Source organism: Lentzea indica (assembly GCF_012184385.1).
GTDB classification, from domain to species: domain Bacteria; phylum Actinomycetota; class Actinomycetes; order Mycobacteriales; family Pseudonocardiaceae; genus Lentzea; species Lentzea indica.
Map to the genome: position 1 here is coordinate 1 of NZ_VSRL01000036.1, position 56,235 is coordinate 56,235.

Genomic DNA, 56,235 nt, shown 5'->3' on the forward strand with positions numbered 1-56,235 from the left:
CGAACCGCTCGTGGTCACGGCTCTCCGACGCGGCCACCAGCGCGTAGAGGTGAGCCCACGCGCTGAGCAGCCCGAACGTGTGGCCCTCGCGCAAAGACAGCTCCAGCGCGAGCTTGGCCCGGTAGGTCATCGCCGTCAGCTGGGTGTGGCCGCCGCCGTAGTGACCGAACTCGTGCGCCAGCACCGACCGCAGCTCGCCGACGTTGAGCCCGGCCACCAGGGGCAGCCCGAGCTCCAGGTAGCGCACGCCACGGCGTTCCCACACGCTCGCGTTCGCGCCGTCGACGAGCCGGATGTCGTCGGGACCGCGCGTGCCCGCGAGGTGCGCCAGCTCGTCGACGTGCCGCCACAGCTCGGGATGTGCGTCGCGGGTCATCTGGAACCCGCTCGGTTCCGGTCGCGCGAACAACGCCCGCAGCGTCGCCCACAGCGCGGGCCCGCCCAGCACCAGCGCGATGACGAGCGTCCAGGAACCGCCCTCCACGTCGCCGATCGAGAACCGCCAGATCGCGATCGCGGTCAGGCCACCCGCGAGCGCCACCGCGAGCACGAAGAAACCCGCGAGCATCACCAGCGCGAGTGCCGCTCTCATCCCCGAGTCCCCCGGCCGCTGTATTACTGCAGGTGTCTGACGGTGACCTCGGCGCCCGCCGCCAGCTCTGTGACGTCTTCCGGCACCTCGATCAGGCAGTTCGACAGCGCGAGCGCGGACAGCAGGTGCGATCCGGGCCCACCGACCGGCGTCACGACTTGACCGGACGACGGGTCGTACAGGCCACGCCGGAACTGCGTCTTCCCCGCTGGAGACGTCAGCGGAGCCGTCACGGTTGCCCGCGCGGTGGGGCGCTCGGCCTGCGTGTGGCCCATCGACGCGAGCAGTGCGGGCCGCACGAACACCTCGAACGACACCTGCGCGCTCACCGGGTTGCCCGGCAGCGTCAGCACCGGCAGGCCCTCGTACCGACCGGCGCCCTGCGGCCCGCCGGGCTGCATCGCGACCTTGGTGAACCGCACGTCGTGGGCGGCCAGGGCGTCCTTGACCACCTCGTACGCGCCCGCGCTGACCCCGCCGGACGTCACGATCACGTCCACAGAGCCGAGGTAGGGCGCCAACGCGCGGTGAAACGCGTCCACGTCGTCCGGCACGAAACGCAGCAGCACGGCGATGCCTCCCGCGTCCCGCACGGAGGAGGCCAGCATCATGCCGTTCGACTCGTAGATCTGGCCCGGCTGCAACGGCTGGCCGGGTTCGACCAGCTCGGAGCCCGTCGACAGGACCAGCACGCGCGGACGGCGGCGCACCGGCAGCTGGGCGAGCCCGAGCGCGGACGCGAGACCGAGCTGGGACGGGTGCAGCACCGTGCCCGCGACGAGCACCGCGTCGCCCTTCTGCACGTCGTCGCCCGCGATCCGGATGTTCGCGCCGGCCTCGACGCGCCCGTTGATCGTCACGGTGTCAGTGCCGCCGTCGGTCAGCTCGACCTGGATCACCGCGTCCGCGCCCGGCGGCACGGGTGCGCCGGTCATGATCCGCTGCACTGTGCCGGGCTCCAGCGGGTTGAGCTGCGTGCGACCCGCGGGGATGTCGTCGGCCACGGGGAGACGGACCGGTCCGTCTCCGCTGAGGTCGGCGGCGCGCACGGCGTAGCCGTCCATCGCGGAGTTGTCGAACGGCGGCAGGGAGAGCGGTGCGATGACGTCGGCGGCGAGCACGAGCCCGAGACATTCGTCGAGCGGAAGCTGCAGCACGGGCATCAGCCCGACGAGCTCCGCGACGCGCTGGCGGTGTTCGGCGACAGTGGTGGGGGACACGACTGCATACTGCCAACGTCGCGGTGATCGTGACGATCGCTTGGACGAGTTCTTCCCCGGAGGTGTTGTTCGTGCAGGTCCGGACCAGGCACACACCGACGTTCGGCGTGGCGAGACTCGTGCTCGCGCCCGGCGAGATGGTGCTGGTCGACCCGATGACCATCGCGGCGACGAGCTACGGGCTCGCGGTCGAGGTGAAGGGTTCCGGCACCAAGGCCGTGGCGTTGTGCACGGCGGGCGCGGAGGGCGGCTGGATCGACGCGGCACCCGTGCTGCCCGGTGACCTGCACCTCGTCGACCTCGACGGGACGCACGGCTGGTGCTTCTACCGGCTCAGCTGGATCGCGTCGAGCAGCACGGTGGCGATGAACCCCGAGGCGCCGCCGTTGCAGGCGCTCTTCGGCGGCCTCGAAGGCTTCCTGAACTACGCCCAGGGCCAGGGCGCGGTCGTGCTCGCCTGCTACGGCGCGCTCGATCTCGTGACGCTGGAGGCGGGCGAGGCGGTGACCATCAGCAGCGACCACGTGGTGGCGTTCGCGGAGACCGTGCAATGTCGTCTTCGCCCATCGGTACCGGATGGCGCGCAATCCATTCACACCGGTGAGGGCCTGGTGTTCGACTTTGCCGGTCCCGGTGCCGTGCTGACTCAGACGCGCGGACCCCGCCGGCTCACCACCTGGTTGCGCGCCAACGGAGTCAGCCCACGTTCATGACTCCGTAAGGAGGTATCCGAGTGACATTTCTTCTTTTAGCGTTGCGTTCTGCTTGAGTGATCTGAAGGAGGACGCCTTGGCTCTCGGTACCGTCAAGTGGTTCAACTCCGAAAAGGGATACGGCTTCATCGCAACCGACGGCGGGCCCGACGTGTTCGTGCACTACTCGGCTATCCAGATGGAAGGCTTCCGGACGCTCTCTGAAGGCGACCGGGTGGAGTTCGAGGTGCAGGCAGGACGCGACGGGCGGAGCCAGGCATCGGACGTGCGACGCGCTGGATAGAGATCACTTGGTCAAGCTTCGATGAACCCTGAGCAGCCCGATCTGGGCGCGCGTTAGGCTGCCTCGCGTGTCAGAGGACCTGAGCGGTCGGCGGATCGCGCACTACCGGATCGACGGCGTGCTCGGCCGCGGTGGCATGAGCGTGACCTACAAGGCCACGGACGTGAGACTGGGCAGGAAAGTCGCACTCAAGGTCATCGGCGAGCACCTCGCGCCCGACGCGGAGTTCCGCGAGCGGTTCGTCGACGAGGCGCGCAACACCTCCGCCATCGACCACGCGAACATCGTGCCCTTGTACGACTTCGACGAGGTCGAAGGCCTGCTGTACATCGCGATGCGGCTGGTGGACGGCCAGGACCTCTCCGGTCACATCAAGGAGGGGCCGCTCACCCCGGCGCGCACGCTGACGCTGCTGGCCCAGGTCGCCGAAGCGCTCGACATGCTGCACGGCAAGGGGCTCGTGCACCTCGACGTGAAGCCGGCGAACGTCCTGGTGACCACCAAGGAAGGCACGCGCGAGCACGTCTACGTCGCCGACTTCGGCCTCACGCGCCGCGGCGCCACCGGTCACCGCACTCGAACGGGTGATTTCCTCGGCTCGCCGACCTACGCGGCGCCGGAACACCTGCGCGGCGAGCCTGTCGACGGCCGCACCGACCAGTACGCGCTGGCCTGCATGTTGTTCGCGTGCCTCTCCGGCCGTCCGCCGTTCCAGGGCGGCGTGCAGGAGGTCATCCAGGGCCACCTCGGTCAGACCGTTCCCGCGCTCTCGCAGCTCGTGGCGTTGCCGCCGGCCATCGACGACGTGATCCGCAAGGGCACCTCGAAGGACCCGTCGCAGCGGTTCCCGAACTGCGCCGAGCTCATCAACGCCGCGCGCGTCGCTCTCGCCGGGGTCGCGCAGAGCTCGGCTCCCGCTCAGATCGGGCCTCAGTCCGGCTCGATTCCCGCGCAGTCGCCGATGTCAGGACCGACGCCCGTCCAGCAGGGTCAGTACCAGGGCGGCTACCAGCAGCAGCCGCTGTCCGACCCGGTCCGGCTGCGCCCGCCGAACCAGGTGGGCGTGAGCGCGTTCACGTCGAACCAGAAGGAACGGCCGCCGTGGTTCGCGCCGGTCATCGCGGCCGCGGTGGCGATCGTGGTGATCATCATCGTGGTGATCATCCTGTCGCCCCGTGACGAGCCCGCGCGCCAGCCGAAGACGAGCTCCTCGCCGACGCTGAACATCGGTGACGAGCCGACCTCGAAGAAGCCGCTGCCCACCTCTGTGCCGGTGCGCACCTCTCGCTGAGTTCGCTCCGGGTTCGCTTGCACTCGCCGTGCCCGAGTGCTAAACACGACTTAGCACTCGGCTGGTCCGAGTGCCAAAGCAGTGAGGCTGGGACGGTGAGGCACCTTCGTTGACCAAACGGGGGCGTCGTCCGTCGCGGGCACCGAACCTGGCCACTCGCACCGTGTTCCGCTGTGGGCGTGCGCCCACAGTGGCCCAGAATCCACAAAGGCGGAGGAACACACCGCAATGGCCAAGATGATTGCGTTCGACGAGGAAGCCCGTCGCGGTCTCGAGCGCGGGATGAACATCCTCGCTGACGCCGTCAAGGTGACGCTCGGCCCCAAGGGCCGCAACGTCGTGCTCGAGAAGAAGTGGGGCGCGCCGACCATCACCAACGATGGTGTCTCCATCGCGAAGGAGATCGAGCTCGAGGACCCGTGGGAGAAGATCGGGGCCGAGCTCGTCAAGGAGGTCGCGAAGAAGACCGACGACGTCGCGGGTGACGGCACCACCACCGCGACGGTGCTGGCACAGGCTCTGGTCCGCGAGGGCCTGCGCAACGTGGCCGCGGGTGCGAACCCGCTCGGCCTCAAGCGCGGCATCGAGCAGGCTGTCGAGGCGATTGCCGAGCAGCTCCTGAAGGCTGCCAAGGAGATCGAGACGAAGGAGCAGATCGCTGCTACCGCGTCCATCTCCGCTGCTGACCCCACGATCGGCGAGCTCATCGCCGAGGCGATGGACAAGGTCGGCAAGGAAGGCGTCATCACCGTCGAGGAGAGCAACACCCTCGGGCTCGAGCTGGAGCTCACCGAAGGTATGCGCTTCGACAAGGGTTACATCTCCGGTTACTTCGTGACCGACCCCGAGCGTCAGGAAGCGACCCTCGAGGACCCGTACATCCTGCTGTTCGGCTCCAAGATCTCCACGGTCAAGGACCTGCTCCCGCTGCTCGAGAAGGTCATGCAGTCCGGCAAGCCGCTGCTGATCATCTCCGAGGACGTCGAGGGCGAGGCCCTGGCCACGCTGGTCGTCAACAAGATCCGCGGCACCTTCAAGTCCGTCGCCGTCAAGGCGCCCGGCTTCGGTGACCGCCGCAAGGCCATCCTCCAGGACATCGCCACCCTCACCGGTGGCCAGGTCATCACCGAGGACGTCGGCCTGAAGCTGGAGAACGCCGACATCTCGCTGCTGGGCAAGGCCCGCAAGGTCGTCGTCACGAAGGACGAGACGACCATCGTCGAGGGTGCTGGCGACGCGGAGCAGATCCAGGGCCGCGTCAACCAGATCCGCGCCGAGATCGAGAAGTCGGACTCCGACTACGACCGCGAGAAGCTCCAGGAGCGCCTCGCCAAGCTCGCCGGCGGCGTCGCCGTCATCAAGGCGGGCGCGGCCACCGAGGTCGAGCTCAAGGAGCGCAAGCACCGCATCGAAGACGCGGTCCGCAACGCCAAGGCCGCCGTCGAGGAGGGCATCGTCGCCGGTGGTGGCGTCGCGCTGCTCCAGGCCGCCGAGGCCGCCTTCGCGGGTCTGCGTCTCACGGGCGACGAGGCCACTGGTGCCAACATCGTCAAGGTCGCCGTCGAGGCGCCGCTGAAGCAGATCGCCATCAACGCCGGCCTCGAAGGCGGCGTCGTGGTCGAGCGCGTCAAGTCCCTGCCCGCGGGCGAGGGCCTGGACGCCGCGACCGGCGAGTACAAGGACCTGATCGCCGCGGGCATCATCGACCCGGCCAAGGTGACCCGTTCCGCGCTGCAGAACGCCGCGTCCATCGCCGCGCTGTTCCTGACGACCGAGGCCGTCGTCGCGGACAAGCCGGAGAAGAACGCCGCTCCGGCCGCGCCGGACGCCGGTGGCATGGACTTCTGAGTCCCGCCGCTTGAATCCACTGATCGGCCCGGTTCGCTTCGGCGAGCCGGGCCTTTCGGCTTTCCGGGCTCGATTTCCAGGGTCTTCGGGGTTGGGTTCGCTCGCCGGGGTGCGCGGGAGGCGCGCTCATGGCGTGGTGGCGTATCGGCAAGCAGTGAGCCACAAGTTGGCGGTAGTTGGCGGCGTTTCAGGCACCTGTTGGTGGTACTTGCAGGCGCCACAACCACCTCAGGCTCGCGCAAGTCAGCCCCAATCGCATCGCGACGGAGTCACGAGACGCAACCACGCTGGAACGCGCCAAACCGCAGAAGGCGACCCCGCTGGAACCGGCGCCAAACCACCGCAACGGCACCACCGCAAACCGGAACCCGCCACTGCACAAGCAACCGGAACCGCCGCAAACGGTGCCTGGCAAGCCCAAAACCGCCGCAAACCCCAGAAACCCAGAAACCCCAGTCAAACCCTCACAGCATGATCGTCGGTGTCACCACTGTTCGCCCAGGCTCCCCACGCGAATTCACCAGGTGCACCAAAATCTGAGTAGTCCCAGCCGGCACGTCAGGAAGCACGAACCGCCCACCATCATCAGCCCGCGTGGACGACGACTTGTGGTCGGCCACCCGAACCTCAACGGTGTGCTCCCCGGCGGGCACCAGCCACCCGTCGATCCGATGACGCGACCCCGTGGACGTGAAGTTGACCATCAGGGTCAGGTTGTCCACGGTGAACGTGATCGTGCCGGTCTGCCCGCCGCGCACACCGGCGAACGAGCCCGCGCGTTCCCACCGGGCGACTTCCACGTCCAGGGATTCCAAAGCGATCGCGAACTTCACCCGGTCCACCAGATCGGCGGGCGGCGGGTCCAGTTCGTCGACGAGCCTGTTCAACTCGGAGAGGACGGCGGTGTCCTCAAGGCCCCTGCGGTCGTCGCGCGGGTCGATCTCGTTCACCGCGATCCTCCTTCCGTCTCCAGGTAGTTGCGCAGCAGTGTCAGACACCGTCCCCTGGTCGGACCGATGCTGCCGTGGGGCATGGCCAGTGCCTCGGCGACCGCTCGGTACTCGGCGCGCCCCGCGAGCACGGTGAGTCGGAGCAGTTCCTGGCACCTGGTGGTCAGGCGGCCGAACGCGAGCCACAGCCTGCGGTCGCGGTCGTCCATCAGCGTCACGTCCTCGGGCAGGCCGGTGTCGGACTCGAGCTGTTCGGCGAATTCGTCGGACAGGTGCGTCTCACGCTTGTTGGGTGTCCACGTCCGGCGTGCTTCACGCCTCGTTGTGACGACCAGGTAGCCGACCAGGGCCTTGGGCTCGTTGATGTTCTCGATGTTCTTCAAGAACGCGAGCCACACGGTTTGCACGACGTCTTCCGCGGCGGCCCGGTCGAGGCCTTGACCACGGGCGACGTGCCACAGAAGTGGGGTCAGCTCGGTCACCAGCACGTCCAGTGCGTGGCGGTTGCCTTCGCGCGCGGCCGCGACGCACATCGCGTGCCGTTCGGTGCCTTCAAGCCCGTCCCACGGCGGACGGTCATCCGCCGTGTGCAGCTCATCCATGCAGCACCTCCGATCGGCAGCCCTGTCAGCGCCGTCCGCCAACTCATGAAGGGCTAACTGGGCGGTAGATACAAAATTCACTCGATTGGAGCAGTATCACCGCCACGCCAATCCTCATCTTCCTCCGGGTATGCCAGCGGCCCGTGATTCCCCCTCCGCATCACGGGCCGCCAGTGGTGGGAGCCTGCGCCAGCCGGCACCCCTCGAACCGGCTGACGCGTGCTCCACGCCTGAAGAGCGCTCATTCAGATAGAGCGGAACTCAGGCGAGCAGATACAGCCTCTGACGCACGAACCGCCGATCTCGCTCCGGATTCACGAAAGCACATCCGGCGGTCACGTTTTCCACCAGCCGTTATGGTCTAGACCATGCCGATTCTCGAAGTGATCGCACTCAACGCGAAGGACGCCGAGGCTGCGCAAGCCGGCGGCGCCGACCGGCTGGAACTGGTCGCCGACATGGCCTCCGACGGTCTCACCCCGTCGATCGCCACCTTCAAGGAAACCCGATCGGCCACCGACCTGCCGATCCGCGTGATGCTCAGGGACGCCACGGGGTTCGCGCCCGGCAACCTCAAGCAGCTGCGCCGGCAGGCGTGGGAGCTGCGGGAGGCGGGCGCCACCGAGTTCGTGCTCGGCTTCCTCGACGCGGGGGGTGAGATCGACGAGGGCGTCACTCTCAACCTCGTCGCCGAGCTGGAGGGGTGTGCCTGGACGTTCCACCGCGCGCTCGACAACTCCGCGGACGTCTTCCGTTCCTGGGAGGTCGTGAAGACGCTCGGCTGCGACACGGTGCTCGCCGCAGGTAGCCCCAAGGGCGTCGAGGACGGCATCGAGAATCTGAAGAAGCTCGTCACCCAGGCGCCTCCCACGCTGCTCGTCGGTGGCGGCCTCCAAGCGCGCCACGTCCCAGAACTGCTGGTCGCGGGCGTGACGGGCTTCCACGTCGGCAGCGCGGTTCGCCCAGCGGGGTGGGATTCGCCGGTCGACAGCGCATCGGTTCGGGAATGGGTCACTCGTCTGGTCTAGACCCTTGCCCTGGACCGTTCTACAGTCACGTTGCTTCCTGTGAAATGGCTGTTGCACCATATGCAATGCGGAGGGCGCGATGAGGCTGAAGACTTTCGTGGCTGTGCTGGGCGTGGGTGCCGTGGTCGCCTGTGCGCCGGTGCAGTCGGGACCGACGAGCTCGGGCACGGACGAGAAGACGGGGCAGGTGCGGGTGTGGCTGTTCGACGAGGTCAACCGCGGCCCCAAGGAGACCGTGGTGAAGGAGGCGATCTCCGAGTTCCAGGGCAAGCACAGCGGCGTCACCGTCGACGTCCAGTACATCCAGGTGTCCAGTCGAGCTGAACGCTTCAAGGCCGCGTTCAGCGACCCCAAGAGCGCGCCGGACGTCGCCGAGTTCGGCAACACGGACCTCGCGGGTTACGTCTCCGCCGGCGGGTTCTCCGAGCTCGACCTCAACGCTTGGAGCGAGTCCAAGGACCTGGTCCCGACGATCCTCGACACGGCCAAGGTCGACGGCAAGACCTATGGCGTGCCGTGGTTCGTCGGCGTCCGCGCCCTCTACTACCGCACGGACGTCTTCACCGAACTCGGCCTCAAGCCGCCGACGACGCTGGACGAGATCGCGCCGCTGGCCCGTCAGATCCGGCAGCGCAAGCCTGAGCTGATCGGCATCTCCGCCGGCGGCAAGTACCTGTTCGCCGCACTGCCGTTCATCTGGGCCAACGGTGGCGACATCGCCAAGCAGGACGGTGGCAAGTACACCGCGGCCATCGACAGCGCCGAGGCCAAGGCAGGTGTCGCCAAGTACACCGAGCTGATCAAGGACGACATCTGCCCGCCAGCCACCTGCGCCGGCAACGGCGGTGACGCGAGCGTCGAGGCGTTCCGCGCGGGCAAGGCGGCGATGACCATCGGTGGCGACTTCAACCGCAAGTCCGTCGACGCGTCGTCCGCGGCCGGCAAGTACGCCGTCGTGCCGCTGCCAGGCAAGACCGCGGGCTCGATCGCACCCGCGTTCGCCGGCGGCAACCTCCTCGGCGTCATGAAGGGCACGCAGCGCAAGACGCTCGCGAACGAGTTCGTGCAGCTGCTCGCGTCGAAGAAGTACCAGCAGAAGATGTACACGGCGATGGGCAACCTGCCGACGTTCAGCGACGTGCAGAAGCAGGTCAGCGACTCCGACAAGTTCCTGGAGCCGTTCACGAAGACCCTGCAGGCCGGCACGAAGTTCGTCCCCGTCACGCCGGCGTGGGCGAAGATCGAGGCGCAGACCGTGGTGCCGACGATGATCCAGGAGGTCGTCACCGGCGCGAAGAACGTCGACACGGCCACCGCCGACGCTGCCAAGACGATGAACGCGGCCTTCTCGTCGTGAGCATGACGTCCAAAGGTCAGGGGCGGACCGCCTTCGCCTACCTGACCCCAGCGCTGCTGGTGCTCGCGGGCCTGCTGGCCTACCCGATCTACCAGCTGGTGCTCATCTCGCTCTACGACTACGGCCAGGAGCAGGTGAGCGGCGGTGCGCCGCTCACCTTCCTCGGCCTTGGGAACTACCAGAACCTGTTGGGAAACCAGCAGTTCTGGACGGTGCTCGGGCAGACCGTCGCGTTCGCGGCGGTCTGCGTGGTCGGCACGTTGCTGGTGGGCGCGGTTCTCGCGATCTTGGCGACTCGGGTGAGGACCTGGGTGCGCATGACGTTGTTCCTGGCTGCGCTCGGCGCGTGGTCCACGCCCGCCGTCGCAGGCTCGACGATCTGGTTGTTCCTGTTCGACGCGAACTTCGGGTTCGTCAACGAGGTGCTCGGCATCCAGGGCTTCTCCTGGACGTTCGACAAGTGGACGGCGTTCGGGCTCGTTGCGGCACAGGTGATCTGGTGCTCGTTCCCGTTCGTCATGGTGACGCTGTACGCGGGCATCAAGGCGATTCCGGGTGAGGTGCTGGAGGCCGCGGCACTGGACGGCGCGTCGGCGTTCCGCACGGCGTGGAGCGTCACCCTGCCGTTGCTGCGGCCGATCATCCTCGTGGTGACGATCCAGTCGATCATCTGGGACTTCAAGGTGTTCACGCAGATCTACGTGATGACCAACGGCGGCGGCATCGCCGGGCGCAACCTCGTGCTCAACGTCTACGCCTACCAACAGGCGTTCGCGGCGTCGGAGTACGGCCTCGGCGCGGCGATCGGTGTCGTGATGACCGTGCTGCTGCTGGCGATCACGATGTTCTACCTCCGCGCGTTGCGGCGGTCGGGGGAGGTCCTGTGAGGCGCTGGCTGACCGAGGGCTTCGTCCTCGTCATCGCGGGAGTCGTGGCGTTCCCGCTGTTCTGGATGGTGCTGAGCGCGTTCAAGCCGGAGGACGAGATCATCTCGGCCGACCCGGTGCCGTGGACGACCCGGCCCACGCTGGACAGCTTCACCCGGGCGCTCACGGTCGCGAACTTCGGCCGCTACTTCCTGAACAGCGTCGTGGTGGCGTTGATCGTGGTGTTCCTGAGCATCCTGATCTCGTTCCTCGCGGCGACCGCGCTGACCCGTTTCCGGTTCCGCAGCCGCACGACGTTGCTGATCATGCTGCTGGTCGTGCAGATGGTCCCGGTCGAGGCGTTGACCGTGCCGCTGTTCTTCCTGATGCGGTCGGTCGGTGACTCGGTTCCGGCGTTCGGGCTGAACCACCTCGGCTCACTCGTGCTGGTGCACCTGGCGTTCAGCCTGCCGTTCGCGATCTGGATGCTGCGCGGCTTCGTCGCGGCCGTGCCGGTGGAGCTGGAGGAGGCGGCCACCCTGGACGGCGCCTCGCGGTTCCGGTTCCTGTGGCAGGTGCTGTTCCCCTTGGTGGCGCCCGGTTTGGTGGCGACCTCCGTGCTGTCGTTCATCCACGCCTGGAACGACTTCCTGTTCGCCAAGACGTTCATCATCTCGGCCGTGGAGAACCAGACCCTGCCGCTGGCTCTTCAGGTGTTCGTCAAACCCGACCAGAACGATTGGGGCGCGATCATGGCGGGCTCCACCCTGATGACGATCCCGGTGCTGATCTTCTTCATGCTCGTGCAGCGCCGTCTGGTGTCCGGGCTGGCGGGGGCGGTGAAGGGATGAACCTCCTCCCGCGCCCGGTGTCCTATGTGGACGGCGGCAGGCTGTGCGAGTACAGGGGCTGGGAGACAGTTCTCGTCGACGGGCCGCCCGGCGGGTACCGGCTGCTCTCGTCGGACGACGGCGTCCTGATCGAGGCTCACGACACGGCCGGCGAGATGAACGCGCTGCAGACGTTGCGGCAGCTGCTCGGCGCCGATGCTTTCCGTGCGGCGGGCGAGAAACCGTCGTTCATCCCGGCGTGCGAGATCGTCGACCACCCGCGGTTCCAGTGGCGTGGCGTGATGCTCGACGTGGCACGGCACTTCCTGCCCAAGCGGGAGGTGCTGCGGTACGTCGAGCTGCTGTCCGCGCACAAGCTCAACGTCCTGCACCTGCACCTCACCGACGACCAGGGCTGGCGCTTCGAGGTGAAGCAGTACCCGAAGCTCACCGAGGTCGGGTCGTGGCGCGAGGACTCGCGGTTCGGCGACCGCCGCTCAGGCGGGATGGCCGGCCGCCCGCACGGCGGCTTCTACACGCAGGCCGACCTGCGGGAGATCGTCGAGTACGCACGGGCACGGCACATCATCGTGATCCCGGAGATCGACATCCCCGGCCACTCGCAGGCGGCGATCGCGGCGTACCCGGAGCTGGGTGTGCACGGCGGCGGCGTGTGGACGGACTGGGGCGTCAACGAACGCGTGCTGAACACCGATGAGTCCACAGTAGACTTCTACCGGAACGTGTTCGACGAGCTGATGGACGTGTTCCCGTGCGAGATCATCGGGCTCGGCGGCGACGAGGCGCCTGGCCACGACGGCGAGCTGGTCCGTGCGATCGCGCGGCACATCGTGCGCAACGGGCGGCGGCCGTACGGGTGGGACGAGATCCTGGGGTCGGGTCCGCTGCCGGTGGGCACGATCGTCGCGTCGTGGCGCGGTGTCGAGGGCGGCGTCACGGCGTTGCGCGAGGGCCACGACGTGGTGATGTGCCCTGAGCAGCACGTTTACCTGGACTACCGGCAGTCCGAGTCGCTGGACGAGCCGATCCCGGTGGGGACGGTGACCACGCTGGAGGACGTCTACGCGTGGGATCCGGTGCCCGCGGAGCTGACCGGTGACGAGCCGGGCCGCCTGCTGGGGGCCCAAGCGAACATCTGGACCGAGCACCTCGACTCGGCCCGGCGGGTGGACTACGCGGCCTTTCCGAGGCTGGCGGCGTTCGCCGAGGTCGTGTGGTCCCCGGCGGAGAAGGATCCCGGGTTCGTGCAGCGGCTGGCCGAGCACCATCTGCCGAGGCTCGACGCCCTCGGGGTGGAGTACCGCCCCCTCAACGGTCCCCACCCCTGGCAACGGCTCCCTGGCGTTCCCGGTTTTCCACGGTGATCACATCGCAGCGTCTTCCTCGGGCATGAGGATCCAGGCGGCGACGTAGAGGATCGCTCCGGTGCCGAACCCGAGCAGCGTCGCCGCCACCAGGATGATCCGCAGGATCGCGGCGTCCACACCGATCATCTTGGCCACGCCGCCGCAGACACCGGCGATCATCTTGTCGCTCCGGCTGCGGCGGAGCTTCTTGACCTGGCTGGTCGCTTCGTTGAGCACGTTGTTCGTCATGCCTCAAGATTCGTCGAAACGAACACCCCGCACATCGGTGACCACCCGGAATCCGACCCTGAGTCGAAGCCCTGGTCCCAGGGTCTCAGTCGAGACAGAACTCGTTGCCCTCGACGTCCTGCATGTTGAGGCACGACTCGTTGACGCCATCGGCGAGCAGCAGTTGCCCGCGCACCGCTCCTAGCGGGACCAGGCGTGCGCACTCGGCCTCGAGCGCGGCGAGGCGCCCTTCGCCCACCAGCCCGGTGCCGACCCGCACGTCGAGGTGCACCCGGTTCTTGACGATCTTGCCCTCGGGCACGCGCTGGAAGTACAACCGCGGACCCACCCCGGAGGGATCGCTGGCCGCGAACCACGAATCGTCGTCGTGCTCAGCCGGTCCGACGTACCCCAGCACCTCGCACCAGAACCGGCCGACGCGCACGGGTTCCGCGCAGTCGAAGGTGACCTGGACCTGTTTCACTGACCCCATGCGCTCACCCTAAAGGGCCTAATCTGAGTTGCATGGAGTCCCCTGAGGAACTGGCGTCAGGGCTCGACCGCGCGGGGTACCTGCCGGACGGCGGGATCGCCACGGCGGCGTTCCTCGCGGTCCGGATGGGGCGGCCGCTGTTCCTCGAGGGCGAACCAGGCACCGGCAAGACCTCGCTCGCGCTGGCGCTGGCCAAGACGATGGACGTCCCACTGATCCGGCTCCAGTGCCACGAGGGCATCGACGCCACGCAGGCCTTGTACGACTGGGACTACCCGCGCCAGCTCATGCACCTGCGCGTGCTGGAGACCCGTGGCGAGGTCGACGAGGCGTCCCTCTACACGCGACGGTTCCTGCTGGCCAGGCCGCTGCTGCAGGCACTGGAGAGCGCGCCGTGCGTGCTGCTCGTGGACGAGATCGACAGGGCGGACGACGAGTTCGAGGCGTTCCTGCTGGAGGTGCTGTCGGAGAACGCGGTCAGCATCCCGGAGTTCGGCGAGATCAGGGCCACGACGCCGCCGTTGACCGTGCTGACCTCGAACAGGACCCGCGAGGTGCACGACGCGTTGAAGCGCCGCTGCCTCTACCACTGGCTGGAGCACCCGAGCATCGACCGCGAGGTCGCGATCCTGCGCCGCACCCTGCCCGGCCTCGACGAACGGCTCGCGCGGCAGGTCGCGGAGGCCGTCCAGCAGATGCGCGGCCTCGACCTGCTGAAACCGCCAGGCGTGGCCGAGTCGCTGGACTGGGCGCGGGCACTCCAGGCGCTGGGACGCACCGAACCGGACGTGACGACCCTCGGCGCCGTCCTGAAGTACCGGGAGGACGCGGATCGGGTGATCGGGAGCACAATCGTGGGGTGACCGAAGCCTGCGTGGGGTTCACGCGCGTCCTGCGGGGCGCCGGGCTTCAGTGCGGGCCGGACAGGGTCGAGGCGTACCTGCGAGCCGCCGAGCACGTCGACCTGTACTGGGCGGGGCGCCTCACGCTCTGCGCCGACCCGGACGACCTGCCGCGCTACGACGCCGCGTACAGGGCGTACTTCGGCGGCGCACCACCACGGCCGCGCACCACGATCGAGATCGACTCCGTCACGGTCGGCATCGCGGCGTCCGATGTGGAAGTGCTGCGGCACAAGGACATCTCCGAGTTCAACGCGGCACCGTTGATCCAACGGCTGAAGCCTCTTCCGCCACGCAGACGTTCACGAAGGCTCAAGAAGGCCCGCCGCGGCCGCATCGACCTGGCCAGAACCGTGCGTGCGATGATCGAGGTGGGCGGCGAGATCGCTCGGCCGCGCCACCGCAGGAGAGGCGTGAAGGCGCGAAGGCTCGTGCTGCTGATCGACGTCTCCGGCTCGATGGCCGCCTACTCCGACGCGCTGCTGCGGTTCGCGCACGTGATCGCGCACGCCATGCCCGTCGAGGTCCGCACGATCGGCACGAGGCTCACCCGTGTGACCCGCCAGCTGAGGGAACGCGATCCCGAACGCGCCTTGAAGGCCGCAGGTAGGGCCATCCCGGACTACGAGGGCGGCACGAGGCTGGGTGAGGCGTTGCGCAGGTTCAACCAGCAGTGGCGGCAACGAGGTGCGGTGGTCGTGCTGTTCAGCGACGGCTGGGAACGTGGTGACCCCGCGCTGCTGGCGAACGAGATGGCGAGGCTGAAACGGGTGAGTCACAAGGTCATCTGGGCCAACCCGCACGCGGGCAAGCCCGGCTACCAGCCGGTGCAGAGCGGCGTGGTGGCAGCGCTGCCGCACGTCGACAGGATGGTCGCCGGCCACAGCGTGCACGCTTTGGAAGAACTGCTGAAGGAAGTGCGCCATGCGTGATGTCCTGTTCGACCTCGCGGAACGGGTGGCGAACGGCGAGACGGTCGGTGTCGGCACCGTGGTCGCGACCTTCAGTTCGGCACCGAGGCCCGCGGGTGCGGCGATGCTGGTGACCGAGGGCGGCGAGGCGATCGGCAGCGTGTCCGGCGGGTGCGTCGAGGGCGCCGTCTACGACCTGGCGCAGTCCACCGACGACCCGGTCCTGCAGCGGTACGGGGTGAGCGACGACGACGCGTTCGCCGTCGGGCTGACCTGCGGCGGGATCATCGACATCTACGTCGAGAAGATCAACGCGGAGACGTTTCCGCAGATCGGCGAGGTGGTGGAGACGGTCAGGGCCGAGCAGCCGGTGGCCGTCGCGACCGTGATCGAGCACCCGGACGGCATCGGTCGCCGGATGGTCGTCTGGCCTGATCGACGCTCGGGGAGCCTCGGTTCCGCACGGGCCGACGACGCGGTCACCAACGACGCACGCGGCATGCTGGCGAGCGGCCGCAGCGGCGTGCTGCGGTACGGCCCGGACGGCCAGCGGCGCGGCGAGGGCATGAGCGTGTTCGTGAACTCGTTCGAGCCGCCGCCACGCATGCTGGTGTTCGGCGCGATCGACTTCGCCGCCGCGATGGCGAGGCTCGGCGCGTTTCTCGGCTACCGCGTGACCGTCTGCGACGCACGACCGGTGTTCGCCACCCGCAGCCGCTTCCCCGAGGCGGACGAGGTCGTCGTCGCCTGGCCGCACAAGTACCTCCAGGCCGAAGCGTCCAAGCTCGACGAACGCACTGTCATCGCCGTTCTCACCCACGACCCGAAGTTCGACGTGCCGCTGCTGGAAGTCGCATTGCGACTCAAGGTCGGCTACGTCGGCGCGATGGGATCCCGCCGCACGCACGAAGATCGGCTGCAACGGCTGCGGGAAGCGGGGTTGACCGAGAGCGAGCTGAAGGTTCTGGCCTCGCCGATCGGCCTGGACCTGGGCGCACGGACACCGGAGGAGACCGCGGTGTCGATCGCCGCCGAGATCATTTCCTTGCGGTGGAAGGGAAGCGGCAGGCGTCTGGTCGATCTTGGTGAACCGATCCACCATTGATCGGGTTGTTGAACCGGCGAACGGGGAGGAGGCTGGAGTGGCCCTCGTCACACCATGCTGCCCACCACGCGGTTCCCGATCATTTTGGGAGGGTTCATGCACATCTCGGTCAACGTCGACGGAGTGACGTACGCCGACGAGGTCGAACCCCGGCTCCTGCTCGTGCACTACCTGCGGGAGCGTTTGGGCAAGACCGGCACTGTCGTCGGCTGCGACACCGGCAACTGCGGCGCCTGCACGGTCCATCTCGACGGCCACAGCGTGAAGTCGTGCCAGATGTTCGCCGTGCAGGCGAACGGGCACGAGGTCACCACGATCGAAGGCCTCGCCCGCGACGGCAGACTGCACCCGGTGCAGGAGGCGTTCCGCACCAACCACGCGCTGCAGTGCGGCTTCTGCACGCCCGGCATGATCATGCAGGCGATCGACCTGCTCGCCGACGAGTCGGACCCGGACGACGAGACCGTGCGGAAGGGCCTGGAGGGCAACCTCTGCCGCTGCACGGGCTATCAGAACATCGTCCGCGCTGTCCAGGACGCCGCACAGCGGATGAAGCCGGGCGCAGGTCCGAAGATGGAACAGCACTCCGACGACCACGTCGTTTCGAAGCAACCGGTAGGTGGGGAATGACCGCCACCGCGGAACCGGAAGTCGGCAAAGCCCGGCTCCGCAAGGAAGACGCACGCCTGATCACCGGTCAGACGAAGTGGACCGACAACCTCCAGCTGACCGGCATGCTGCACATGGCCGTGTTGCGCAGTCCCGTCGCACACGCCCGCATCCGCAACATCGACTGCAGCCGTGCCACCACGATGCCCGGTGTGGCCGTGGTGCTCACCGGTGAGGATTTCGCCGCTGAGCAAGGCTCTCTGCCGTGCGCGTGGCCGATCACCGAGGACATGAAGTCGCCACCCGCGCCCGCGATGGCCGTCGACCAGGTCAACTTCGCCGGTGAGGCCGTCGCTCTGGTGATCGCCGACAACGCCTACCGTGCCGCGGACGCGTTGGCCGCGATCGACGTCGACTACGACGAGCTGCCGGTCGTGCTCGACCTGCAGGAAGCCTTGCAGGACACCGATCTGGTGCACCCGGACCTCGGCACGAACAAGTGCGCGACCTGGGTATACGACTCCGCTGAGGCGGGAGCCGGCACCAACGTCGAGGACGAGATCGCGTCCGCGGACGTCGTGCTGGAGCGGACGTTCCGGCAGCAGCGGCTGATCCCGTCGTTCATGGAACCGCGTTCGGTCGTCGTGGACCCGAACGCCGACATGTTCACCGTCTGGTCCGCGACGCAGATCCCGCACATCCTGCGGTGGATGCTCTCCGCCGTCACGGGCATCGCAGAGCACAAGATCCGGGTGATCGCGCCGGACGTCGGCGGAGGGTTCGGCGGCAAGCTCCAGGTCACCCCGGAGGAGCTGCTGTGCCTGCTGGCCGCACGGCGGATGGGCCGTCCGGTGAAGTGGACGGAGTCGCGCACCGAGTCGATGCTGTCCGCGCACCACGGCCGCGACCAGATCCAGAAGATCACGCTGTCCGCCCGCCGCGACGGCACGGTGACCGGCCTGAAGGTCGAGCTGCTCGCCGACATGGGCGCGTACCTGCGGCTGGTGTCACCGGGCATCCCGGTCCTGGGTGCGTTCATGTACAACGCGATCTACAAGTTCGCCGGCTACCGGTTCGTGTGCACCAACGTGTTCACGAACAAGGTTCCCACCGACGCCTATCGCGGCGCCGGACGGCCGGAGGCCACGTTCGCGATCGAGCGGATGATGGACGAGCTCGCGGCCGAGCTGGACATGGACCCGATGAAGATCCGCGAAATGAACTGGATCAAGCACGAGGAGTTCCCGTTCACCACGGTCGCGGGACTCACGTACGACTCGGGCAACTACGAGGCCGCGACGGCTCGCGCGATGGAGCTGTTCGGGTATGAGGAGCTGCGCGAAGAGCAGTCCCGCCGCCGTACCTCTCGTGATCCGGTGCAGCTCGGCATCGGAGTTTCCACCTACACCGAGATGTGCGGCCTCGCGCCGTCACGGGTGCTGGGCGCTTTGCGTTATGCCGCAGGCGGTTGGGAGACCGCGTCGATCCGCATGCTGCCCACCGGCAAGGTCGAGGTGATCACCGGAACCTCGCCGCACGGGCAGGGCCACGAGACGGTGTGGTCGCAGATCGTCGCGGACCGGCTCGGTGTGCCGTTCGAGGACGTCGAGGTGCTGCACGGCGACACGGCTTCGTCGCACAAGGGCATGGACAGCTACGGCTCGCGTTCCTTGGCCGTTGGTGGCACTGCCCTGGTGCACGCGGCGGACAAGGTTCTTGCCAAGGCACGGCGGTTGGCCGCGCACATGATGGAGTGCGACGAGGCGGACGTGGAGTTCGCTTCGGGCTCCTTCTCGGTGCGTGGCACCTCGACCGTGCGCACGTTGGGTGACGTCGTGCTGGCCGCGCACGTGGCGCACGACCTGCCGGAGGGCATGGAACCCGGTATGGACGCCGATGCCACGTTCGACCCCGACAACTTCTCGTTCCCGCACGGAACCCATTTGTGCGCAACGGAAGTCGACACGCAGACGGGGATGGTGAAGATCCGTTCGTACGTGGCCGTGGACGACGTCGGCACGGTCGTGAACCCGTTGATCGTCGACGGACAGGTGCACGGCGGGCTGGCTCAAGGCATCGCGCAGGCGTTGTTCGAGGAGGCCGTCCACGACGAGATGGGCACGCTGACGACGGCGACGTTCGCCGACTACCTCGTGCCGTGCGCGGCGGATCTGCCGGCGTTCATCACGGATCGCACCTCGACACCGGCGACGTCCAACCCGTTGGGCGTCAAGGGGGTCGGTGAGGCGGGCACGATCGCCTCGACGCCGGCGGTGGTGAACAGCGTCCTGGATGCCGTGCGGCACATGGGTGTGCGCGACATCAACATGCCGTTGTCACCGGAACGCGTCTGGACCGCGCTGCAAGGCGGGTCGGCCGACGACGTGGGTGACGTGGCAGCAGGCGGGCTCGGCTCCATCGATTCGCAGGGAGGACAGTCGTGATCCCGGCGGAGTTCAAGTATCTGTGTCCGTCCTCTGTGGACGAGGCCGTGCGGATGCTCGCCGAGGAGGGCGAGGACGCGAAGATCATCGCGGGCGGGCAGTCGCTCGTGCCGGTGCTGCGCATGCGGCTGGCGGCGCCCACGGCGTTGATCGACATCGGCGGTCTGACCGAGTTGACGGGCGTGCGCGACGACGGCGACTCGTTGCTGATCGGTGCCATGACCACGCACTACGAGGTGCAGCGCGATCACCTGATCCACGACCACGTGTTGCTGCTGAAGCTGGTCGCGGACACGGTGGCCGATCCGCAGGTCAGGCACCGCGGCACGTTCGGCGGCTCGCTGTGCCACGCGGACCCTGCCGGTGATCTGCTGGCACCCGCGCTGGCCCTGGACGCGGTGATGGTCATCGCCGGTCCCGGTGGCCGTCGCGAGGTGCCAGCGTCGGAGTTCTTCGTCGGCTACTTCGAGACGGCGCTGGCTGCCGACGAGATCCTGATCGACGTCCGGGTGCCGAAGTACACCGGTTGGGGAGCGCACTACGAGAAGCTCAACCGGGTCGCGCAGGCGTGGTCGATCGTCGCGGTCGCGGCAGCCGTGCAGGTCAGGGACGGCTCGATCGTCGCCGCACGGGTCGCCTCACGAACGTCGGTTCCGGGCCGTTGCGTGCGACCGAGGTGGAGGCCGCGCTGGTCGGGCAGTCTGCGGCTCCTGAGGTGATCTCGGCAGCTGCGCTGCGGGCGTCCTCGGGTGACGGTTACAAGGACAACCTGGCTCGGGTGCTGACCGACCGTGCGCTGACGGCGGCGGTAGCGGGATGAAGTTGACGCACTCGTTCGTCTCGCCGGGCCCGGCCGAGGAGGTGTGGGAGGCGCTGCTCGACCCCGAGCGGGTGGCGCCGTGCCTGCCGGGCGCCACGGTGACCTCGGTCGACGGCAAGACGTTCAGCGGAGAGGTGAAGGTGAAGCTCGGCCCGGTGCAGTTGCTGTACCGGGGAAGCGGCGAGTTCGTGGAGATCGACCCGGTGCTGCGCCGCGCCGTCCTGAAAGCCGCGGGCAAGGACACCCGAGGCAACGGCACGGCTTCCGCCGTCGTGACGTTCCAGGTCGGCGATTCGGTCGAGGTCGAGACGGACCTGGCGGTCACGGGCCGTCCGGCCCAGCTCGGTCGCGGCCTGATCGCCGAGGTCAGCGGCAAGCTGGTCGACCAGTTCGCGGAATGCCTGGCGAGCACGCTGGGTTCAGTGGATCCTGACGAGGTGGCGCAACAGCAGCATCTCCGAGTGGTTCCCGACGAGCCGATCGACCTGATCGACACGGCAGGCGTACCGGTCCTGAAGCGCGTGCTGCCCATCGCGGCCGCGGTGCTGGCCGTCGTGCTGTTCGTGGTCCTGCGACGCAGGCGGCAGCGCTGAAGCGTGCGGTCCGGTGGTCGGCGTTCGTGCTGGCCACCGGATTCGTGCTGTCCGCGTGCACCGGCTCCCCGGTCGTCATCACCTCCGCGCCGCCTCCTTCGCCCACGTCGTCAGGCCCGCCACCACCGCGGTCGTTCGTGCTGACCGCGGGCGGCGACATCCTGATCCACCCGGCGCTGACCGACCAGGCCGTCGCCGACGGCGGTGCGGCCGGGCGTGACTTCCTGCCGTTGTTCTCGGGCATCAAGGACACGCTGAAGGCCGACCTGTCCCTGTGCCACCTCGAAGTGCCGCTGGGGACGAAGGAGGGCCCGTTCTTCGGCTACCCCGCCTTCCTGGCACCGCCCGAGGTCGCGAAAGGCCTGGTCGACGTGGGCTACGACTCGTGCTCGACCGCCTCGAACCACACGCTCGACCGCGGCGTCTCGGCGATCACGACGACGTTGGACGCGATGGACGCCGTCGGCCTGAAGCACACCGGCTCGTTCCGCACGCAGGAGGAGTCCGCGGCGCCGCTGATCCTGGACGCGGGCGGGGTTCGCGTGGCTCAGCTGTCCTTCACCTACGGCTTCAACGGCATCCCGCTGCCCCAGCCGTGGCGCGCGAACCAGATCAACGCTGCCAAGATCCTCGCCGACGCCCGGAAGGCCCGCGAGGCCGGCGCCGAGGTCGTCGTGCTGTCCGTGCAGTGGGGCAACGAGTACCAGCACGAGGCGACCGCCGACCAGAAAGCGCTGGCCAGGCAGCTGCTCGCCGACCCTGCGCTGGACCTGATCATCGGCACGCACGTGCACGTGGTGCAGCCGTTCGAGAAGATCGGCAAGAAGTGGGTCGCGTACGGGCTCGGGAACGAGGTCGCCCGGCATGCCGAGCCGCGTGGCGTCACCGAGGAGGGGGCGATCGCGCGGTTCAAGTTCGAGCAGGGGCCTGAGGGGTGGTCCGTCGTCGAGGCCTCTTACACACCTACGTTGGTCGAGCTGGGGCCGCCGATTCGGCTGGTGGACCTGACGCGGGTGCCTGCTACTGCTCGGCGTACCGAGGCGATCAACCGGACCGAGGGCATCGTGTTCAGCATGGGGGCGAACGGTCAGGGGCTGTCCAGAGGGAAGCCCTGATCATTCGAACGTGTGGAATTGCGAGCGGGCTTGGAGCCCTTCCATGTGCGACGGTGGTTGAGACGGAAGGAGACGCAGTGATCGCACTACCCAATAGGCCTCCGAGGCGTCTGCTTGCTGTTGCAGCGGGTCCAATGACCGTTGCTCAGTACGCCGCGCTCGGAGAAACCGAAGACGGCTATACGGAATTGGTAAATGGCCGTCTGATCATGTCCCCCAGTCCTATCCGCAAGCACAACGTCGCTGGCCTCAACTTGGCTATACAGCTCGCCGGTCAACTTCCTGACGATCTCGAAGTCATATACGACATGGACGTGAACCTGGAGCTGGCTTCGCCGGACAAGCCTGGTTTTGTCAGGCGCCCAGATCTGGTCGTGGCCCAACGCAGTGCTGGCAAGCGGCAAGATGCTGAAGGCGGCCTCATCAGGGCATCAGAGGTCGTGCTCGTTGTCGAGGTGTTGTCGCCAAGTTCGCGCCAGACGGACTATCGCGCCAAGCGTCACGAGTACGCAGAGGCCGGCATTCCATTCTACTGGATCATCGACCTCGATGAGCCCGTGTCCTTGGCTCCACTGCACCTGGCCGGACCATTCGGCTATCAGGAGGCGCCTGCCGAGACCGGAGTGTATGAAGCTGTCGAGCCGTTCCCGCTGAAGATTCAGGTTGATCGGCTCATCGACTGAGCTTGCTCAGCACCCTGCCGTACCGATAAATCCAGGCCTCCGTGATCACATCGTTCGCGAACCGCTCGACGCGGTCCGGCACAGGTGCCTTCGTGAGCACCGGCAAATACCCGTCGACCGGTACGAGTGAATCGCTCGTGACGTCCCCTTCGAACAATGACAGCGTCGCGAGCCCGCACGCGTAGTCGAGCTCAGGCAACGCCGCCGCCAGCGCAACTCCGGCCGCCATCCCAACCGACGTCTCCAACGCCGACGACACCACACACGGCAACCCGCACGCCTCGGCCACCTCAAGGGCTTTCCTGACCCCACCGAGCGGCGCCACCTTGATCACCGCGATGTCCGCAGCCCCGGACACGGCCACCTTCAGCGGGTCCTCGGCCTTGCGAATCGACTCGTCTGCGGCGATCGGCACGCTGACTCTGCGCCGGACCGCAGCCAGTTCGTCCAGCGTGTGGCACGGCTGTTCCACGTACTGGAGGCCTCCGGCGGCCTTGTCCATGGCCTTGATCGAGGTGACGGCCGTGTCGACGTCCCACATCATGTTCGCGTCGACCCGCACGAACCCACCCGGCCCGAGCGCGCCCCGCACGGCTTCGAGCCGCGCGCAGTCCTCGGCGAGCGTTGACTCCGCGACCTTCACCTTGGCGGTCGAGCACCCAGAACGAGCCACGATCTCGTGCGCCCTCGAAGGGGAGACCACGGGGACCGTGCAGTTGACCGGGATCCGTGAGCGAACCGGCGCCGGCCAGCCGTCGTTCGCAGCCTCAAGGGCGCATGCGAGCCACGGCATGGACTCGTGGTCGTCGTACTCCTCGAACGGGCAGAACTCGCCCCACCCGGCCGGTCCCTCGAACAGCAGACCGGTGCGCTGGGTGATGCCGCGGAACTTGGCGCGCATCGGGATGGAGTAGACGTGCACGCGCCGATTCAAGCGCACTTGAGGAACTCGAGCGAATGCCCGCCGCCCCGCAGGTTCACGGTGCCCACGGCCTGGATACCGAGCAACGTGCACACGATCTGCTGGACCGCGGCCCGGCTGAGCAGCGAGACGTCGGTGGAGATCGACACGTCGAGCCCGTTGGCCACGCGGTCGACGGTGGCGGGTGCGGCGTCGAACGGGACCTCGGTGGTGAGGCCGCGGTTCTGCTCGGCGTTGGTGGGGCCCTGGGCGAGCAGCGCGACGACGTCGAAGCCGCTCAGGCTGCCCAAGGGGCGGTTGACCGCGACGACCCTGCCCTCGGACACCCAGTAGAGCGCGGGCGATGCGTTCTCGACCGGTCCGCTCGGGGCCTCGAGGCCGGGGATGGGATCGGTCGGCCGGATCCCGCACCCGACCAGGCCGAGCACGAGTGCGAGTGCGAGTGCGAGGAGGCCAAGCTGACGCAGGGGTCCCCTCCAGGGGGTCCCCCTGTTTCCATTCTCCCAGGCAGCACCGACAGTTTTCGGCCTCAACGCTCACCTCCCAGCGGCAGCCGAAGCGTGAACAACGCCCCACCGCCCGGCCGGTTCGCCGCGATCAGAGTCCCGTCGTGCAGGCGGGCGTTCTCCCAGGCGATCGCAAGCCCGAGGCCGGACCCTTCCGACCGTCCGCGAGCCGAGTCAGCCTTGTAGAACCGCGCGAACACGTGCGGCAGAACCTCCGCGGGCAGGCCGGGACCGGAGTCCGCCACCTCGATCACCAACGACGAGTCCGCGACCGAAAGCGACACCGTCACCGGTGGAGCCCCGTGCCGCAAGGCGTTTCCGACGAGGTTCGCCACGATCACGTCCAATCGCCGCGGATCCAGCCGGGCCCGCACCCCGGAGGGGAGCGTTGCGGTCACCTCGAACCCGCGCATCCGCAGCGTCCGCGACACCACCTCCGCCACGTCGACGTCGTCCAACGCCAGAGCCGCCGTCCCCGAGTCGAACCGCGTCACCTCGATCAGGTCGTTGACCAGCCGCGTCAGGTTCTGCGTCTCCCGGTTGACCAGCCGAGCCGCCTGGCCAGCAACGCCAGGCAGAGCAGCGGTCTCCGCGTCCAGCACGTCCGTCACCGCGGTCATCGCGGCCAACGGCGTCCGCAGCTCGTGCGACACGTCCGCCACGAACCGCCGCGCGTCAGCCTCCATCCGCCGCAGCTCACCGACGTGATGCTCCAGCGAGGAAGCCGTGCTGTTGAACGTGGTGGCCACTGCGGCCAGCTCGTCCCGTCCCCGCACGGGCACGCGCGCGGCAAGATCGCCCTGGCCGAGCCGCCAGGCCGCCACCTGCAGCTCGCGAACGGGCCGCAGCACCCCACGCGCGGCCAGGAACGCCATCCCGAGCGCCAGAAGCAGCCCCGCGCCGCCGATCAGCCACGCGTTGCGCGCGAGCTCGCTGACGACCTCGATCTCGGAACTGAACGGCCGCATCACGTACACCTCGACATCGGAGGGCGCACCGCCGGAGACCTGCATCCGCATGCCCACGACGAGCCACACCCCGCCCCCGTACGGCACCCGCTGCCAGCCCACACGCCCGGACGACACCAGAGACCGCAGCTCGGGGGTGATCACCGAAGGGTCCATCGAGCCGGCGGACACCCCGTTGGCCTGAGCGAGAGCAGCCCCCTCACGCCCGGAGACCTTCCCGGCGATGCGCTCCAGAGCGGCGGAGTCAGGCGGCCGCGCGGGCAACGGATACAGCTGCTCAACGCGGTTGGTCGTTTCGATGACGGCGTTGTCCTGGGCGCGTTGCACGATCGCGTCGCGGGCCCGCACGTAGCCGGCGCCGGACACCGCGACCGCGGTCACGATGCTCAAGAAGGCAAAGGCGAGCAGCAGCCGGAGACGCAGCGTCACAGCGGCCCGAAGCGGTAGCCGAAGCCCCGCACCGTCTGCACGTACAACGGTGCCGCCGGGTCGTCCTCGATCTTCGAGCGCAGCCGCTGCACGCAGGCGTCGACCAGCCGTGAGTCACCGAGGTAGCCCTGGTCCCACACGGACTCCAGCAGCTGCTGCCGCGACATCACCCGGCCGGGCGACGACGAGAGCTCCAGCAGCAGCCGCAGCTCCGTCGGCGCCAGCGAGACAGGCCGCCCGAGCCGCGTCACCACGAGGCCGTCGCGGTCGATCGTCAGGTCGCCGTAGCGCTCGGCCACCACCTCGGGCGCGGAAACAGAAGACCGCCGCAGCACGGCGCGGATGCGTGCCTCCAGCACGCGGGGCTGGGCGGGCTTGGCCACGTAGTCGTCGGCACCGGCCTCCAGCCCCGCGACGACGTCGATGTCGTCGTTGCGCGCGGTCAGCATGATGATCGGGAGATCGCCGGACGCACGAATGCGTCGGCACACCTCGAACCCGTCCACGCCCGGCAGCATCAGGTCCAGCACGACGACGTCGGGCGCGACGCTCATGAGCAGTTCGAGGCCCTCCTCGCCGGTGCGCACCGCGTCCACGGTGTGCCCCTGGTAGGTCAGGGCGAGCGACAGTCCCTCGCGGACCGCCTCGTCGTCCTCGATCAGCAGTACGCGCGGCATGACCTCCAGCCTTCCCGACGGGTCTCATGAGGACGTTCTTGCGACGTCATCGTTGCGTAACGACCGCCCGTGCGCAGTTGTTGCCCGATCATCACCCGCTGCGCACACAGGTCCGAAACCCTCTGCGACATGCGAAAAGTGCTACTGACGATGAGCTTCGCGGTCGTCGCGGTGATCAACACCGTCGCCCCTGCGCTGGCCGTTCGCGGCGGTGTCGAAGCCCAGGCGCCCTACCCGTTCTCCGGCTCTCTGCAACGGCCCGACTCGCCGCGCGAGGACGGCCACACCTGCGGCGTCACCCTCATCGCTCCGGACTGGGCCGTCACAGCGGGCCACTGCACCAAGAACAACCCCAGCGGTGCTCAGGTCGGCAGGCCGCGAGACTGGACGGTTCGTCTCGGCACGACGGACGCGGGCAGCGGCGGCGAGGTGATCGCGGTCGAGCGGTTCATCACCTACTCGCAGTATCCCGTCCACGACGGTGACATCGGGCTGCTGAAGCTGAGGAAGCCCGCGAAGACCAAGCCGGTCGCACTTCCCAGCGCACGGCCCGAGGAAGGCACCACGACCCGAATCCTCGGCTGGGGCATGACCTGCGACCGGCGTGCGCCCGAGTGCTACCCGAAGAAGCTCCGCGAGGCGGACACCGTGATCCAGCCCGCCGCGGCCTGTGACGGCATCCATGCGGACCGCGAGCTGTGCATCGGAGCGCTGGACGGCAGCGTCGCCGCGACGAACATGGACTCCGGTGGCCCCGGACTCGTCCGCGACGGTGACCGCTGGGTGATCGCAGGCCTGGTGAGCGGTTCTGGCGGCGACGACCGGCCGGTCATGTACACCGACATCCACCACTTCAAGGGCTGGATCAACGACGTCGTCACCGGCAAGATCAACCCGCCGGACACCCCGGTCCCGAACCTCGAAGGCGCCGCGTCACTGGCCGGCGTCTGCTCGGCGTCCGTGGTCAGGACCGACCGCACCAAGCTCAGCGACCCGGCACTTCTGCTCACCAACGGCCACTGCGTCCCCGAACGCCCGGCTCCCGGCCAGACGCTGAAGGACGTCGCGATGGAGCTGGCGGTGACCATCGGCGACCGCCAGGGCTACCTCCAGGCCAAGGCCAAGACGAACCGTCTCGTCTCGGCAACCATGACCGGCACCGACGCCGCGATCTTCGAGCTCGACCAGACCTACGCGCAGCTCAAGGCCAAAGGCGTGAAGATCTTCAAGCTCTCCGGCCGTTCCGCGAAGCCAGGAGAAAGCGTCGACATCATCTCGTCGGGCAACGGCCAGCGCTTCAACTGCACGATCGAAGCTGTTGTGCCGCACCTCCGCGAAGAGGGCTACACGCAGGACAACGCCTACCGGTACGACCCCGAGTGCAAGCCCTCACACGGCGGTTCGGGCTCGCCGATCGTGCTCAAGGACGGCGTCACGGTCGTCGGTGTGCACAGCACGGGCAACGACAACGGTGAGCAGTGCACGGCGAACAACCCCTGCGAGGTCGCAGCGGACGGCACGGTGACGGTGCACCAGGGCGCCCGCTACGGCCAGCAGGTCACGCACCTAGTCGCTTGCGCACCAGTGCAGAAGCCTGGTCGACCACAACAACAAGAAGCAGCACGACGAGGATGTGCGTGACCATCTCGTCGAACCGGAACAGCTTGATCGACTGGTTGATCAAGAAGCCGATCCCGCCAGCGCCGACCAGGCCGAGCACGAGCGACGAGCGCACGTTGACGTCCAGCCGGTAGAGCAGAAGTCCTGCCAGCGAGGGGAGAACCGTCGGGAGCACCGCGTGCAGCGCGATCTGCGGACCGGACGCGCCGGTCACCCGCAACGCATCGCGCGGCCCGCGGTCGCTCTCGTCCATCGCCTCCGCCCAGAGCTTGCCCATCACGCCGGTGTTGTGGAACACCAGCGCCAGCACGCCCGCGAACGGCCCGAGCCCCACCGCCGTCACGAAGATCAGCGCGAACACCACATCGGGCACCGAGCGCAGGAACGACAGCACCGCACGCGCTGCCTGCTGCGCCCACGCCGCCGAAGTCGTTGCGCGAGAAGCCAGCAACGCCAGCACCAGAGCGGACGGGATCGAGAACGTGGTGCCGAGCAGTCCGATGTAGAGGGTGATCACGGCTGCTTCGAGCGATTTGCCGAGCACGGAGAGGTCCGGTGGCAGCGACTCGGCGAGGAAGTCCGCCATGCCCTCCCATCCGGCGATGAGCGCGGCGGGGGAGAACTCCGTCGCCTGCCAGGCAAGCACGTGCACGGCAAGGATGACCGCCACGGTGACCCAGACAGCAGCGGAAGGCCAGCGGCGACGCGGAACAGTGCGCATTGTGTTGGATTGCGACGGAGCGAGAGTCACTGCGCCACCATCTCCACGATCCGATGCGCGTAGTTGCGCGCGAGCTCCGGCTGGTGCAGCACGGCAACCACCGTCATCCCCTCACCGGCCAAGTCCACCAACAACTCCATCACCTGCACGGCAGCCTGCGGATCGAGCGCGGACACGGGCTCGTCGGCGAGGATCACGCTGGCGCGCTGGCACAACGCCCGCGCGATCGCCACACGTTGTTGCTGCCCACCGGAAAGCCGTGCACAACGGTCCAGTGCACGGTCCGCGAGCCCCACCCTGTCGAGGCACCGCATGGCTTCGTCACGGACGTCGTGCGGGCAGAACAGCGAGCGGCGCAACGGAAGCCGGCCCAACGCGCCGGAACACACGTTGTCCAGCGCGGTGCGGCGGCCCACGAGGTGGATCTTCTGGAAGACCATCGCGGCGTTCCCGCTGACGTCGATCTCGCCGCCGTCCGGGGTCTCCAGTCCAACCACGCACCGCAGCGCCGTGGACTTGCCAGAGCCGTTCGGTCCGAGCAGCGCCACGAACTCACCGGGTTCGACCCGCAGGTCGAACCCGTCCAGCACGGTGCGGCCGCCGAACGACTTGCGCAGGCCGCGAACGGCGAGCATCAGACGTCCTCTTCCTTGAGCCCCAGCGTGGTCGCGAGGTCGAAGAGCACTTTGTAGGTGTCGTTGTCCACCTGCACGAGCGGCCCCGGCGGGGTGACGTCGAGGAACGCGCCGACCTTCTCGACGTCGGCGGGCGACAGCTCCAGCAACGCCTTGCGCACCCTGTCCTTGAACGCCTGGCCGAGGTCGCCGTGCACGGTGATCGGGTCGTTCGGGATCGGGTCGGACTTCCAGATCTGGCGGAACTTCGTCTCGTCGAACGTGCCGGCGGACTTCGCGGTGGCGAGCTGCTGGCTGTTGATCTCGGCGGCGTCGACCTTGCCGTTGATCAGCGAGAGCATCGCCTCGGGGTGACCGCCCGCGTAGTCGAGCTTCACGTCGTTGACGTTGTGCTTCTTCAGGCCGTAGCGGGGAAGCGCGTCACCGGACGCGGAGCCGACGCTGCTCAGAGCGAGCGACTTGCCCTGCAGGTCCTCGATCTTCCGCGCGGGCGAGTCCTTCGCGACCCAGATGCCGGCGGTGTAGCTGGTGAGCTTTCCCGAGCCGTCGGCGAAGGAGACCATCGGCTCCGCCTTGGCCTTCTGCGAGGCGAAGACGTAGCCGAGCGGGCCGAACTGGGCGATCTCCAGCTTGCCGTTGCGCATCGCCAGCACCTCGGCCGCGTAGTCGTCGACGGCCTGCAGCTCGACCTCGCAGCCGAGCTTGGTGGCCAGCGCCTTCGCGAGCACGTCGTAGGCCGGCTTGAGCTTCTCCGGGTCCTCGTAGGGCTCGACACCGAAGCGGATCTTGCCGTTGTTCGGGCAGTCACCACCTGAAGCGGAGTTCGTTGGACCACAAGCTGTCAGCACCAGAGTCGCGGCGAGGACGACGCCGTGGACGATCTTGGGGACTCTCATCACATCTCCTGGAGGAGGTCGTCGAGCACGGCCGGGGCGAGGCCGAGCGCGGTGGTCATGCCGATGCCGGAGGTGACCGAGACGGCCCGGATCAGGGGAGCGGGGGTCGCGGTCAGGAAGGGTTCCGGGGCGGACGCGTAGATGCCGCGCCAGCGTTCGAGCACGTGGAGCCTGGGGACGCCGAGCAGCCGGGCCGTTTCGGTGAGCACCAGGTCGTCCAGGTGCTCCGGCAGGTACGGATCGACCGTGCGGCTGTAGTGGTGGGTGTCGCCGATCGTGAGCGAGCCGTCGGGGAGCTGGGTGAACATCAGGTTCAGCCCCGCCTCGACCAGCTCGGGGTGGTCGTTCGTGAGGCGCTCGCGGACCTTCCGGGTGCTGGGGCACCGGGCGAACGCGTCGTAGCGCAGCATCGAGAACCCGGTCAGCACGGCCGGGTCGATCACGCCGCCGTGCGCGACGCGCAGCATCCGCAGCTGGCAGCGCCTTACCTGACGCTCTTCGGCCAGGCAGGGGAAGAACCTGTCGAGGTCGTGCCCGACCGCGACGACCGTTGCGCGGCACCGGATCTCGCCGCGGGTCGTGCGGACGAGGCCCGGTTCGACCGTGAGCACGTTGGTCGACCAGTGGAACGTGACACCGCGCTCGGCCAGCAGCGCCGCGATCGCGTGCACGGCCTCGCGTGGGTTGACGCGGATGTCCAACGGCAGGAGGGCTCCTCCGACGCCGTCGACGGGCAGATCGTCGGTCAGCTGGATCTCGCGGACGGTGGCGAACTCTTCGAGAACGGCGCGTTCGTCGTCGTGACGTGCCACGACGACCGTGCCGGACTCGCGCAGCCAGAAACCGGCCGCCGCGGCGAGCTTGAGCCACTCTTCGCGCGCGGTCATCGCGTACTCGAACGCGACCCCGTCCTGAGCGGTGAAGCAGCCGTGCCCGAAGTTGCGCACGGACGCCCCGGCCGCGTGCTCGTCGCGCTCGACCACGGTGACGGAGAGACCCCGTTGCACCGCGTGCCAGGCGTGCGCGAGCCCGACGATGCCCGCGCCGACGACCACCAGGTCCACACTTGTCATGACAAGAACGATGAGCGACCGTCTTGGCACGGTCAACGGCTGTTCTGATGTGTTCACTTCGTGTTCAGACTTGTTATGACATGTATGGTTGGCGGTATGGAGATGCCCCTGCACGAGCGCATCGCGGCCGACCTGCGGCGCCGCATCGCCTCGGGTGAGCTGGCCGTCGGCGACCCCGTGCCGTCCGAATCGCAGCTGTGCGCGCAGTGGAACGCCTCACGCGCACCGGTCCGGCAGGCGCTCACGACGCTCAGGGCCGAGGGCATGATCGGCGGCGGCCGCGGCAAGCCCGCGGTGGTGCGCAGGCACACGCTGTCGCAGCCGTTCGAGACGTTCCTGTCGTTCTCGAGCTGGGCTGCGGGCCTCGGACACGTTCCAGGACAACGAACCCTGGAGATCGCGCGCCGCCCGGCCTCCGTCGAGGTCGCCGACGCACTGACACTCGACGAGGGCACGCCGGTCGTGCAGTTGTTGCGGCAGCGGCTGATCGACGGCAGGCCGACGATGCTGGAGCGCACGACGTTCGTGGAACCGGTGGGGCGCCTGCTGTTCGACTTCGACTGCGACAGCGGCTCGCTCTACGCCTACCTGGGGGAGCAGGGCGTGGACATGACCGTCGCCCGGCACCAGATCGACGCGGTCGCGGCGGACGAGAAGGACAGCGAGCTGCTGGAAGTTCCCGTCGGATCACCACTTCTGCGGGAACGGCGGCGTGCGTGCGGAGTGGACGGACGGCCGGTGGAGTACTCCGACGACCGCTACCGCCCGGACATGGTCAGCTTTTCGATCGAGAACTCCCAGCAGGCGCACCCGGCGCTGCTGCGGGACTGGAGGGCGTCGTGAAGGCCGACCTGGTCGTGCTGGACATCGCAGGCACCACGGTCCAGGAGCACGGGCTCGTCTACAAGGCGTTGGCGGACACCGTGATCGCGGCCGGGGGCAGCGCCGCCGACGTCGGCCACTGGATGGGTGCCGACAAGTACGAGGCGATCTCGTCGATGCTCGGCAAGTCCGAAGTGGACGCCGAGTTCGCCGACTTCCACGAGCGGCTCGCGAAGCTGTACGCCGAGACGCCGCCGACGCCGCTGCCCGGCGTGCCGGAAGCGTTGGCGTGGTTGAGGTCCAACGGCGTGAAGGTCGCACTGACCACCGGCTTCGACAGGCCGATCGTGGACGGGCTTCTGGACGTCCTTGGCTGGCGCGAGGGCGTGCTGGACGCGGTCGTGTCCGTGGACGACGTGCCCGCGGGCCGCCCGGCGCCGTACATGATCTTCAAGGCGATGGAGCTGACCGGTGCCCGTGACGTGACGGCGGGTGGAAACGCTCGGTGTCGACGCCGTGCTGCGCGATGTGCAGCACGCGGCGGTCGGCTCCGGCGACGCGCACCAGTTCGTCGGCCGTCGCCTGGGACGGCACCACGCACAGCTCCGCGCGCTTCAGCGAGGCGCGGGTCCACGTGCGGAAGAAGCGGGCCTTCACCGAGGAGTGCAGCACGGGGTCGGTGAAGAACGTGGCGTCGTGCAGCGTCACGACCGAGGCGGCCTTGCTGGCCACCGACAACGTGTAGTGCGGTGAGTGCACGACATCGATGCCCAGCGACCGCACCAGCCGCGGCAACGTCGTCTGCTCCCAGGCCAGCCGCGCCGTCCGGGTGGCGACGGCGTCAGCGGCGCGCACGACGCGGGCGTTCGGCGCGATCTTGGTGAAGAGATCTTCGTCGCGGGGCTGGCACACGACGGAGAGCTTGGCGCCGCCGGCATCCAGTGCCGCGACGAGCGAATCCACGTAACGGCCGACGCCACCTCGGTCTGCGGGAACCGCGGTGGCGTCGATCAGCACGCTGGGTTCGACGGTTGGCACGATCAGCTAGCGTAATGTCGTTCGCTAATGCGTTTAACGGGAATGCACTAATCCGGTCGTCCAGTGTGAGCACCCCAGACACCGAGCGCGGTCTTTTCCCAGGTGAAGCCACTCGCGCGAGTGATCCCGGCATCGATGGTGTGACGAGGATCCGCCAAAACTGCCCGCAGACCTTCCGTCAACGACGCCAGATCGCCCCGCCGCACGACGGTGCCGGCGCCGCCAGCGACCTCCACCAGAGCCGGATCGTCGGAGTGCACGACCGGGACTCCCGCGGCCATCGCCTCCAGCACCGGCAACCCGAACCCCTCCGCCAGGCTAGGCGCCGCGAGCACCGAAGCGCCGGCGAGCACCGATGCGAGCCGTTCGTCCGTGACCCTGCCGAGCAACGTCACGTGCGAGGCGCGCAGATCAACTCCGCCCCAGCCCTGCGGGCCGATCACGACCAGCGGGACCCGCAGCCGCTCCGTCGCCCGCACCAGCAGCTCGAAGCCCTTGCGCGGCTCGATCGTGCCGATGGCGAGCACGTACCCGTCGGGAAGATCATCGGGCTTCGTGCCGACGAGCCTGGTGACACCGTTGGGCACGACGTGGACAGGAACCTCGACCCGCACGTGGTCGCCCAGCTGGGATCCGACGGCCTTCGTCGGCACCACCAGCGCCCGCGCCTCCCGGGCGGCCTTCGAGATCACCTTGCGGTGCCACGCGACCCCGCGCGGAGTCAACGTCTCCGGGTGCGTCCACGGCACGACGTCGTGGACCGTGACGACAGCGCCCGGCAACGGGGCGAGCGGCGTCGGGGCGTGCACGTTCAGCCCGAGCTTCGGCGGCAGCCCGCGTTCCCACAACGCCACCAGCACCCTTCGGGGCACCCTGATCACGCGGTCCGCGCCGGCCGTGGCCGCGCTGATCACCGACCAGCCTTCGGGCGTGGTCTGGATCAGCGCCTTGAACAGCTCGGCCGTGTAGCGGCCGGTACCGCCGGGGACCGGGGCGTTGAGTTGCTCGGTCAGCACTACTAGCTCGGGCACGTCGCGTACCGTCTCACGCCGTGTCGGCACTCAGCACCGTGGTGGTCGTGACGTGGCGCGGCCGTGACCACATCACGGCGTGCCTCGACGCCCTCGCGGCACAGAAGAGTCCACACAGGACGATCGTCGTCGACAACGCCTCCGACGACGGCACAGCAGAGCTGATCAGCGGACACGAGGTCGTGCGGCTGCCGCGCAACCGCGGCTACGCGGGCGGGCTCGCCGCCGTGCTCGGCATGATCGACACCCCGTACGTCGCGTGGCTCAACGACGACGCGGTGCCGGACCCGTCGTGGCTGACCGAGCTGGAGAACGCTCTCGAAGCCGAGCCGGGCGCGGCCGCGCCACCTCGTCGATCTTGCTGACGGACGGCTCGACGCAGTCCGTCGGCGTGGCCCTGACCGCGGACGGCCACGGCAAGGACGTCGTGCTCGCCGGGCGAGAGGTGTTCGGGTTCTGCGGTGGTGCCGCGCTGCTCAGGACGGACGAGCTACGGGCTGTGGGCGGTGTGCCGGCTGGCTTCTTCTGCTACTACGAGGACACCGACACGGCTTGGCGGCTGCGGCTGGCAGGGCACCGGTGAGTCTCGGTCGGACGGCACGGGTCCGGCACCGGCACGGCGCCAGCACGCAGCCCGGTTCGACGCTGTTCCACCGGTGGAACGAGCGCAACCGGCTGCTCATGCTGCTGCGGTGCGCTCCGGCATCGGTGGCACTGAAGGAGCTGGCGCGGTTCCTGGCGATCACGGCGCTTCTGCCCTTCCGCAAGGACGTGCCGGACGCGGCCAACTTCCGGCTCGGGCTGCGCACCAGGGTGCTCGCGGAAGTGCTGCTGCGACTCCCTGCCGCGCTCGTCCAGCGGCTGATGATCAAGACCAAGGTCCCGCGTGGCCGCGTCTGGCGGGACTGGGCCGGCCGCTGATGGAACCTGCTGCTGGTCACAAGCGTCCCCGTGACGTGAGGCGACCAGTACCACTCATCGTGATCGGGCTCGTCGCGATCGCCGCCGCGGTCGTGCTGGGCGCCGTCGTGCCCGAGGAGTACCAGCTCGCTGTGCTGGTCCCCGGCTGCCTTCTGTCGCTCGCGTTCGCGTGGGGTGTCGGCAAGCTCGGCCCGGCGTGGCTGGTGCTGCCCGCGTTCATGGCCGTGATCCCCGGCACAGCGGTGCTGGTCGGCGACGGTCACCGCGCGTTGATGGACGTCCTCGCCACAGGCGAGACGTGCGTGATCAAGAACGTCGAGGAACTGCCGGGACCGGACAACCCGGCGTTCGCGCACCACATCACCTGCCCCGACGGCGCTGAGCTGCGGATCGTGGTGCTGGGCGAGCAGGACAAGAAGATGCAGCCCGGTCCGGCGACCGTGCTGCGCCATCCGGTGATGCGGCCGTTGCTCGCCGATCGCAACGACTGGTCCACCGAGTGGGTCTTCGGTGTGCCTCTCGCCGTCTTGCTGCTGCTGATCTGTGCAACCACACTGCGGGCGCGCAGAGTGATGAGGCAGGCTTAGCGCGTGGATCGAGCATCTCTGCCCGTCGTGTCCGTCGTCGTCGTCAACTACCGGGGCGCGGAGGACACCATCACCTGCGTGCGCGGGCTGGCCGAGGTGGACTACCCGGCCGAGCTGCTTCAGGTGATCGTCGTCGACAACGAGGCGCACGACACCGCACGGTTGAAGGCGGAACTGCCCGCGGCCAAGATCGTCACGTCTGCGCAGAACCTCGGTTTCGCGGGCGGCTGCAACCTCGGCGTCGAGCACGCCACGGGTGGGGTGCTCGCGTTGCTGAACAACGACGCGCGCGCGGACCGGAACTGGGTCAAGACCGCGATCAGGGTCTTCCACGCAGAACCGTCGGTCGGCGCGGTCGCGAGCAAGGTGCTCGACTGGGACGGCGAGAAGATCGACTTCGTCGACGGCGGGCTGACCTGGTTCGGCATGGGGTACAAGCGGCACGCCGGCCAGGACGACGACGGCGCCCACGACGCCCCGAAGGACGTGCTGTTCGGCACCGGCTCTGCGCTGTTCGTGCGCACGGAGGTCTACCGCGAGCTCGGCGGGTTCGACGAGCGGTTCTTCATGTTCTACGAGGACGTCGACCTCGGCTGGCGGATGAACCTGCGCGGCTGGCGGGTCCGCTACGAGCCGGCGTCGCTCACGTTCCACCGCCACCACGCGTCGATGAGCTCGATCGACCACAGCCGCGAGCTGTACCTGCTGGAGCGCAACGCACTCGCGGCGCTGTACAAGAACTTCTCCGACGAGACGCTCGCCAAGGTGCTGCCTGCCGCGCTCGCGCTGTGCGTGCGCAGGGCGACCGCGCGCGGTGAGATCGACCCGACGCAGCTGGAGATCACCCGCCGGCCGTCGGACCCCGCGCTCGACCGCGAGCCGGTCGGGGTGTCCCGTCAGGCGCTGGCGGGGTTCCTCGCGATCGACCAGTTCGTCGAGCTGATGCCGTCGCTGGCCGAGTCGCGCAAGGCCGAGCAGGCCGCGCGCCGGCTGTCGGACACCGACCTGGTTCCGTTGATGCGCAAGGCGTTGGAACCCGCCTATCCCCTGCCGCGCTACCTCGCGGCGCACGACATCCTCGTCGACGTGCTCGGTCTGGACGACGTGTTCGGCAAGCCGCGCAAGATCCTCGTGATCACCGGCGACGCGATCTCCGACCGGATGGCGGGCCCCGCGATCCGCGCCTGGCACATGGCGGACGTGCTGTCCGGCGAGCACCAGGTGCGCCTGGTCACGACCAACCCGCTGTGCGCGCCGCCGGACGCGCCGTTCGCCGTCGAGCGGGCCCGGCCGAAGGAGCTGCGACGCACGTCGCGTGGGCGGACGTGATCGTGCTGCAGGGCCACGCGATGGAGATGGTCAGCGAGCTGAAGAAGGAGTCGTCGACCAAGATCGTGGTCTGCGACATGTACGACCCGATGCACCTCGAGCTGCTGGAACAGGGCAAGGACGACACGGACGAGAAGCGCGCCCTCGACCTGGAGACCGTCACTCGGGTGCTGAACACCCAGCTCGAGCGCGGCGACTTCTTCCTGTGCGCGTCGGAACGGCAGCGGCACTTCTGGCTCGGCCACCTCGCCGCGCTGGGCAGGCTCACGCCCACGTTGTACGACAACGACCCGACGACGCAGTCGCTGCTCGGCATCGTCCCCTTCGGACTGTCGGGCAAGCCGCCGCAGCGCACCGGCCCGGCGATCAAGGGCGTCGTTCCCGGCGTCACCGACGCCGACAAGGTCGTGATCTGGGCCGGCGGCGTCTACAGCTGGTTCGACCGCTGTCGCTGATCCGCGCGATGGACCACCTGCGGAAGCGGCAGCCGTCCGCGAAGCTGTACTTCCTCGGCATGAAGCACCCGAACCCCGAGGTGCCGGACATGGACATCGCCGGCCAGACGCGGGCGTTGTCCGCACGGTTGGGGCTGACCGGCGAGAACGTGTTCTTCAACGACGGGTGGGTGCCCTACACCGAGCGGCAGAACTGGCTGCTCGACGCGAACTGCGGTGTCACCACGCACTACGAGCACGTGGAGACCACGTTCGCGTTCCGCACGCGGGTGCTCGACTACCTGTGGGCCGGGCTGCCGATCGTCACCACGTCCGGCGACTCGTTCGCGGACCTGGTGCTGCGCGAAGGTTTGGGCGTCGTCGTGCCGCCGGAGGACCCGGAGGCACTGGCCGACGCGCTGGAGAAGGTGCTCTACGACGAGGAGTTCGCGGCCGCGTGCCGTGAGCGCATCGCCGTCGTCCGAGAACGGTTCACCTGGGAGACGGCGCTCGCGCCGCTGGCGGAGTTCTGCCGCAACCCCAGGCCTGCCGCGGACCGTCTGCCGGGCTCCGCACCTCTGGTGCGCACACCGGAGTTGAGCAAGGCGGACAAGGTGAAGCGGGACCTGCGGCTGGTGCGCGAGTACCTGGACGCCGGTGGCCCGTCCGAGTTGGCCAAGCGGGCGACGGGGCGTCTGCGCAAGATTGCGCGTGGTGGACGTCATGGCTAGATCCCCGAAACCCCTCTCCGTGCTGCTCGACGGCACACCCCTGCTCGGACATCGCACCGGAATCGGTCGCTACACAGCGGCACTGGCCGAAGAGCTGGCTTCCATGCCGGACGAGGCCCACGTACGGGCGGTCGCTTTCACGTTGCGCGGCTGGCGCGCACTGCGGACCGTCTTGCCGCACGACGTCACCGCACGCGGCCTGCCCGTCTCCGCGCGGGCGCTGCGCGAGATGTGGCTGCGCGCGCCGTTCCCGCCGGTCGAGATGCTGGCGGGGTTCTCCGACGTCATGCACGCCACGAACTTCGTGCTGCCGCCGACGCTGCGAGCCGGCCGTGTGGTCACGATCCACGACCTGGCGTTCCTGGACAATCCAGGCGACCTGCCGCCGTCGGATCGCCGCCTGCCCGAGCTGGTGAAGCTGTCCGCTGTCAGGGCAAACGTGATCTGCACACCGACCGCGGCCGTCGCTTCCGTTGTGGCCGACCGGTTCTCGGTGCCGCTGGAGAAGATCGTCGTGACGCCTCTGGGCGTCGATCCCGCGTGGTTCGCGTCGCGGCCGCCGTCCCCGACGTTGCGCGGCAGGCTGGGGTTGCCGTCGGAGTACCTGCTGTTCGTCGGCGCCGACGGGCCGCGCAAGGGGCTTCAGTACCTGATCAAGGCGCACGCCGCCGACCCGTCGCTGCCGCCGTTGGTGATCGTCGGGCCTGGCCGGTCCGGTGTGGACGGCCGGGTGCTGCGGACCGGATACCTGTCGGACGTGCATCTGCGGTCGGTCGTGGCCGGTGCCACCGCGTTGGTCTTGCCGTCGCGGGACGAGGGTTTCGGGCTGCCGGTGCTGGAAGCGCTGGCTTGCAACGTTCCTGTGGTGTGTTCGGACGTTCCCGCGTTGCGCGAGGTCGCCGGTGGGCACGCGCTGCACGTGCCCGTCGGGGACGTCGAGGCGCTGGCCGACGGGCTGGCTCAGGCCGTTGCGGCGCCGACCACCCCCGAGGCTCAGTCCGAGCGGCGGGCGTACGCGTCCGGGTTCACCTGGCGGCGGTGCGCGGAGAAGACCGTCGAGGCGTACCGGCGGAGCAAGGCGTGACGTGAGGCGTCAGAAAGTCCTGACGCCTCAACGGCTTCACCGAGAGTGCGGCCTCGGCGAGTGCTTGTCGAGCTGGCTCATCGACACCTGCCGAGAGCCCGTGACAACGGCAACGCACTTCAGGAAGCGCTGCCGATCGGAATCCGCTGTCGCGGGCCGCTGAGGATTGCGCCCGGAATCGAACATGCCGAACAGGTTCTCGCACTTGGAACGGCCGTGCCAGACCGGTCACTCCAATGGCGCAGCATCGGTACGGGGAGCTACCACGCCTGCCCGGAAAGCCTCCGAAAGGGCGCTGCGCCAGTGCGGCAACGGGCGCAATCCCGCTGCTTCCCACGCCGCGCCCGACAGCACCGAGTAGGCGGGCCGCGGGGCCGGTCGCGGAAACTCGGCCGTGGTGCAGGGCCGCACACGTGACGGATCGGCGCCGAGCTCCTCGAAAATCGCCTGTGCGAAACGGAACCACGTCGTCTCACCGCCGCCCGTTGCGTGCAGCAACCGCTGGGAAGGCAAAACCGAGGCGAGCTCGAGAAGCCCGGAAGCCAAGTCGCGCGACCACGTCGGCGAGCCGACCTGATCGTCCACAACGGACAACGACGGCCGCGAGGATTCCAGCGCTGCCATGGTCTTCACGAAGTTCGATCCGCCGACGCCGTACACCCACGCGGTGCGCACGACCCAGCCGCCCGCCTCCAGCACGCGGCGTTCGCCTTCGAGCTTCGTGCGGCCGTACGCGGACTTCGGGCCAACCGGGTCGGACGGCTCGTAGGGCCGCGTCCCGTCACCGGAGAACACGTAGTCCGTCGACACGTGGATCAACGGAACACCAAGAGAAGCGCACGCCTCGGCGAGCAGACCCGGACCGACGGCGTTGACCGCGAACGCGCGATCCTCATCGGTCTCGGCCGCGTCGACGGCGGTGTACGCGGCACAGTTGATCACCGCGGAGGCGCCGGCCAGGTCCGAAGGACCCACAGCGGTGACGTCCAGCTCCGCGGAAGACACAGCACGGACATCGGGAGACAGGGCAGCGAGGTCGTGGCCGAGCTGGCCACGACCACCGGGAACGAGGATCAACGCTCAGCCCTTCGCCGACTGAGCACGCTCCTTGAGCGGCTCCCACCAGGCACGGTTCTCGCGGTACCACTCGACCGTGTCCGCCAGTCCGACCTCGAAGTCGACCTGCGGCTTGTAGCCCAGCTCGGCGGAGATCTTGGAGATGTCGACCGAGTACCGGCGGTCGTGGCCCAAGCGGTCCTGCACCGGCTCGACGAACGACCAGTCACGGCCCGTCGCTGCCAGCAGCCTCTCGGTCAACTCCCGGTTGGTGAGCTCGGTGCCGCCACCGATGTTGTAGATCTCACCCGGCCGGCCGCCCTCGGCGACCAGCTGGATGCCGCGGCAGTGGTCGTCGACGTGCAGCCAGTCGCGCACGTTCAGGCCGTCGCCGTAGAGGGGCACCTTCCTGCCATCGATCAAATTGGTGACGAAGACAGGAATCACCTTTTCGGGGAACTGGTACGGCCCGTAATTGTTCGAGCACCGAGTGATGCTCACGGGCAGTCCGTGAGTGCGGTGGAACGCACGCGCCAGCAGGTCCGAAGAGGCCTTGGAGGCCGAGTAGGGCGAGTTCGGCTCCAGGACGTGGTTCTCCGACCACGAACCGTCCTCGATGGAGCCGTAGACCTCGTCGGTCGAGACGTGCACGAACCTGCCCACACCCGCGTTCAGGGCGCCCTGCAGCAGCGTCTGCGTGCCCAGGACGTTGGTCAGCACGAAGTCAGCCGATCCGGTGATGGAGCGGTCGACGTGCGACTCGGCGGCGAAGTGCACCACGACGTCCACACCGCGCATCTGCTCGGCGACGACGGACGGGTCGCAGATGTCGCCCCGCACGAACTCGAACTTGCCCGCGACCGGCGCGAGGTTGGTCTCGCTGCCCGCGTAGGTGAGCTTGTCGAGCACCACCACTTCGGCGCCCGCGAAGGCCGGGTACGACCCGCTCACCAACTCCCGCACGTAGTGCGAGCCGATGAACCCGGCCCCACCTGTCACCAGTACGCGCATGCCATTTCCTCCCGTGGTGTTCCCCGCTCGCAGTCTGTCACGTACCTAATCGTTGCAACCCACAGCAACGTCACGTCGTCTGACTTATAAACGACTAAACTTGAGTTGTGGGGGAGGAAACGGCTGTGGAAGGCAGGAGTCTGCCGGTCAGGGTGGACGGCACCCGACCGTCGGCGGCCTTCCGCGCTTTCCTGCTGACGGGGAAGATCTTCATCGCACTCGTCTCGACGGCTGTGCTCCTCGTCACGTCCTACGGCTGGGGCAAGCTGCGGGCGGCCGACAACGGCATCGTCAAGACCGAGGTCATCCCCGACGACATCGCGAAGGACGCCGGGCGCAAGCCGCTCGACGGTGCCGTCGACATCCTCCTGGTCGGAATGGACAGCCGCACGGACGCGCAGGGCAACCCGCTGTCGAAGGAAGCGCTGGCGCTGCTCAACGGCGGGTACGCCGACGGCGAGCAGAACACCGACACGATGATCCTCGTGCACATCCCGGTCGACGGGACGCGCGCGGTCGCGATCTCGTTCCCGCGCGACTCCTACGTCGAGCTCGCGGACGGGTTCGGCAAGCACAAGCTCAACTCGGCGTTCGCCCGCCAGCGCAACACGGTCGACCAGGAGATGCGCTCGAAGGGCGAGACGGACGAGCAGAAGATCCGCACCGAGTCGATGGCAGCCGGTCGCAAGACGCTGATCAAGACGATCGAGAACATGGCAGGCGGATCGGTGCGCATCGACCGGTACGCCGAGGTCAACCTGGCGAGCTTCTACGAGGTCACCAAGGCCATCGGCGGCGTGGAGGTGTGCCTGAAGGAGGCCACCTCCGACCGCGACTCCGGCGCGGACTTCAAGGCAGGCCCGCAGACCATCGACGGCAGGGCCGCGCTGTCGTTCGTGCGCCAGCGCAAGAACCTGCCCGGCGGAGACCTGGACCGGATCGTGCGGCAGCAGGTGTTCATCGGGGCGCTGGCGAAGAAGGTGCTGTCGACCGGCACGCTGACGGACACCGACAAGCTCAACGGGCTGGTCGAGGCCGTGCAGAAGTCGGTGATCCTCAGCTCGGGCTGGGACATCACCACGTTCGCCGAGCAGATGCAGGGGCTGGTGGGCGGCAACTTCGAGTTCCGCACCATCCCGGTGGGCGACCCGACGGACACCTACAGCGACGGCAACGTGCTGCCGGTGAACCCCGCGCAGGTGCGCCAGTTCCTCACCAACCTCGCCGCGGACAAGCCATCGTCGAGCAACTCGTCGTCACCGACACCCACCACGAACCTGCCCGCGCCGCCGAACTCGTCCATCACCGTGCAGGTCTACAACGCGGCAGGGATCCAGGGTCTCGCGAACCAGGTGATGAACACGTTGGCCGCCAAGGGTTTCAAGCGCGGTCCTGTCGGCTCGGCGCCTCAGAACAGCGACACCACCGTCGTGCGGTACGCGTCAGGCGAGGAGGGCTCCGCGCGCAAGGTCGCGGCCGAGCTCGGGCAGAACGTCACGGTCGAGGAGAACGCGTCAGTCCGAAAGGGACAGGTGCAGGTCTTCGTCGGCACCGACTACCAGACACCGGACGACTCCGAGAACGCTGATCCGCAGGGTCTGCCAGACACGTCGACGGCATCGAGCGCGAGCAGCACCCCGCCGATCACGGCGGGCGGGCTGGTCTGCGTGAACTGAATCTCCGGCGTAACGGGGTTCCGATAGTTAGGCTGAGGACACACATTCAGCACCTGGAGGACCAACCTTGAGCGCCGCTGCACGCGCGAAGAAGACCGCACTGGTCGCCGGCCGCACGGTCGTCGCGCTTGTCGCTGTGACAACGTTGGCGTTCTCGGGCTACTTCTGGACGGCACTGCGGTTGGTGAAGCAGAACACCAACACCACGCAGATCCTCGAAGTGCTGGACGACATCCCGAACTCGCCGCCCGTCGAGGACGGCGCGATCGACATCCTGCTGGTGGGCAGCGACAGCCGAACGGACGCGCAGGGCCGTCCACTTCCCGCGGACGTGCTGCGCAAGTTGCGCACCGAAGGCACCGACACGGTGAACACCGACACGATCATCGTGATGCGCATTCCGCGCAACGGCGGCAAGGCGAGCGCGATCTCCATCCCGCGGGACACCTACGTGCCGATCGCCGGCTATCAAGAGGACAAGATCAATTCGGCGTACGGCGTGGTGAAGTACCTGACCGCCGAACGACTGCAGGCCGAGGGCGTGCGCGACCAGCAGGAGCGCGAACGCAAGTCGGACGAGGCCGGGCGCAAGGCGTTGGTGCAGGCGGTGCAGGATCTGACCGGAATGCGCGTCGACCACTACGCGGAGATCAACCTCTACGGGTTCTACCTGCTGACCGAGGTGATCGGCGGCGTGAAGGTGTGCCTGAAGGCAGGCACGTCGGATCCGAACTCCGGCGCGAACTTCCGCGCGGGCGAGCAGGTGATCTCGGGCGGCGACGCGTTGTCGTTCGTGCGGCAGCGGAACATGCCCGGTGGTGACCTCGGTCGCATCACGCGGCAGCAGGTGTTCATGTCCCAGGCGATGAAACAGCTGCTGTCCGCGGGCACGTTCACCGACGCCGGCAAGATGAACGGCCTCCTGGACGCGGTGTCGAAGTCCGTTGTCGTGGACGAGAAGCTCGACCTCGCAACGCTGGCCGCTCAGGCTCAGGGCCTCGCTTCCGGCAACGTGGAGTTCGCCACGATCCCGGTGACGAACATCGACGCTCGCAACGAGCGCGGCCAGAGCGTGGTCACGGTGGACCGCGAGGCGGTGAAGGCGTGGGTGGCCAAGCTGATCGGCGAGACGCCGAAGCCCGCTCCGTCGTCCACCACCCCCAGTACGCCCGCCAGGTTCGGTCCTGAGAAGCTGCTCTCGCTGGACGGCTTCCCCGCCGTGGCAGCCGCCGCCCAGCCGGATGTGCCCTGCGTCGACTAGGAGTGCCGCGTGAGTGTGACCGAGATCCTCTTCACGCCGTTGCTGAAGGCCGATCCCGGTCGTCCGCTGATCACGCACTACGACGACGCGGCGGGCACGCGGGTCGAGCTGTCCCGCGCGACCATCGCGAACTGGGCGGCCAAGACGGCGAACTGGCTGCGCGACGAGCACGACGTCGAGCCGGGTGACCCGGTGGCGGTGCTGCTGCCCGCGCACTGGCAGACGGCGGGTCTGCTGCTGGGCGCGTGGTGGTGCGGCGCCCGAGTCGTGGGCGCCGGTGTGAATGCGAAGGTCGCCGTCGTGCCGCCGGGCGGTACCGCGGACGCGGACGTGGTGGCCGTGGCCTCGTTGCACCCCATGGGTTTGGGTTCCGGCGCGGCGGTCGACTACCTGGACGACGTGCGCTTGCACGGCGACGACTTCACGCCGTGGGAACCGACTCCTGGTTCGACCCCGGCGCTGGGTGAGTCCACTGTGGATGCTGTCGTCGCCAAGGCACGAGAGCTGGCCGCGAAGATGGACTCGGAGCCACGCGTGCTGTCCACTTTGGAGTGGAATGTGCCTTCCGGTGTGCTGAAAGGGTTTCTCGCCGTGCTCGCGGCCGGCGGTTCACTGGTTCAGGTGAGCAGCCCCGACGCGGGCCTGATGGGCGCGCGCCGGGACAGCGAGAAGGTCACGCAGCAGCTGGGTTGAGCACCTTGTTGTTCTTGAACAGCACGCGGTCCAGCGCGTAGGCACCACCGTTGAAGCCGAGCGCGAGCGCGCCAGCGCCGAGCGCGACGACCAACTCGGAGCCACCCTCGCCGAGCAGGCCGTTCGGCAGGTGGACGAGGAACAGCGCGCCGAGCATGTTGATGGCGAGCAGCACGCCGGCGATCGGCAGCGCGACACCGGCGATCAGCGCGAGACCACCGGCGAGCTCGACCGTCGCGGCGAACGCGGCGGACACCGACGGCAGCGGCACACCCATCTTCTCGAACGACGCAGTGGTGCCGGCGAGACCGAACTCGGTCCACTTCTGCCAGCCGTGCGCGACGAACACGATGCCGATACCGATGCGGCCGATGAGTGCGGCGACGTCCTTGACCATGATGTTCGCTCCCCGATCCTGTCGTTCCACTGTCGGTCGTTCAACTTCGAACCAAAACTAGTGCAGGTTTGAACGACCTCATGATTTCGACAGGAACCCAACAGCGAGTCCTTAGGTTCGCAGGTCCAAGACCTACTTCATGAGATGCAGACCAGCGCCGGACGCGGCCGTCAGCGTCAGCGACCGGCCGTCCAGCTTGTACGAGACCTGTCCCTTCAGCAGCTCGGTCACAGCCTTCTCGACCGCCATCACCTCGGGTTCGCATCCCTTGTCGGTGATGGCGAGCTGGACGAACTCGATCTTCTGCCCGTCGGCCTTGTACGGACCAGTGGCCGTGTTGCAGCCCGCGAACACCTGGACCTGGTCCTGCTGGAACGCGAACGTCGCGACGACACCACCCGGCACCGACGAGACGGCGTCGTTCGTGATCAGCCCGTCGACCTTCCACGTGCCACCGACGAGCGTCGCCGGCGTCTCCGGCGTGAGCACGATCTCCGTGTCCGATCCGGTGACCACCAGGTTCTCGCCGTCCATGCGCCAGGACGGTTTCGCGCTCAGCAGCTTGGAGAGCCACTCGTCCTGCGTGTGCAGGTCGGGGCTGGGGCAGCCCATGGCGGTCATGCTGAGATCGGAGACCGCGAGCTTGCCGCCGTCCAGGGACACCGGGCCCTGCATCTGGTTGCAGCCGGCGTTGGCGAGCAGCCGCCCGTCATCGGTGAATCTCAGCTGCACCGACGTGCCCTCGACCATGGCGCGCGGCTTGCCCTGCTCGGTGACGGACGCGGAGTGGAAGACCTTGCCCTTCACGTCACCCCCTTCTCCCCCGGTGGACGGGTTGCCGCACCCGGTGGCCAGCACGGCGACAGCGATGACGGCGACGAGAACTCGGTAGCTCATGTGGTGAGGACGGAACACGCGGCCTCCCTGGTTGCCCGAAGGCCGGGTGCGGGATTTCCGCGCCCGGCCAAGGGAAATTCGACGTCACGGGGACAGCGACTCCGCGAAGTCGTAGAGGCTCTTGATGTCGTTGTCGAAGTACGGCCCGTCCATCTGGCTCGCATCGGAGTGCCGGTGGCTGACCACACTGTTGATGTAGCCCAGCCCGTTCTGGTCGTTGTACTCCTGCAGCCAAGGACCGCCGCTCGAGCCGCCGGTCATGTTGCACCAGGCCCGCACCTGCTGACCGTGACCGTTCCAGGTCGTGCCCTGACAGAAGTACTGCAGCTCACCGGTGAACGGCGCACCCGCGGGGTAGCCGAGGATCGTGACGGCCACCGAGTAGCCCCAGTTCCAGCGCAACCCGTTGCCACCAACGGAGTTCACGATCAGGCCGCTCATGATGACCATGCCCATGTCCTCGTCACTGCTGCTGGAGTTCGTCCACGCAGTACGAGCCGTGAGCTGGTAGGCGCTCCACGTACCGAACGGGCGCGCACCGTTGCGGTAGCGAGGAACGAAGACCCAGTTTTGCATCCACTGGCCACCGGCACCGCCGTGCACGCAGTGCCCCGCCGTCGAGACCAGTCGCTTCTTCCCGCTGTTGACGGTCGCGCCAGAACACACGTAGTTCAGGCCGTTCGCCGGGTTGGTGAAGAACACCTTCCCGACCGTCTGCGACTCGTTGAGCATGATGCCGATGCCCTGCGCCTGCTCGGTCTGGACCTTCACCGACGGCGCGGCACCGTCGATGCTGCCAGGACGCCCCTGCGGCCGGGGTGCGGAGGCGGCCTTCACCGTGGCAGGAGCCTGCGCCGGGATCGCGTTCGCCATGCGCTCAGGGGTCCAGTAGGCCTCGGCTGCGGCTGCCGACTGGATCTTGTTGTCGGAGGTTCTGGCCAGGCTGGCCGAGCTGCCGTTCGGTGCCGCCTGCGCGGTCGGCACCAGCACGGAAGCGGCCAGAACAAATCCAAACGCCAACGAAACAGTTCTTTTCGGTCTCATTCGAAATACCTCACTAAACGAGGTTAACTTGCGACTTTGCGAACGTAGCGACACCTCTGACCTGCTGTCCAGCACCGTCTTTGAAGTTGCTCTATTCAGCAGAACTCGCATTCCATGTCCGCCAGAAAAAGGTCCGTCCGGGCCATTTCCTTGACGTATGTGCAGGATCGGAAAGCGCTATCCACCTCGTTGATCTTGAACTGGGGCTTGACAGCCGCTCGACCGTGAGGGTTACTTAACCCACAGGTTAGATAACCAAGTGGTTAGGTACGAGATGGACCAGCTGAGCGCCACCTTCGCCGCACTGGCGGACCCGACCCGCCGGGCGATCCTCGCGCGGCTCACCGAGGGCCCGGCGACGGTGAAGGAGCTCTCCGAGCCGTTCGACATCAGCGGCCCGGCGATCTCCAAGCACCTGCGCGTGCTGGAGAAGGCAGGCCTGATCACCCGCGGCAGGGAGGCCCAGTGGCGCCCCTGCCAGCTCGACGCGACACCGCTGAAGGAGGTCGCTGTGTGGGCTGAGAACTACCGCCGCTTCTGGGATGCGAGCTACGCACGCCTGGACGCACTCTTGACCGAGATGAAGGAGACAGAGAAATGACCACCAAGTTCGGCACCCTCGTGACCCTCCCGTCCGACACCGAGATCACGATGTCCCGCGACTTCGACGCCCCGGCTTCTTTGGTCTGGGACGCGTTCACCAAGCCTTCGTTGATCAAGCGCTGGCTGCTCGGTCCCGACGGCTGGGAGATGCCGATCTGCGAGGTCGACCTGCGCGTGGGTGGCAAGTGGCGCTACGGCTGGGCGCAGCCGGACGGTTCCAACGCGTTCGAGATGTACGGCGAATACTCCGAGGTCACCCCACATTCGCGGATCGTCCACACCGAACACTTCGAGGACAACCCGCCGGCCGTCACCACGATCACGTTCGTCGAAGCTGACGGGCGGACGACGATGACCACCACCATGCGCCTGGTCTCGCAGGAGGCGCGGGACGCGGTGCTGGCGACCGGCATGGCGGACGGCGCGGGCCGCAGCTACGAGCGACTGGGTGAGGTACTCGCCGAGCTGTCCTGAGGTTTCGCCGAGGCCGCCCCGCTGCGGGGCGGCCTCGTCCACTTCAGACTTTGGCGGAGCGTAGTCACCTGACGTGGCAACGGTTCCCCCGGTCAGGTGCCGAGCATGCGGTTACGTTCGGCCCATGGGACGTTTCCTCGCAGCTCTGGCCCTGATGCTCGGCTTCGTCGTGCTCTCCGCTCCCGTGGCCGCCGCCTCCGCGCCGACCCGCTGGCAGATCTCACCGTGCCCGTCCGGCCAGAAAGCACTCTGGCTACCGCGCGTCGACAAGTTCGGCACCGATTTGGGGTGCACGACCGAGGAAGCCCGTGCCGCTGCGGTGAAGGAGGCCGTGGACAGCGGCAGTCCTACGCGGATGATGAACGTCGCCATCGCGTTCGCCCAGCAGATCTCCGACAAGTCGCTGACCGCGGAGTCGTCTTGCGTGCTGGGTGCCAAGGGAGCGATCGGTGACGCGCTCGGCACGTGCGTGGCGGCCTGAATCAGACATCTCCTGACGTGAACGCGACGAAGGCGCCTGATCCGGAGATCAGGCGCCTTCGGAGACGTCAGCGTCAGCCGTTGAGCACGGCGCGCGACATCACGACGCGCTGAACCTGGTTCGTGCCCTCGTAAATCTGCGTGATCTTCGCGTCACGCATCATCCGCTCCACCGGGAAGTCACGCGTGTACCCGGCACCACCGAACAGCTGCACCGCGTCCGTGGTGACCTCCATCGCCACGTCGGAAGCGAAGCACTTGGCAGCAGCGGTGATGAAGCCGATGTTCGCCTCACCGCGCTCGGCCTTCGCAGCGGCCACGTACACCATGTGGCGGGCGGCCTCGATCTTCATGGCCATGTCGGCGAGCATGAACTGCACACCCTGGAAGTCCGAAATGGACTTTCCGAACTGCTTGCGGTCCTTGACGTACTCCACCGCGGCTTCCAACGCACCCTGCGCGATGCCCACGGCCTGCGCACCGATCGTCGGACGCGTGTGGTCCAACGTCTTCAAAGCGGTCTTCAAACCGGTGCCCGGCTCACCGATGATGCGATCAGCAGGGATCGTGCAGTTCTCGAAGTAGATCTCACGGGTCGGCGAGCCCTTGATGCCGAGCTTGCGCTCCTTCGGGCCCACCGAGAAGCCGGGGTCGTCCTTGTGCACGACGAACGCCGAGATGCCCTGGGACTTCTTGGGCGCCTGAGGGTCCGTCACGGCCATGACCGTGTACCAGGTGGACTCGCCGGCGTTGGTGATCCAGCACTTGGTGCCGTTCAGCACCCAGTGGTCGCCGTCCAGCAACGCACGCGTGCGCATCGAGGCGGTGTCGGAGCCGGCCTCGCGCTCGGACAGGGCGTAGGACGCCATGGCCTCGCCGGAGGCGATGGACGGCATGACGAGCTGCTTCAGCTCTTCGGAGGCAGACAGCAGGATCGGCATGGTGCCGAGCTTGTTCACGGCGGGGATCAAGGAGGACGACGCGCAGACGCGGGCGATTTCCTCGATCACGATGCAGGTGGCGACGGAGTCCGCGCCCTGGCCGTCGTACGACTCGGGCACGTGGACGGCGGCGAAGCCCGACTTCACCAGGGCGTTGTGGGCCTCGACCGGGAAGCGCTCGTTCTCGTCGACCTCGGCCGCGAACGGCTTGATCTCCTTCTCGGCGAGCGAGCGGACGGCCTCTCGCAGCGCCTCGTGCTCCTCGGCGAGCTGGTAGGTGCCGAAGCTCGGGTTCACCTTGTTACCTCCCGGTAGCGTGTACTCGGCACGATGTTAGCGCCCGTTCACGTCGGTCGCCGGTGTGCTGTTGAGCACTCAGAGGGACTTCTGCAGCGCCGCGTCCTTGTCTAGTACGAGCTGCTCGAGTTCCGCCTGGAAGCGGGCCATGCGTTCCTGCAGGGCCGGGTCCGAAGCAGCCAGGATTCGAACGGCGAGGAGCCCCGCGTTGCGTGCGCCACCCACTGAGACCGTGGCTACCGGGACGCCCGCGGGCATCTGCACGATCGAGAGCAGCGAGTCCATGCCGTCGAGGTACTTCAGCGGCACCGGCACGCCGATGACCGGGAGCACGGTGGCGGAGGCGACCATGCCGGGCAGGTGGGCTGCGCCGCCCGCGCCCGCGATGATCACTCGAAGACCGCGCGAGGCCGCGGAGGTCGCGTAGTCGAGCATGCGCTGCGGGGTGCGGTGCGCGGAGACGACGCTCACTTCGAACGAGACGTCGAACTCGGCGAGCGCCTCGGTGGCCGCTTTCATCACCGGCCAGTCCGAGTCGCTGCCCATGATCACGCCAACCTGAGTCACTCCGCACTCCCGTGAATGTCGTATCCGTCGGACCAAACACCGGTGGACAGCCAGTCCGCTGCCAGTCGCGCACGCTGGCGGACCTCGGTCATGTCGCTGCCGAGGAACGTCACGTGCCCGACCTTGCGGCCCGGCCGTTCCTCCTTGCCGTAGAGGTGCACGTGCGCGTCGGGGTAGCGCGCGAACAGGTGGTGCACGCGCTCGTCGGGGCCCATCGCCGGAGTTTCGACGGCACCCAGCACGTTCGCCATCACCACGGCCGGCGCCATCAGGTCGGTGCGGCCCAGCGGGTAGTCCAGGACGGCACGCAGGTGCTGCTCGAACTGCGACGTGCGCGCGCCCTCGATCGACCAGTGGCCTGAGTTGTGCGGGCGCATCGCGAGCTCGTTCACGACGACGCCGGACGCGGTCTCGAAGAGCTCGACGGCCAGCACGCCGACCACGCCCAGCGCGTCGGCGATCTTCAGCGCCAGCTCCTGGGCCGCGGCACCGTCCAAAGAAGGCGCCGGTGCGAGGACCTCGACGCAGATGCCGTCGGACTGCACGGTCTCGACCACGGGCCAGGCCGCGCCCTGCCCGAACGGCGAGCGCGCCACCACGGCCGCCAGCTCGCGGCGCATCGGCACGCACTGCTCGACCATCAACGGCGTCCCGGCCTCCAGCAGCTCGGGGACGACCAGCTCGGCGCTGTGCGGCTGGTTCAGCATCCACACGCCGCGCCCGTCGTAGCCGCCGCGGATCGCCTTCAGCACGCACGGCCAGCCGTGCGAGGCGCCGAAGCGGAGCACGTCGCGGACCTCGTGGACCTCGGCGAACGGCGGCACCGGCAGTCCCAGCTCTGCCAGCCGCACCCGCATCTTGAGCTTGTCCTGCGCGTACTGCAGCGCGTCCGGACCGGGGTGCACCTTGACGCCCTCGGCGACGAGCGCGCGCAGGTGCTCGGAAGGCACGTGCTCGTGGTCGAACGTGACGACCTCGCAGCCCTTCGCGAACGCGCGCAACGCGTCGAGGTCCGTGTGCGTGCCGAGCACCACGTCCCGCGCGACCAGCGCGGCGGGGTCGTTCTCGGAGACGGCGAGCACGCGCAGCGACTGGCCGAGCGGGATCGCGGCCTGGTGCGTCATGCGGGCGAGCTGCCCGCCGCCGATCATGCCGACGACTGGGAGACGGGTACGGGAGTCCACGGTTGAGGCAGCCTACCTGCAGCTTCACCGGAGCTCACCAGCAGAGCCAGCCGTCGCGCGGTGACGCTGCCCTCGGGTGCGACGTGGATCACGAGCCGCTGGTCGTGCTCCGGAGCGACGAGCACCTCGCAGTCGAACTCGAGCAGGCCTGCGACCGGGTGCCGCAGCCGCTTGCGGGCCGATCGGCGCACCGCCACGTCGTGCTCCGCCCACAGACGGGTGAACAGCGGGCTCGCCATCAGCTCGTCGACCAGCGACTGCGCGGCCGGGCGGCGGGCCACGGTCGCGCGCAGGTCGGCTACATGGGCGCGGGCCAACTCCTCGACGTCCTCGGCCGGCACCCAGCTCTCCTGGCCCAGGAAGAACCTCCTGAGCAGGTTCCTGCCGACGACGTCGCCGAACACCACCTCGGCACGTGGTGTCGCGGCGAGCACGTCGCCCAGGTCGGAGATCACCACCGCGATGTCGTCGCGGAGCCGGTCGAGCAGCAGCCGGACGCCCGGCCGGACCGAGGTCGACGCGGGCTCCTCCGGCACGGCCGCTCCCGCCAGCCGGAACAGGTGCGCGCGCTCGTCGGCATCGAGGTCCAATGCCCTGGCGATGCCGTTCAGGACCGACACCGACGGATGTGGACCGCGAGCCTGTTCGAGGCGCGTGTAGTAGTCGACGGACACGCCAGCGGCCTCCGCGATCTCCTCCCGGCGGCGTCCAGGAGTGCGGCGCCGGCGACCGTTGCCGATCGGCGCCATCCGCTCACGGCGGCTGCGCAGGAAACCCGCCATCTCACGCACGTCCCCACCGTAGCCAGGTTTCGACCGTCCCTGGCTGCGGAGGAATTCCCCGAACACGCTGGGACACATGAAGATCGCGATGACAGGGTCGACAGGACGAGTCGGCAACAGGCTCCTGCCACGCCTGCGGGAGCAGGACCACGACGTGCGCACGCTGACCCACCGGCTCGCGGACACCGGGGCGGTCGAAGAGCTGGTCGACGGCGTGGACGCCGTGGTGCACGTGGCCGCCGCCCTCCGCACCAGCACCGACTTCGAAGGCGTGAACGTCCACGGCACAAGGGCGCTCGCCGAAGCGGCCGTGAAGGTGCCGTTGTTCGTCCACATCAGCACGAACCTCGTCTACCCGGGTGGACTGGGCAGGCCCGCGACGGAGGACGACCCGACGGACCCCTCGCCGGAGTTCGGCGACTACCCGCGCACCAAGGCTCTCGGTGAACGGGCTGTGCTCGACACGAGGGAAGCCGCGATCCTGCGCCTCGCCTTCGTCTACGGCGAAGGCGATCCGCACCTCGAAGAGTCGCTGAACTGGGCGTCGAAGTGGCCGGGTCACCAGCGGCTGCACATGGTGCACCACGAGGATGTTGCGCAGGCAGTCACCAAGGTCCTGGACACCGGCGCGAACGGGATCTTCAACGTCGCCGACGACAGCCCGATCACGGCCGTTGAGCTGCACCTGCTGAACGACCTCACCCCCAGCGAGGCCGTTCAGCAGGATTTCGACCCGTGGCACGGGATCGTGTCGACGAACCGCGCGCAGCGGGACCTCGGCTTCCGCCCGCGCTATCCCTCCGCGTGGGCCGCCGCGGTGTCCGGCGTGCTCTGAACGGTCTGAGCAGGTTCGGCAACGGAGTCGATGCGGCGGTGGGAGCGGGACGGCTTCCACCCGCCACCACGGCGCAGCAGCCGGAAGGTCACCGCGAACAACACGCCGGCGAGCAGCACGAAGACGATGAACTCGATGAACTGGAAGAGCCCGAGCCGCTCGATCGGCTGGTAGTCGACGTACGTGCCGATCGCGGTCTTCGTGTTCCGCATGCAGCTGTTCGGATTGGGCAGCTCCGCGCACTTGTCCGGAACGGACACCGGACGGAGATCGGCGCCGACGAAACCGTTGCCGATCTCCAGCCCGCGGTGCGGCACGACCGGCGTGCTCTCCCAGCGAGCGATGTCGCGCTTCGACGGCAGGTAGTGGTCGCGCAGCAGCACGGCCGGCAGCACGCGGGCCAGCGTGTAGAACACCAGCGTCGCCGCCATCGCCGTCACCACGTGCCGGGACAGCAGACCGATGAACACGCCGAGCGCGAGGCCGAAGATCGCGTAGCCGCCCTGCACGAACGGACTGGCCTCGAACATCCCCCACGACTCCTGCGGGCCACCGAACCCGTCGCCGAGCCCGACGAGCGCACCGAGCAGCACGGCCAGCGGACCGAGCACGAGCATCTTGCCGCGCAACCACTTCGTGGGTGTGACGTCCTGGCCCCATGCCACGAAGTAGGTGCGTTCCTCCAGTTCGCGGGCGATCAGCGGGGCGCCCCAGAACATGCTGATCACGCCACCGAACAGGAGTTGCGCGAGGAGACCGTAGAAACCGGCCATCATCATGGAGCCCACTTTTCCGCCCTCTGTGGAGACGAGGGTGAAGGCCGCGAGCAACGCGAGCGACGCGGTGGCGAGGATCGTCCACCGGTGCTGACGCCAGGTCAGCCAGACGAAAGTGTTCACGCGGCACGCTCCAGGTGCGCCACGACCAGCTCCTCCAGCGTCACGTACCGCGCGGTCCACGGCTCGGCGATCTGCGTACCGCCCGAACGCACGAGGTACGACGACTGCGACTTGCTGTGCTTCGCGAGCACCACAGGTCCCTCCACAGGTGACTCCGAGACACGGGGACCCGTGTAGAGAACGTGCTGTTCCAGCAACTCGTCTGTGTCGCCGTCCACCAGCAGCCGCCCGTCGGCGAGCAGCAGCAACCGGTCCGCCACGCCACCGATCTCCGCGACGACGTGCGTGGAGAAGATCAGCGTCATGCTCTTGTCGCTCACCTCGGTCAGCAACTCGCCCACGACCTTCCTGCGAGCGAGCGGGTCCAGTTCGGACAGTGGCTCGTCCAGCAACAGGACGTCAGGGCGAGATCCCAGTGCCAGCGCGAGCGTCACGTGCGTGCGCTGGCCACCGGACAGGTCGCCGATCTGCAGCCGGCGCGGCACCTTGAACCTCGTGAGCCACTCGTCGGCGCGCTCGTTGTCCCAGACGGTGTTCATGCGGCGGCCGAACTCCAGCACGTCCGCGACCTTGAAACCCTTGTACATCGGCTTGTGCTGGGGCACGTACGCGACCCGGCCGGCGACGGCCGTGTGGCCCGACTCCGGTGGCAGATGCCCGGCCAGCACGTTGAGCAACGTCGACTTGCCGGAGCCGTTGGCCCCGACCACTGCCGTGACGCTGCCCGGTGGCAGTTCGAAGGAGACGTTCCGCACCGCCCACTTCGACACTTCGGCCGCAACCACGCTCATTGCGCTCCCCCGCTCAGCACCTCGCGCACCAGCGCGTAGATGTCCTCGTCCTCCAACCCGGCGGAGCGTGCGTCCGCGACCCACACGGCGAGCTTGGCGCGCAACGCGTCCAGGTCCTCGGGGGCGGCGGACCCCAAGGTGGCCTTGAGAAGGTGCCAGAGCCCTGGCGAGCCTCGAGGAGGCCGGCGAGCTCGAGCTCGCGGTAGGCCTTCAGCACGGTGTTCGCGTTCACCCCGCTGGTCGCGACGACGTCGCGGACCGTCGGCAGCCGATCGCCCGGCTGCAACCAGCCGAGCCTCAGCGCCTCCCTGACCTGCTGACCGAGCTGCAGGTACGCGGGAAGGCCGCTGCCGCGGTCGACGTGGAACTCGACCACACACACTCCCCAGATTGTTCTAGTGGACTAGGACAATAGAACACTTCTGGAGGTGTTGGGAAGTGACCCGGCGGGGACGCGGGCTGACCTGGGCGCGGGACAGGGGAGATCAGCGCCCAAGCGAGGTGAGGAGCGCACACGCCTCGGCGTGCGTGTCCGGCAAACGCTCGGTCCAGACCTTGGCGGGCCCGGTCGGCCGGACGTTCGGATCGTCGGCGAGCCGGTCGGCGGCCAACACCCTCAGGTTCGACACCCTGCGCGCAAGCACCTCATCGCGCTTGACCAGCACCGCGGCCACGCACGGCCCCAGAGTCGCGAGGGTCTCGCCACCGTCGAAAACGGTGCGCAAGGCGTCGGACACGAGGGTCATCGCGACGACCCGGGACCAGCCGGTGGCGCGTTGGACGTCGAGGCGCAGCAGAACCAGCGCGTAGCCGAGCGGCGCCACGGGGGAATCCCGGTACACCTCACCCAGCCGTGTCCGCAGGTAGGCGGCCGTCGTCAGCCCGGTCAGAGGGTCCTCGGCCGCGCAGTCGCCGGCTTGCTTCGTCACCACGTCCGCCCATCCCAGTGCCGTCATGCGCAACATCCGCGAAGGACGTTTCGCGTGCGGCGCACCCACAGCAACGTGAGCACGAGCGACAGCAGGCAGCCGGTGAACGTGATCGCCGAGGAGGACACCACCATCGCGTCCGAC

At 68.3% G+C, this 56,235-nt stretch carries 55 protein-coding genes and 6 pseudogenes; 32 read left to right on the forward strand and 29 right to left on the reverse strand.

Annotated features, from left to right (window positions below; all coding sequences use genetic code 11):
- The coding region (locus FXN61_RS12875) for a M48 family metallopeptidase (protein WP_167973592.1) at window positions 1–592 on the reverse strand (592 nt) is incomplete at its 3' end.
- A gap of 23 nt (window positions 593–615) precedes the next feature.
- On the reverse strand, window positions 616–1,812 hold the full coding sequence (moeA, locus tag FXN61_RS12880; RefSeq protein WP_312877687.1) for a molybdopterin molybdotransferase MoeA: 1,197 nt from the start codon (window positions 1,810–1,812) through the stop codon (window positions 616–618).
- Between the two features lie 71 nt (window positions 1,813–1,883).
- Here moeA and FXN61_RS12885 point away from each other — a divergent pair, with 71 nt between their 5' ends.
- The 4 genes from FXN61_RS12885 to groL all read left to right on the forward strand — a co-directional run bounded on the left by FXN61_RS12885 (window position 1,884) and on the right by groL (window position 5,947).
- Window positions 1,884–2,525 carry an AIM24 family protein gene (locus FXN61_RS12885; protein WP_167973596.1) on the forward strand — a complete coding sequence of 214 codons (642 nt, stop codon included), beginning with the start codon at window positions 1,884–1,886 and terminating at the stop codon, window positions 2,523–2,525.
- Between the two features lie 76 nt (window positions 2,526–2,601).
- Window positions 2,602–2,808 carry a cold-shock protein gene (locus FXN61_RS12890; RefSeq protein WP_030470913.1) on the forward strand — a complete coding sequence of 69 codons (207 nt, stop codon included), beginning with the start codon at window positions 2,602–2,604 and terminating at the stop codon, window positions 2,806–2,808.
- A 67-nt stretch (window positions 2,809–2,875) separates the two neighbouring features.
- Window positions 2,876–4,099 carry a serine/threonine-protein kinase gene (locus tag FXN61_RS12895; RefSeq protein ID WP_167973598.1) on the forward strand — a complete coding sequence of 408 codons (1,224 nt, stop codon included), beginning with the start codon at window positions 2,876–2,878 and terminating at the stop codon, window positions 4,097–4,099.
- Window positions 4,100–4,327: 228 nt separating this feature from the next.
- On the forward strand, window positions 4,328–5,947 hold the full coding sequence (groL, locus tag FXN61_RS12900) for a chaperonin GroEL (RefSeq protein ID WP_167973601.1): 1,620 nt from the start codon (window positions 4,328–4,330) through the stop codon (window positions 5,945–5,947).
- Window positions 5,948–6,411: 464 nt separating this feature from the next.
- On the opposite strand, the gene FXN61_RS12905 is transcribed toward groL, so the two are convergent.
- Together FXN61_RS12905 and FXN61_RS12910 are read right to left on the reverse strand one after the other, a co-directional pair.
- On the reverse strand, window positions 6,412–6,888 hold the full coding sequence (locus FXN61_RS12905; RefSeq protein WP_167973685.1) for a carboxypeptidase regulatory-like domain-containing protein: 477 nt from the start codon (window positions 6,886–6,888) through the stop codon (window positions 6,412–6,414).
- Between the two features lie 5 nt (window positions 6,889–6,893).
- Complete coding sequence (locus tag FXN61_RS12910; protein ID WP_167973603.1) at window positions 6,894–7,499, reverse strand: RNA polymerase sigma factor; 606 nt, start codon at window positions 7,497–7,499, stop codon at window positions 6,894–6,896.
- 368 nt (window positions 7,500–7,867) lie between these two features.
- On the opposite strand from FXN61_RS12910, the gene FXN61_RS12915 reads away from it, so the two are divergent.
- The 5 genes from FXN61_RS12915 (at window position 7,868) to FXN61_RS12935 (ending at window position 12,965) form a co-directional block, all read left to right on the forward strand.
- Window positions 7,868–8,527, forward strand: coding sequence for a copper homeostasis protein CutC (locus tag FXN61_RS12915; protein WP_167973605.1), 660 nt, complete (start codon window positions 7,868–7,870; stop codon window positions 8,525–8,527).
- Between the two features lie 79 nt (window positions 8,528–8,606).
- Window positions 8,607–9,884: an extracellular solute-binding protein gene (locus FXN61_RS12920; RefSeq protein WP_167973607.1), complete on the forward strand. Its 1,278-nt coding sequence runs from the start codon at window positions 8,607–8,609 to the stop codon at window positions 9,882–9,884.
- 2 nt (window positions 9,885–9,886) lie between these two features.
- The gene (locus FXN61_RS12925) at window positions 9,887–10,771 is read left to right on the forward strand and encodes a carbohydrate ABC transporter permease (RefSeq protein ID WP_167973609.1); all 885 of its coding nucleotides are present in this window, start codon (window positions 9,887–9,889) and stop codon (window positions 10,769–10,771) included.
- Window positions 10,768–11,601 carry a carbohydrate ABC transporter permease gene (locus FXN61_RS12930; protein WP_312877689.1) on the forward strand — a complete coding sequence of 278 codons (834 nt, stop codon included), beginning with the start codon at window positions 10,768–10,770 and terminating at the stop codon, window positions 11,599–11,601. The genes FXN61_RS12925 and FXN61_RS12930 overlap by 4 nt, the downstream gene beginning before the upstream one ends.
- Entirely contained in the window at window positions 11,598–12,965 is a 1,368-nt protein-coding gene (locus tag FXN61_RS12935; RefSeq protein WP_167973611.1) for a beta-N-acetylhexosaminidase, read from the forward strand. The genes FXN61_RS12930 and FXN61_RS12935 overlap by 4 nt, the downstream gene beginning before the upstream one ends.
- Here FXN61_RS12935 and FXN61_RS12940 read toward each other — a convergent pair whose 3' ends face one another.
- Together FXN61_RS12940 and FXN61_RS12945 are read right to left on the reverse strand one after the other, a co-directional pair.
- Complete coding sequence (locus tag FXN61_RS12940; RefSeq protein WP_109631571.1) at window positions 12,966–13,196, reverse strand: PspC domain-containing protein; 231 nt, start codon at window positions 13,194–13,196, stop codon at window positions 12,966–12,968.
- A gap of 85 nt (window positions 13,197–13,281) precedes the next feature.
- Window positions 13,282–13,668 carry a VOC family protein gene (locus tag FXN61_RS12945; protein WP_167973613.1) on the reverse strand — a complete coding sequence of 129 codons (387 nt, stop codon included), beginning with the start codon at window positions 13,666–13,668 and terminating at the stop codon, window positions 13,282–13,284.
- 32 nt (window positions 13,669–13,700) lie between these two features.
- On the opposite strand from FXN61_RS12945, the gene FXN61_RS12950 reads away from it, so the two are divergent.
- The 9 genes and pseudogenes from FXN61_RS12950 (at window position 13,701) to FXN61_RS12990 (ending at window position 22,850) form a co-directional block, all read left to right on the forward strand.
- A complete protein-coding gene (locus FXN61_RS12950; RefSeq protein ID WP_167973615.1) occupies window positions 13,701–14,531 on the forward strand; it encodes an AAA family ATPase in 831 nt (276 codons plus the stop codon).
- A complete protein-coding gene (locus tag FXN61_RS12955) occupies window positions 14,528–15,502 on the forward strand; it encodes a vWA domain-containing protein (protein WP_167973617.1) in 975 nt (324 codons plus the stop codon). The genes FXN61_RS12950 and FXN61_RS12955 overlap by 4 nt, the downstream gene beginning before the upstream one ends.
- Window positions 15,495–16,586 (forward strand): XdhC family protein, encoded by a 1,092-nt coding sequence (locus FXN61_RS12960; protein WP_167973619.1) that lies wholly within the window; start codon window positions 15,495–15,497, stop codon window positions 16,584–16,586. Before FXN61_RS12955 ends, FXN61_RS12960 begins: the two co-directional genes overlap by 8 nt.
- Window positions 16,587–16,682: 96 nt before the next feature.
- Window positions 16,683–17,216, forward strand: coding sequence for a (2Fe-2S)-binding protein (locus tag FXN61_RS12965; protein ID WP_167973689.1), 534 nt, complete (start codon window positions 16,683–16,685; stop codon window positions 17,214–17,216).
- Window positions 17,213–19,639: a xanthine dehydrogenase family protein molybdopterin-binding subunit gene (locus tag FXN61_RS12970; RefSeq protein ID WP_167973621.1), complete on the forward strand. Its 2,427-nt coding sequence runs from the start codon at window positions 17,213–17,215 to the stop codon at window positions 19,637–19,639. Before FXN61_RS12965 ends, FXN61_RS12970 begins: the two co-directional genes overlap by 4 nt.
- A pseudogene (locus FXN61_RS12975) lies at window positions 19,636–20,459 on the forward strand (FAD binding domain-containing protein). Before FXN61_RS12970 ends, FXN61_RS12975 begins: the two are co-directional and overlap by 4 nt.
- Window positions 20,456–21,052: an SRPBCC family protein gene (locus tag FXN61_RS12980; RefSeq protein WP_167973623.1), complete on the forward strand. Its 597-nt coding sequence runs from the start codon at window positions 20,456–20,458 to the stop codon at window positions 21,050–21,052. Before FXN61_RS12975 ends, FXN61_RS12980 begins: the two are co-directional and overlap by 4 nt.
- Before the next feature lie 26 nt (window positions 21,053–21,078).
- On the forward strand, window positions 21,079–22,167 hold the full coding sequence (locus FXN61_RS12985) for a CapA family protein (RefSeq protein ID WP_312877690.1): 1,089 nt from the start codon (window positions 21,079–21,081) through the stop codon (window positions 22,165–22,167).
- Between the two features lie 134 nt (window positions 22,168–22,301).
- Window positions 22,302–22,850 carry a Uma2 family endonuclease gene (locus FXN61_RS12990; RefSeq protein WP_167973625.1) on the forward strand — a complete coding sequence of 183 codons (549 nt, stop codon included), beginning with the start codon at window positions 22,302–22,304 and terminating at the stop codon, window positions 22,848–22,850.
- Here FXN61_RS12990 and FXN61_RS12995 read toward each other — a convergent pair.
- From FXN61_RS12995 to FXN61_RS13010, 4 genes are all read right to left on the reverse strand, one after another.
- On the reverse strand, window positions 22,840–23,772 hold the full coding sequence (locus FXN61_RS12995) for an o-succinylbenzoate synthase (protein WP_167973693.1): 933 nt from the start codon (window positions 23,770–23,772) through the stop codon (window positions 22,840–22,842). The genes FXN61_RS12990 and FXN61_RS12995 overlap by 11 nt on opposite strands.
- Before the next feature lie 8 nt (window positions 23,773–23,780).
- Window positions 23,781–24,200, reverse strand: coding sequence for a GerMN domain-containing protein (locus FXN61_RS13000; RefSeq protein ID WP_167973627.1), 420 nt, complete (start codon window positions 24,198–24,200; stop codon window positions 23,781–23,783).
- 101 nt (window positions 24,201–24,301) lie between these two features.
- Window positions 24,302–25,636 (reverse strand): ATP-binding protein, encoded by a 1,335-nt coding sequence (locus FXN61_RS13005; protein ID WP_246291385.1) that lies wholly within the window; start codon window positions 25,634–25,636, stop codon window positions 24,302–24,304.
- A gap of 35 nt (window positions 25,637–25,671) precedes the next feature.
- On the reverse strand, window positions 25,672–26,352 hold the full coding sequence (locus FXN61_RS13010; protein WP_167973631.1) for a response regulator: 681 nt from the start codon (window positions 26,350–26,352) through the stop codon (window positions 25,672–25,674).
- A gap of 129 nt (window positions 26,353–26,481) precedes the next feature.
- Here FXN61_RS13010 and FXN61_RS13015 point away from each other — a divergent pair, with 129 nt between their 5' ends.
- The gene (locus tag FXN61_RS13015; RefSeq protein ID WP_167973633.1) at window positions 26,482–27,993 is read left to right on the forward strand and encodes a trypsin-like serine protease; all 1,512 of its coding nucleotides are present in this window, start codon (window positions 26,482–26,484) and stop codon (window positions 27,991–27,993) included.
- Here FXN61_RS13015 and phnE read toward each other — a convergent pair.
- The 4 genes from phnE to FXN61_RS13035 are packed head-to-tail and all read right to left on the reverse strand — an operon-like array spanning window position 27,911 to window position 31,297.
- Window positions 27,911–28,693 (reverse strand): phosphonate ABC transporter, permease protein PhnE, encoded by a 783-nt coding sequence (phnE, locus tag FXN61_RS13020; RefSeq protein WP_167973635.1) that lies wholly within the window; start codon window positions 28,691–28,693, stop codon window positions 27,911–27,913. The genes FXN61_RS13015 and phnE overlap by 83 nt on opposite strands.
- Window positions 28,694–28,719: 26 nt before the next feature.
- Window positions 28,720–29,328: a phosphonate ABC transporter ATP-binding protein gene (locus FXN61_RS13025; RefSeq protein WP_167973637.1), complete on the reverse strand. Its 609-nt coding sequence runs from the start codon at window positions 29,326–29,328 to the stop codon at window positions 28,720–28,722.
- Window positions 29,328–30,224 (reverse strand): phosphate/phosphite/phosphonate ABC transporter substrate-binding protein, encoded by an 897-nt coding sequence (locus FXN61_RS13030; protein WP_167973639.1) that lies wholly within the window; start codon window positions 30,222–30,224, stop codon window positions 29,328–29,330. Before FXN61_RS13030 ends, FXN61_RS13025 begins: the two co-directional genes overlap by 1 nt.
- On the reverse strand, window positions 30,224–31,297 hold the full coding sequence (locus FXN61_RS13035; RefSeq protein ID WP_167973641.1) for a TIGR03364 family FAD-dependent oxidoreductase: 1,074 nt from the start codon (window positions 31,295–31,297) through the stop codon (window positions 30,224–30,226). The genes FXN61_RS13030 and FXN61_RS13035 overlap by 1 nt, the downstream gene beginning before the upstream one ends.
- 96 nt (window positions 31,298–31,393) lie before the next feature.
- Here FXN61_RS13035 and FXN61_RS13040 point away from each other — a divergent pair, with 96 nt between their 5' ends.
- The gene (locus FXN61_RS13040; protein ID WP_167973643.1) at window positions 31,394–32,140 is read left to right on the forward strand and encodes a GntR family transcriptional regulator; all 747 of its coding nucleotides are present in this window, start codon (window positions 31,394–31,396) and stop codon (window positions 32,138–32,140) included.
- A 14-nt stretch (window positions 32,141–32,154) separates the two neighbouring features.
- A pseudogene (locus FXN61_RS13045) lies at window positions 32,155–32,535 on the forward strand (HAD family hydrolase); the annotation flags it as partial.
- A gap of 67 nt (window positions 32,536–32,602) precedes the next feature.
- Here the strand turns inward: FXN61_RS13045 and FXN61_RS13050 are convergent.
- Window positions 32,603–33,136: pseudogene (locus FXN61_RS13050) on the reverse strand (glycosyltransferase); the annotation flags it as partial.
- Window positions 33,137–33,204: 68 nt separating this feature from the next.
- Window positions 33,205–34,188, reverse strand: a complete 984-nt coding sequence (locus tag FXN61_RS13055; RefSeq protein ID WP_167973645.1) for a glycosyltransferase family 4 protein — start codon at window positions 34,186–34,188, stop codon at window positions 33,205–33,207.
- Window positions 34,189–34,208: 20 nt separating this feature from the next.
- On the opposite strand from FXN61_RS13055, the pseudogene FXN61_RS13060 reads away from it, so the two are divergent.
- The 4 genes and pseudogenes from FXN61_RS13060 to FXN61_RS13075 all read left to right on the forward strand — a co-directional run bounded on the left by FXN61_RS13060 (window position 34,209) and on the right by FXN61_RS13075 (window position 39,274).
- Window positions 34,209–35,109 (forward strand): annotated as a pseudogene (locus tag FXN61_RS13060) (glycosyltransferase family 2 protein).
- A gap of 59 nt (window positions 35,110–35,168) precedes the next feature.
- Window positions 35,169–35,696, forward strand: coding sequence for a hypothetical protein (locus tag FXN61_RS13065; protein ID WP_167973647.1), 528 nt, complete (start codon window positions 35,169–35,171; stop codon window positions 35,694–35,696).
- 3 nt (window positions 35,697–35,699) lie between these two features.
- A pseudogene (locus FXN61_RS13070) lies at window positions 35,700–38,190 on the forward strand (glycosyltransferase).
- On the forward strand, window positions 38,183–39,274 hold the full coding sequence (locus FXN61_RS13075; protein WP_167973649.1) for a glycosyltransferase family 4 protein: 1,092 nt from the start codon (window positions 38,183–38,185) through the stop codon (window positions 39,272–39,274). The pseudogene FXN61_RS13070 and the gene FXN61_RS13075 overlap by 8 nt, the downstream one beginning before the upstream one ends.
- A 228-nt stretch (window positions 39,275–39,502) precedes the next feature.
- On the opposite strand, the gene rfbD is transcribed toward FXN61_RS13075, so the two are convergent.
- Together rfbD and rfbB are read right to left on the reverse strand one after the other, a co-directional pair.
- Entirely contained in the window at window positions 39,503–40,351 is an 849-nt protein-coding gene (gene rfbD, locus FXN61_RS13080; RefSeq protein WP_167973651.1) for a dTDP-4-dehydrorhamnose reductase, read from the reverse strand.
- A gap of 3 nt (window positions 40,352–40,354) precedes the next feature.
- Entirely contained in the window at window positions 40,355–41,341 is a 987-nt protein-coding gene (gene rfbB / locus FXN61_RS13085; RefSeq protein ID WP_167973653.1) for a dTDP-glucose 4,6-dehydratase, read from the reverse strand.
- Between the two features lie 107 nt (window positions 41,342–41,448).
- Between rfbB and FXN61_RS13090 the strand changes: the two genes are divergently transcribed.
- The 3 genes from FXN61_RS13090 to FXN61_RS13100 all read left to right on the forward strand — a co-directional run bounded on the left by FXN61_RS13090 (window position 41,449) and on the right by FXN61_RS13100 (window position 44,971).
- Window positions 41,449–43,017 carry an LCP family protein gene (locus FXN61_RS13090; protein WP_312877691.1) on the forward strand — a complete coding sequence of 523 codons (1,569 nt, stop codon included), beginning with the start codon at window positions 41,449–41,451 and terminating at the stop codon, window positions 43,015–43,017.
- Window positions 43,018–43,084: 67 nt separating this feature from the next.
- A complete protein-coding gene (locus FXN61_RS13095; RefSeq protein ID WP_167973655.1) occupies window positions 43,085–44,278 on the forward strand; it encodes an LCP family protein in 1,194 nt (397 codons plus the stop codon).
- A gap of 9 nt (window positions 44,279–44,287) precedes the next feature.
- Window positions 44,288–44,971: a TIGR03089 family protein gene (locus FXN61_RS13100; RefSeq protein WP_167973657.1), complete on the forward strand. Its 684-nt coding sequence runs from the start codon at window positions 44,288–44,290 to the stop codon at window positions 44,969–44,971.
- On the opposite strand, the gene FXN61_RS13105 is transcribed toward FXN61_RS13100, so the two are convergent.
- The 3 genes from FXN61_RS13105 to FXN61_RS13115 all read right to left on the reverse strand — a co-directional run bounded on the left by FXN61_RS13105 (window position 44,952) and on the right by FXN61_RS13115 (window position 47,285).
- Window positions 44,952–45,368, reverse strand: a complete 417-nt coding sequence (locus FXN61_RS13105) for a DoxX family protein (RefSeq protein WP_167973659.1) — start codon at window positions 45,366–45,368, stop codon at window positions 44,952–44,954. The two genes, FXN61_RS13100 and FXN61_RS13105, sit on opposite strands and share 20 nt — an antisense overlap.
- A 132-nt stretch (window positions 45,369–45,500) precedes the next feature.
- A complete protein-coding gene (locus tag FXN61_RS13110) occupies window positions 45,501–46,265 on the reverse strand; it encodes an META domain-containing protein (RefSeq protein WP_167973661.1) in 765 nt (254 codons plus the stop codon).
- A gap of 84 nt (window positions 46,266–46,349) precedes the next feature.
- Complete coding sequence (locus FXN61_RS13115; protein WP_223165414.1) at window positions 46,350–47,285, reverse strand: trypsin-like serine peptidase; 936 nt, start codon at window positions 47,283–47,285, stop codon at window positions 46,350–46,352.
- A gap of 298 nt (window positions 47,286–47,583) precedes the next feature.
- Here FXN61_RS13115 and FXN61_RS13120 point away from each other — a divergent pair, with 298 nt between their 5' ends.
- From FXN61_RS13120 to FXN61_RS13130, 3 genes are all read left to right on the forward strand, one after another.
- Window positions 47,584–47,910: an ArsR/SmtB family transcription factor gene (locus FXN61_RS13120; RefSeq protein ID WP_188135000.1), complete on the forward strand. Its 327-nt coding sequence runs from the start codon at window positions 47,584–47,586 to the stop codon at window positions 47,908–47,910.
- Window positions 47,907–48,386, forward strand: a complete 480-nt coding sequence (locus tag FXN61_RS13125) for an SRPBCC family protein (RefSeq protein WP_167973667.1) — start codon at window positions 47,907–47,909, stop codon at window positions 48,384–48,386. The genes FXN61_RS13120 and FXN61_RS13125 overlap by 4 nt, the downstream gene beginning before the upstream one ends.
- Before the next feature lie 124 nt (window positions 48,387–48,510).
- On the forward strand, window positions 48,511–48,867 hold the full coding sequence (locus tag FXN61_RS13130; protein WP_167973669.1) for a hypothetical protein: 357 nt from the start codon (window positions 48,511–48,513) through the stop codon (window positions 48,865–48,867).
- A 73-nt stretch (window positions 48,868–48,940) separates the two neighbouring features.
- Here the strand turns inward: FXN61_RS13130 and FXN61_RS13135 are convergent, their stop codons facing one another.
- The 4 genes from FXN61_RS13135 to FXN61_RS13150 form a co-directional block, all read right to left on the reverse strand.
- Window positions 48,941–50,104 carry an acyl-CoA dehydrogenase gene (locus FXN61_RS13135; protein ID WP_167973671.1) on the reverse strand — a complete coding sequence of 388 codons (1,164 nt, stop codon included), beginning with the start codon at window positions 50,102–50,104 and terminating at the stop codon, window positions 48,941–48,943.
- 78 nt (window positions 50,105–50,182) lie between these two features.
- Entirely contained in the window at window positions 50,183–50,671 is a 489-nt protein-coding gene (gene purE, locus FXN61_RS13140) for a 5-(carboxyamino)imidazole ribonucleotide mutase (protein WP_312877692.1), read from the reverse strand.
- Entirely contained in the window at window positions 50,668–51,855 is a 1,188-nt protein-coding gene (locus FXN61_RS13145) for a 5-(carboxyamino)imidazole ribonucleotide synthase (protein ID WP_167973673.1), read from the reverse strand. Before FXN61_RS13145 ends, purE begins: the two co-directional genes overlap by 4 nt.
- The gene (locus FXN61_RS13150) at window positions 51,819–52,637 is read right to left on the reverse strand and encodes a helix-turn-helix transcriptional regulator (RefSeq protein ID WP_246291396.1); all 819 of its coding nucleotides are present in this window, start codon (window positions 52,635–52,637) and stop codon (window positions 51,819–51,821) included. Before FXN61_RS13150 ends, FXN61_RS13145 begins: the two co-directional genes overlap by 37 nt.
- Before the next feature lie 76 nt (window positions 52,638–52,713).
- Between FXN61_RS13150 and FXN61_RS13155 the strand changes: the two genes are divergently transcribed.
- Entirely contained in the window at window positions 52,714–53,472 is a 759-nt protein-coding gene (locus tag FXN61_RS13155; protein ID WP_167973677.1) for an NAD-dependent epimerase/dehydratase family protein, read from the forward strand.
- Here the strand turns inward: FXN61_RS13155 and FXN61_RS13160 are convergent.
- The 4 genes and pseudogenes from FXN61_RS13160 to FXN61_RS13175 all read right to left on the reverse strand — a co-directional run bounded on the left by FXN61_RS13160 (window position 53,430) and on the right by FXN61_RS13175 (window position 56,118).
- Window positions 53,430–54,371 (reverse strand): ABC-2 membrane transporter-related protein, encoded by a 942-nt coding sequence (locus tag FXN61_RS13160; RefSeq protein WP_167973679.1) that lies wholly within the window; start codon window positions 54,369–54,371, stop codon window positions 53,430–53,432. The two genes, FXN61_RS13155 and FXN61_RS13160, sit on opposite strands and share 43 nt — an antisense overlap.
- On the reverse strand, window positions 54,368–55,162 hold the full coding sequence (locus tag FXN61_RS13165; protein WP_167973681.1) for an ATP-binding cassette domain-containing protein: 795 nt from the start codon (window positions 55,160–55,162) through the stop codon (window positions 54,368–54,370). Before FXN61_RS13165 ends, FXN61_RS13160 begins: the two co-directional genes overlap by 4 nt.
- A pseudogene (locus tag FXN61_RS13170) lies at window positions 55,159–55,538 on the reverse strand (GntR family transcriptional regulator). The gene FXN61_RS13165 and the pseudogene FXN61_RS13170 overlap by 4 nt, the downstream one beginning before the upstream one ends.
- A 109-nt stretch (window positions 55,539–55,647) precedes the next feature.
- Window positions 55,648–56,118: a hypothetical protein gene (locus FXN61_RS13175; RefSeq protein WP_167973683.1), complete on the reverse strand. Its 471-nt coding sequence runs from the start codon at window positions 56,116–56,118 to the stop codon at window positions 55,648–55,650.
- Between the last annotated feature and the right edge of the window lie 117 nt (window positions 56,119–56,235).

Coding starts and splice junctions, on each gene's coding strand:
- FXN61_RS12990 (WP_167973625.1), top strand. CDS start 22,302: ATGACCGTTGCTCAGTACGCCGCGCTCGGAGAAACCGAAGACGGCTAT.
- FXN61_RS13030 (WP_167973639.1), bottom strand. CDS start 30,224: ATGAGAGTCCCCAAGATCGTCCACGGCGTCGTCCTCGCCGCGACTCTG.
- FXN61_RS13015 (WP_167973633.1), top strand. CDS start 26,482: ATGCGAAAAGTGCTACTGACGATGAGCTTCGCGGTCGTCGCGGTGATC.
- rfbB (WP_167973653.1), bottom strand. CDS start 41,341: ATGCGCGTACTGGTGACAGGTGGGGCCGGGTTCATCGGCTCGCACTAC.
- phnE (WP_167973635.1), bottom strand. CDS start 28,693: ATGCGCACTGTTCCGCGTCGCCGCTGGCCTTCCGCTGCTGTCTGGGTC.
- FXN61_RS12925 (WP_167973609.1), top strand. CDS start 9,887: ATGACGTCCAAAGGTCAGGGGCGGACCGCCTTCGCCTACCTGACCCCA.
- FXN61_RS13150 (WP_246291396.1), bottom strand. CDS start 52,637: ATGGCGGGTTTCCTGCGCAGCCGCCGTGAGCGGATGGCGCCGATCGGC.
- FXN61_RS13155 (WP_167973677.1), top strand. CDS start 52,714: ATGAAGATCGCGATGACAGGGTCGACAGGACGAGTCGGCAACAGGCTC.
- FXN61_RS12935 (WP_167973611.1), top strand. CDS start 11,598: ATGAACCTCCTCCCGCGCCCGGTGTCCTATGTGGACGGCGGCAGGCTG.
- FXN61_RS12970 (WP_167973621.1), top strand. CDS start 17,213: ATGACCGCCACCGCGGAACCGGAAGTCGGCAAAGCCCGGCTCCGCAAG.
- groL (WP_167973601.1), top strand. CDS start 4,328: ATGGCCAAGATGATTGCGTTCGACGAGGAAGCCCGTCGCGGTCTCGAG.
- FXN61_RS13040 (WP_167973643.1), top strand. CDS start 31,394: ATGGAGATGCCCCTGCACGAGCGCATCGCGGCCGACCTGCGGCGCCGC.
- FXN61_RS13035 (WP_167973641.1), bottom strand. CDS start 31,297: ATGACAAGTGTGGACCTGGTGGTCGTCGGCGCGGGCATCGTCGGGCTC.
- FXN61_RS12920 (WP_167973607.1), top strand. CDS start 8,607: ATGAGGCTGAAGACTTTCGTGGCTGTGCTGGGCGTGGGTGCCGTGGTC.
- FXN61_RS12965 (WP_167973689.1), top strand. CDS start 16,683: ATGCACATCTCGGTCAACGTCGACGGAGTGACGTACGCCGACGAGGTC.
- FXN61_RS12945 (WP_167973613.1), bottom strand. CDS start 13,668: ATGGGGTCAGTGAAACAGGTCCAGGTCACCTTCGACTGCGCGGAACCC.
- FXN61_RS13175 (WP_167973683.1), bottom strand. CDS start 56,118: ATGACGGCACTGGGATGGGCGGACGTGGTGACGAAGCAAGCCGGCGAC.
- FXN61_RS13105 (WP_167973659.1), bottom strand. CDS start 45,368: ATGGTCAAGGACGTCGCCGCACTCATCGGCCGCATCGGTATCGGCATC.
- FXN61_RS13130 (WP_167973669.1), top strand. CDS start 48,511: ATGGGACGTTTCCTCGCAGCTCTGGCCCTGATGCTCGGCTTCGTCGTG.
- FXN61_RS13025 (WP_167973637.1), bottom strand. CDS start 29,328: ATGCTCGCCGTTCGCGGCCTGCGCAAGTCGTTCGGCGGCCGCACCGTG.
- FXN61_RS13165 (WP_167973681.1), bottom strand. CDS start 55,162: ATGAGCGTGGTTGCGGCCGAAGTGTCGAAGTGGGCGGTGCGGAACGTC.
- FXN61_RS12960 (WP_167973619.1), top strand. CDS start 15,495: ATGCGTGATGTCCTGTTCGACCTCGCGGAACGGGTGGCGAACGGCGAG.
- FXN61_RS13010 (WP_167973631.1), bottom strand. CDS start 26,352: ATGCCGCGCGTACTGCTGATCGAGGACGACGAGGCGGTCCGCGAGGGA.
- FXN61_RS13110 (WP_167973661.1), bottom strand. CDS start 46,265: ATGAGCTACCGAGTTCTCGTCGCCGTCATCGCTGTCGCCGTGCTGGCC.
- FXN61_RS12940 (WP_109631571.1), bottom strand. CDS start 13,196: ATGACGAACAACGTGCTCAACGAAGCGACCAGCCAGGTCAAGAAGCTC.
- FXN61_RS12980 (WP_167973623.1), top strand. CDS start 20,456: ATGAAGTTGACGCACTCGTTCGTCTCGCCGGGCCCGGCCGAGGAGGTG.
- FXN61_RS12910 (WP_167973603.1), bottom strand. CDS start 7,499: ATGGATGAGCTGCACACGGCGGATGACCGTCCGCCGTGGGACGGGCTT.
- FXN61_RS12915 (WP_167973605.1), top strand. CDS start 7,868: ATGCCGATTCTCGAAGTGATCGCACTCAACGCGAAGGACGCCGAGGCT.
- FXN61_RS12950 (WP_167973615.1), top strand. CDS start 13,701: ATGGAGTCCCCTGAGGAACTGGCGTCAGGGCTCGACCGCGCGGGGTAC.
- FXN61_RS13075 (WP_167973649.1), top strand. CDS start 38,183: ATGGCTAGATCCCCGAAACCCCTCTCCGTGCTGCTCGACGGCACACCC.
- FXN61_RS13120 (WP_188135000.1), top strand. CDS start 47,584: ATGGACCAGCTGAGCGCCACCTTCGCCGCACTGGCGGACCCGACCCGC.
- FXN61_RS13125 (WP_167973667.1), top strand. CDS start 47,907: ATGACCACCAAGTTCGGCACCCTCGTGACCCTCCCGTCCGACACCGAG.